Genomic DNA, 56,969 nt, shown 5'->3' with positions numbered 1-56,969 from the left:
CGCTGTAGCGGACGGCGGTGGGATACAGCTCGGCGAACAGGGCGGACTGCGGGCCGTAGGTCAGGCCGAGGCCGATGCTGTAGAGGACGAGGCCGAGCACGATCAGGCCGGTGTTCGCGGTGTTGAGCAGCGCGAAGAACGGGAACATCCAGGCGAGTTGGATGAGGAACCCGATGCGGTAGACGCGGATGCGGCCGATCCGGTCCGACCAGATGCCGCCGGCCAGGGTGCTGGCCAGCCAGCCCACGGCGGCGATCATGACGCAGATCAGGATGGTGGTCGGGTTGATCTTGAGGTGGTTGACCGAGTAGGCCTGCACGTAGCCGCCCGTGGTCATGTAGCCGACGGCGTTGTTGGCGGCGAACAGCAGGGCTCCGGCGACGACCAGGGGCCAGTGGTGGCGGAAGAGTGTGGCGAGCGGGGTGCGGGCGCGGTCGCCGGTGTCCTTCAGCTCCTGGTAGACGGGGCTCTCCTCGACCCGGCGGCGGATGACGAAGCCGGCGGCGACGAGGACGACGCTGAGCAGGAACGGGATGCGCCAGCCCCAGGAGAGGAACTGCTCGTCGGTGGTGAGGGCGGTGATCAGGGCGAGGACGCCGTTGGCGAGCAGCAGGCCGAGGGGCGCGCCGAGTTGGGGGAAGGCGCCGAACCTGCCGCGCTTGCCGGTGGGGGCGTGTTCCACGGCGATCAGGGCGGCGCCGCCCCACTCCCCGCCGGCGGACATGCCCTGCAGGATGCGCAGGAAGACCAGGATGACCGGGGCCGTCACACCGATGGAGTCCCGGGTGGGCACCAGGCCGATGAGGGTGGTGGACACGCCCATCAGCACCAGGGTGGCGATCAGCATCGCGCGGCGGCCCAGCCGGTCGCCGAGGTGGCCGGCCACGGCGGCGCCGACCGGGCGGAAGAAGAAGCTGATGCCTATGGTGGCGAAGGAGATGATCAGCGAGTCCTCGCCGAAACCCTCGAAGAACACCTTGCCGAAGACCAGGCCGGTGCACAGGGCGTAGATGAAGAAGTCGTACCACTCGATGGTGGTGCCCGCCATGGCTGCCAGCGCGACCGTGCGGTGCTGGCGGCCTGTTGCCGTTGAGGGCTGGGACATGGCTGGTCCGATCGTCAGCGGGTCATCGTCGACCCGGAGCGGAGAGGTGAGCAGTGGGGAGTGAGCAGTTGGGGGGAGCAGTGAGGGGTGGGGATCGGGGAGGGTTCGGCGGCTCCGCGTCAGGCGGCGTAGTCCGGGGCGATCCGGTCGATACGGCGGCGCAGCGCCGTGAACAGCGTCCGCCCCGCCTGTGTGCGGTCGCCCATCTGGAAGGACTCCCTGGTCGAGCGCACCGCGGCCTGCGACATCACCGGCATCAGCGGCTGTCCGGAGGACTGGGCGGCCAGCTGGATCTCGCAGGCTCGCTGCAGCGTCCACAGGGCGGAGAACGCGGCCGGCAGGGAAGGGCCGAGTGCGAGGAGGCCGTGGTTGCGCAGGATCATCAGGTTGCGCTCGCCGAGGTCGGCCACCAGGCGTGGCTTCTCCTCGGGGTCCACGGTGACGCCCTCGAAGTCGTGATAGGCGACCATGCCGTGCAGTTGGGCGGCGTAGAAGTTGTCCGGGTCCAGTCCGCCGCGCAGGCAGGCGACGCCCGTGCCCGCGGTGGTGTGGGTGTGCATGATGCAGTGGGCGTCGGGCCGGCCGGCGTGGATCACGGAGTGGATCAGCAGTCCCGCCTCGTTGACGGGCCAGTCGGAATCGGACAGCAGGTTTCCGTCGAGATCGATCTTCACCAGGTTCGAGGCGGTGACCTCGTTGTACATCAGGCCGAACGGGTTGATGAGCAGGTGCCCGTCCTCGCCCGGCACCCGCACGGTGATGTGATTGAAGATCATCTCGACCCAGCCGAGGTGGTCGAAGATCCGGTAGCAGGCCGCCAGTTCGAGCCGCGCCTGCCACTCGGCCTCCCTCATACCGGCGGGCTTCTTCGTGCTCGTGGGGAGGTCCAGAACGGTCACTGCCGTACTCCTTGATCCATGGGTGTCGCCGCTGGGGGGAGGCGTACCTCGGTGTGCAGGAGCATGGGTGCGTGAGCCGTGGGCAGCCAATGTCGAGGGCGCCATCAAAAGCGCCCGCGCGCTGTGCGATCCGACACTAAGGCTGGGTCAGGGCCGTCAGTTCCAGGGTCAGCAGGAGACGTCGTGTCGGGTCGGCGAGCGACACCCCGAAGAGTTCTTCGGCCCGGCGCAGCCGCAACCGCAGTGTGTTCTGGTGGATGTGCAGCGCGCCGCTGGCCGCGACGACGTCACCGAAGTGCCGCAGATACGCGAGCAGGGTGGCCGCGTACTCGGTGGCGTGCTCGGCGTCGTGCGCCCGCAGCCGTTCCACGATGCCGGTGCGCAGTTCCGCGTCGTCGCGTACCGCGCGTACGAGCCGCCGCAGCACCAGCTCCGGCCGCAGCTCCTCGGTGCGGTAAGCACCCGGATCCGCGCACCGCTCCCGGAGGTGGTCGAGGGCCGCGTCGATGTCGCGGCGGGCCCTGAGCAGGGGCGAGAGCGCGCCCACGGTCGGTGAGCCGACCGCGACGAACGAGCGGTGCAGGCTGTGCCGGGCCCGGTCGAGGAGGTGGTCCAGCAGTACGCCGGTGGACACGCGCCCCGAACCGGCGGCGGGCAGCAGTACGTAGACGTGCTCGCCGAGCAGGGCCGCAGCCGGTTCGTAGCCGAGGGAACGGCTGTCGAGGACGGCGAGATCGACGAGCCGCAGCAGAGCGGCGTGCCGCCGGGCCGCCACACCCGCGTCCGCCGCGTCGCCCGTGTCGCCGCCTGCGGGCACCGCCTCGCTCAGCCCCGCCAGGACACCGGGGAGGCGGACGCCGCCGGGCAGGCCGCTCTGCCCCGACCGGCCCTCCAGTGCGGAACGCAGGGCGCGGTCCCGGCTCTCCTGCTCCGCGTCGACCTGGCGGCGCAGCGCCAGCATGTGCAAAGCCGCCACCCGGGCCGCCTCCTGCAAGGTGGGCCCGCAGTCCGGGACCGAGGTGTCGTCGGGGAACGCGGCCCACAGGGAGCCGAGCACGTCCTCGCCCGCCCGGATGACCACGGCCATGCGCGGCAGGCTTCCGGACCGCTGGTGGCGTACGACCGTTTCGCTCGTCCACACCTTGCGGTCCAGGTGATCGGCGATCGCGTCCTCGGGCACCCGGCGGCCGAGGATCCCCTGCCGCCGGATCTCGTCGATGGGCTGGTCGGGCAGGTTCGAGTAGGCGACGATGATCTGCTGTGTGTCCATGATCGCCACCGCTCCGCCGACGATGCCGGCGACCGCATTGGCCAGGGAGAACAGATCACCGCCCGTCCGTGCGCCGTCGGGTTCGGAATCCACCGCACGCGCCGCCAGCACGGAGGTGGCCAGGCGCTGGACCCGCGTCCACGGCATCTGCGGATTGACGGCGAGTACGGGAACCCCTGTGGAGCGGATCCGGGCCAGCAGGTCGTCCCGCGCGGGAAGGGCACACTTGACGGCGAGCGCGCACGAGGTGTCCGCCGCCGTCCGGAGGGCGGCGTCCATCGCGCCGGGATCCGCGATGTCCACGCCGACGCCGAGCAGCAGGTGCCCGGCCGCGGTCGCCCGCACGACCTCGGCAGAGTCCAGCAACTCGACACCGACGACCCGTGGTTCGGCCTCGGCGCCCTCCGACAGCACGCTGACCACGTCGTCCTGCAGAGCGACGACGAGCTGTTCGAGGAGCATGGCGGTCATACGGGGTCCTCCCGCACGCGAGAAATGGAGCGATGGCGGAATCTACATCAGAGGACGGCCGCGAGTGTAGATACCGACATTGTCGTGGATGACGCCGCAGCGCATGCTCGCTGCCATGGGACAACGGATCACCATCGTCGGCCCGGGTGCCGTCGGCGCCGCCCTCGCCGGGGCGTTCGCCGCGTCGGACGCCGAGGTCTCCCTCCTCGGCAGGCCGGGCCCGCACTTCGACGCGATCACCGCGCGGGGTCTCGCCCTGCGCGGCGAGGAGGCCCGGACCGAGCACCGCCACTGGTTCCCCACGGCGTACGACGCCTGGCGGCTTCCCGTTCCGGATCTGGTGGTCCTGTGCGTCAAGAGTCGGCACCTGCTATCGGCGGCCCGCTCCGTACGGACGTGGATCGATCGCGGTACGGACGTCCTCGTCGTGGCCAACGGGGTCCCCTGGTGGCTGCTGTCCACGGTCGAGTACTCCAAGGCCGGCCACGTCCTGCGCTCGGTCGACCCCGACGGAGAGCTGTTGGCCCTGCTGCCCGCCGAGCGCGTGATGGCCGGGGTCGCGCACTTCAGCAGTGTCGTCGACAGCCCGGGCCGGGTGACCCACGTCAGCGGCAGCAGGTTGATCGTCGGCGACCCGGCGGGCGGGGTCTCGCACCGTGTCACCCGGTGCGTCGCCGCGCTGTCCGCGGGCGCCATCCGCCCGGAGCCCGCCGTGGACGTCCGCCGGGACATCTGGGAGAAGCTGCTGGGCAACGTCAACCTCAACCCCGTCAGCGCGCTCACCGGCGCCACCGTCCTGGACATCCTCGACGATCCCGACACACGTCGGCTGTGTGCCGCCATGTTCGCGGAGACGGCGGCCGTCGGCGCCGCGCTGGGCATAGACAGTGCCCTGACGGCCGACGAGCGGCTGGCCGTCGCCCGCGAACTCGGCGCGTTCCGGACCTCGATGCTGCAGGACGCGGACCACGGCCGCCCTCTCGAACTCGACGCCGTCGTGGGTGCCGTGCGCGAACTCGCGCGTCACACCGGCGTCCCCGCCCCCTCCCTCGACACCGTGCACGGCCTGCTCGCCCTGCGCGAGCGCGTCCGCGGCCACGCCCGGACGCCCGGCACCTGAAGGAGTTCCGTGCCACACCCTCTGGGCACTCCCCCGTCGAAGATCATCGCCGTTCACCTGAACTACCCCAGCCGGGCCAGGGAACGCGGGCGGGCCCCGGCCCACCCCTCCTACTTCGTCAAGCCGCCCTCGTCGCTGTCCGGCACGGGCGAGCCGATCGTCCGGCCGGACGGCTGCGAACTCCTCGGTTTCGAGGGCGAGATCGCCCTTGTCATCGGTTCCCGCGCACAGCGCGTGGCGCCGGAGGACGGCTGGTCGCACGTCCGCTGGGTGACCGCCGCCAACGACGCGGGCGTGTACGACCTGCGCTACGCGGACCGCGGCTCCAACCTCCGCTCGAAGGGAGCGGACGGCTTCACGCCGATCGGGCCCCGCCTGCTGGACGCCACCGAACTCGACCCCGCCGCGCTGCGCCTGCGGACCTGGGTCGACGGCGAACTGGTCCAGGACGACACGACCGACACGCTGCTGTTCCCCTTCGGGCTGCTGGTCGCCGACCTGTCCCGGCTGGTCACCCTGGAACCCGGGGACGTGATCCTGACCGGTACCCCGGCCGGTGCCTCAGTGGTCTCGCCCGGCTACACGGTCGAAGTCGAGGTCACCGGGGGCGAGTTGTCGACCGGACGACTGGCCAACCCGGTCATCGCCGGGCCCTCGCTGGAGCCGTTCGGCGCGATGCCCCGGCTGGATCCGGCCGAGCGCGATGCCGCCTACGGCACCGCCCACCCGTTGCTGGACCCGGCCCTCGGAGAAGGGCTCACCTCGGTGGCGGTCGCGACGCTCAGCGCCCAACTGCGCGCCCGCGGCATGCCCCACATGTCCGTCGACGGTGTACGACCGCTGCGGCCGGCCTCGGCGAACCTGGTCGGCGTCGCCCACACCCTGCGGTATCTGCCACTGCGCGAGGACCTGTTCCAGCGGTACGGCACCGGCATGAACGCCCAGAAACGGGCGATCGAGGAACTGTGCCCGGGCCATGTCCTCGTCATGGACGCCCGGCGCGACGCGAGCGCCGGCACGCTCGGCGACATCCTCGCGCTGCGGGCGGCCAGGCGGGGCGCGACCGGAATCGTCACCGACGGCGCGGTCCGGGACAGTGCCACCGTCGCCGACCTGGACCTGCCGGTCTACGCGGCCGGCGCCCATCCGTCCGTCCTCGGCCGCCGGCACGTCCCCTGGGACACCGGCGTGCCGATCGCCTGCGGCGGCGCCCTCGTCCAGCCCGGTGACCTGATCGTCGGCGACGCGGACGGGGTGGTCGTCGTACCCCCGGAGCTGGCCGCCGAGCTGGTCGCCGACTGCCGGGAGCAGGAGCGGCAGGAGCGGTTCATCGCCGAGCAGGTCACCGCGGGCGAGAGCGTCGACGGTCTGTATCCGCTGGGTCCGGCCTGGCGGGAGGCCTATGAGAACTGGTGCAAGGGAGACTCACAGTGAAGTTCCGCAGCGATCCGGCGGTCATCCGCGGGTCCATAGCCCCCGTCGTGACACCGTTCACCGACGAAGGGGCGGTCGACCACGACAGCCTCGCCGCGTTGATCCGCTTCCAGCTGGACAACGGCTCGCACGGTGTCTCCCTGGGCGGATCCACCGGTGAGCCGAGCGCGCAGAGCGTCACCGAGCGGATCGCCGGCATGCGCACGGCGGTCGAGGTGATCGGTGACCGGGTGCCGTTCCTGCCCGGCACCGGCTCCCACAAGCTCGGCGAGACCATCGAACTCACCGCCGCCGCCCATGAGTTGGGTGCCGACGCGGCCCTGGTCATCACGCCGTACTACGCCCGGCCCACCCAGGAGGCGCTGTACCAGTGGTACGCGACGGTGGCCCGGGAGTTCCCGGACCTGCCGATCGTCGCCTACAACGTGCCCTCGCGCACGGCCGTCGACATCGCCCCGGAGACGGTCAAGCGGCTGTTCACCGACTTCGACAACTTCGTCGGGGTGAAGGAGACCACCAAGGACTTCGAGCACTTCTCCCGCATCCTGCACGCCTGCGGCCCCTCCCTTCTGGTGTGGTCCGGCATCGAGCTGCTGTGCCTGCCGCTGCTCGCCCTCGGCGGTGCCGGTTTCGTCTCGGCCGTCGCCAACCTGGCGCCGGGCGCGGTCGCGCGGATGTACGAGCTGTGGGAGGACGGCGACTTCGACGGAGCCCGTGAACTGCACTACCGGCTGCACCCGCTGGTGGACCTGCTGTTCGTCGAGACCAACCCGGCGCCCGCCAAGTGGGTGCTCGCGCGGCAGGGCCGCATCTCCTCCCCGCACGTCCGCCCGCCGCTGACGACTCCCACCGACGCGGGCCTGACGAAGATCCGCGCGCTGCTCGCCGAAGGCGGCGACCTCACCGCACAGATCGGAGCCGACCGGTGACCCCCGCGGACCTGCCCTCGACCATCCGGCACTGGATCGGCGGCGATCTCGTCGACGCGTCCGACGGTCGCACGTTCGATGTCTCGGATCCGGTGTCCAACACCGTGTACGCGCAGGCCGCGCGCGGTGCGGCGGCCGACGTCGACCGGGCCGTGACCGCCGCACGGGCCGCTTTCCCGGCCTGGTCCCGTATCTCGAACCGCGAGCGTGCGGGCGTGCTGTACCGGATCGCGGAGGCGGTCGAAGCCCGGCACAACCGCCTGGCCGCCTTCGAGACGTACGACACCGGGCTGCCCGTCACCCAGGCGAAGGGCCAGGCGCGGCGGGCGGCGGAGAACTTCCGCTACTTCGCGGACGTGGTCGTCGCCCTCGGCGAGGAGGCCTTCCGGCAGGGCGAGGAGCAGTTCTCCTATGTCGTGCGCACTCCGGTCGGGGTCGCCGGGCTGATCACGCCGTGGAACACCCCGTTCATGCTGGAAAGTTGGAAGCTGGCCCCGGCGCTCGCCGCCGGCTGCACGCTCGTGCTCAAGCCCGCGGAGTGGACGCCGCTGTCCGCGTCCCTGTGGCCGGAGATCTTCGCGGAGGCGGGCGTGCCCGCGGGCGTGGTCAACATCGTCCACGGCATCGGCGAGGAGGCCGGCCAGGCCCTGGTCGACCATCCGTACGTGCCGCTGATCTCCTTCACCGGGTCCACCGACACCGGCCGGCACATCATCCGGTCCAGCGCGCAGCACCTGAAGACCACCTCGATGGAACTGGGCGGCAAGTCCCCTGCGGTCGTCTTCGCGGACGCCGACGTGGAAGCCGCCCTGGACTCCGTCGTGTTCGGGGTGTTCTCCCTCAACGGCGAGCGCTGTACGGCCGGTTCCCGGGTTCTCGTGGAGCGTCCGCTGTACGAGGAGTTCACCCGCCGGCTGGCCGAGCGGGCGGCGAACGTGCGGGTGGGCCTGCCCGCCGACCCGGCCACCGAGGTCGGCGCGCTCGTCCATCCCGAGCACTACGAACGCGTACTGAACTACGTCGAGATCGGCAGGAAGGAGGCGAAGCTGGTCGCCGGCGGCACCCGCCCGGACCATCTCACCGGGGGCAACTACCTCCAGCCGACGGTCTTCGCCGACGTCGAGCGCGACGCCCGTATCTTCCAGGAGGAGATCTTCGGCCCGGTCGTCGCCGTCGCCCCCTTCGACACCGAGGCCGAGGCGATCGAGCTGGCCAACGCCACCCGGTTCGGGCTGGCCGCGTACATCTGGACCTCCGACCTCAAACGCGGCCACCGCATCGCCCACGCCGTCGAGTCCGGCATGATCTGGCTCAACTCCCACAACGTGCGCGACCTGCGCACCCCGTTCGGCGGGGTCAAGGCGTCCGGCGTCGGCCGCGAGGGCGGCGCCCACTCCATCGACTTCTACACCGAGTCGAAGATCGTGCACGTGGCCCTCGGCCAGGTGCACACCCCCCGCTTCGGGGTCCGCTCATGACCGCGCCCGATGTCGTCCGCTCCGCCTACGCCCAGCTGGCCGTCACCGATCTCGGCGCGGCCCGCTGGTTCTGGGTCGACATGCTCGGCTTCCACGTCCAGTACGAGGATCCCGGCACCCTCTGTCTGCGCGGCACCGACGAACTCACCCACCATTCCCTGGTGTTGCGGCGGGGCGAGCGGGCCGCCCTCGACCACATCGCCTACCGGGTGCGCACCCCGGAGGACGTCGACAGGGCGGAGCAGTTCTTCACCGAACTGGACCGTCCGGTCAAACGCCTGAAGGGGGGCGAGGGCACACCCGGAATCGGTGACGCGGTGCGGGTGGTGGACCCGCTCGGCTTCCCGGTCGAGTTCTTCCACGACATCGAGCGCGCCGAACGCCTCATCCAGCGTTACGACCTGCGCCACGGCGCCGAGATCGCCCGCCTGGACCACTTCAACATCTGCACCCCCGACATCCCCGCCGCCTACGCCCACTACGAGTCGCTGGGCTTCGGCTGCTCGGAGACCATCGAGGGCGACGAGCACGAGCTGTACGCGGCCTGGATGTACCGCAAGCAGACCGTCCACGACGTCGCCTTCACCTGCGGCCCCGGACCCCGCCTGCACCACCTGGGCGTCGCCACCCACGAGTCCCACCAAGTCCTGCGCGCCGCCGACCTGTTCGGCTCGGTGCGCAAGGAGCACCACATCGAGCGCGGACCGGGCCGGCACGGCGTGTCCAACGCCTTCTACCTGTATCTGCGGGATCCGGACGGCCACCGCGTGGAGATCTACACCTCCGACTACTACACCGGCGACCCGGACCACGAGACGTACCGCTGGAACGTCCACGACGACCGCCGCCGCGACTTCTGGGGCAACGCCGTCATCGAGTCCTGGTACAAGGAGGCCACCCCGGTGCTCGACCTGGACGGCGCTCTCCAGCCGGTGGCCGACGGCCTGCTCGACGAGTCGGCCGTACAGGTCGGCGCCGACGGTCTCGGCTGACGCCGGCCCGGCGGGCGGGCGGTGGTGCCTCCCCCACGCGCGCCGCACCGCCGGGTCGGTTCCCACCACGCCTGGGATGTGTTCGTCCCGTTCTGCACGAAGGACCCCCCTTGCCCCTCCACACCGTTGCGAGCGCACGGCTCCTGTGTCCCGTGGCGGCGGTGCCGCTCGCCGTCCCGTGCGATCGGCTCCTTGCCGGTCTCGGGGCACCGTCCTTGTTCCCGGACGCGGCCGAGGTGCCCCTGCCGTCCGCGCGGCGGCCCTGGTGACCCCGCCGTTCGCGCGGCGCCGCGCCCGGGCCGCCGCGCCCGATCCCGTCCCGGCCGTCCTCTCCCTGGGCCTCGACGCCACGCGCCTGACCGCAGGCCTGCGGCCGAGACGCGCTCAAGAGCATCTGGACCACAGCGCCCATCTGACGGCACACGGCCCACTCCCCGACCCTGGCGAGTTCGGGCTCCGCGATCTGCTCGCGCTCACCGAGCAGATCGCCCTGCCGGGGCGCGACCGGACGGGCTTCCCCTTCCACCGCAAGCTGCGCGCCGTCATGGCCTCGGCCCGGCGAAGCGGACTGACCGCGGCGGTCGTCGTCGCCGCGGTGGAGGACGATCCGTCATGCCGCAAGGACGAGGTGCTGCTCCGCCGCGCGCCCCATCTGGTTCTGGACGGCGCGCTGTTGACCGCGGAGGTGCTGGGCGCGCAGCAGGTGGTGATCGCGGTGTCCCACCCGGCGGCAGCGGCCGCGCTGAAGGCCGCGGTCGGCGAGCGGCAGCCGCGGCGACGCGCCCGGGGACCCGAGGTACGGGTGATGCGACCGCAGGAACGTTTCGTCACTGGAGTGGGTGACGCCTCGGCAGGCGGCCTCGAAGGGGTGCCGACGCTCTTCTCGAACACGGAGACATGGGCGCAACTCGCGGTCGCGGCCCGGATGGGCGCGGCGCGATTCGGCGTGCTCGGGGAGCGGGGCGAGCCGGGAACCTTCCTGGCGACGGTGACCGCGCATACGTCGGGCGGCAAGGGGCCCGTGCAGACCGTGGTGGAGGCGCCGCTGGGAGCGCCCCTGGCCGCCCTGCTGGAACGCTGTGGAACGGATGCCGGACAAGCGGTGCTGCTCGGCGGCTACGACGGAGCCTTCCTGCCCCGCCGGGCTGCCGACGTCGCTCTGATGTCGTGCCGCGGAATCGAGGCGGCGGGCGCCGTGTTCGGAGCGGGCTCTGTGACGCGGGTACCCGAGGAGACGTGCCCGCTGGGAGAGGTGGCTCGAGCGGCGCACTGGCTGGCTGCGGAGAGGGTCTCGCACTGCGTGCCCTGCTTCCGGGGGCTGTCGGCGCTCGCCACGGCCCTGGACGATGTCGTACACGACGGTGGTGCTCCGATGCGAGACCGGCTGCGGGAGCAGGTGGCCGCGGTCCGGGGCCGGCCCGGGTGTTCGCATCCGGACAGGTCGGCGACGTTCGTCCTGTCGGCGCTGTCGACGTTCTCGGACGACCTGGCGGCGCATGCGCTGGGCAGCGGCTGCGGGCGGCCGGTAGGGGGCGCCTTGCCGTTGCCGAGGGGGCCGCAGGCAGTGAAGACGGCCGAACGGTTCACGATGGACTGGACGCTGTGCGACGGACACGCGCTGTGCGCCGATGTGGTCCCGGAGTTGATCCGGATGGAGCAGGACGGCTATCCGGTCCTGTCCGCCACGGCGGTCCCGCCGCGTCTGGCCGCGCGGGCGCGACTCGCGGTGCGACGGTGCCCGACACTCGCCCTGCGCGTCGAAAGAATCTGACAGGCGCAACGCATCGGGGATGCCCGGTCGCCCCAGATGCTCCGCCCCGCGTCCCCACTGCGGGAACGGGGGCCGCCGTGCCTCTGCCGGGCAGTGTGTGCGCTGCCCGGCAGAGGAGGCGTTACCGCGTCACAACCGGCCGGGTGGCCCGCTCCAACTGCTGGATGACCGAGGTGTACGCCGCCCCGGTGGCATGGTGGAGACCGATCTCGCAGGTGCGGTTCGCGCTGAGATGGGCCTGGGCGTCGAGTCGCCCGACCTCTTCGGCCTCGGGTGCGGTCGCGCTCTCCGTCAGTTCCCGGTGCAGGAAGCCGCGGTCGCCGGCGAACCCGCAGCAGGACTCGGCGATCGGCTGGACAACGCTGTCGGCGACCGCCTGGGCCACGGCCTTCAGGGCCGAGCCGTGGTCGGTCTGCTGCATCGAGCAGGTGGTGTGGACCACGGCGGTGGGGACTCGTTCGGTGACCGTGAGACGCGGCAGCAGTTCCCGCTGGGTCCAGTCGACGGCGTCGTGGAGGGACAGCCGGCTGTGGCGGTCCCGGTCGGCCGGGCTCAGATGGGGCACCACGTCGCGCAGCGCACCGAGCGAGCAGGAGGAGGCGTCCATGACGACCGGCAGGCGTCCCTCGTCGCTCCACCGCCACAGCCGCTCCACGAGCACCCCCGCCATGGCGGCGTGCCCCTGCTCGTAGCCCTTGCTGTGCCAGATGGTGCCGCAGCAGGTGCCTGCCACGTCCGCGGGGATCCACAGCGGTCGGCCGGCCCGTTCCGCGAGCGTGACGAGGGCCTGCACCACCGTCGGCCCGCTCTCTCCCGGGGGAGCGCCGAAGATCCGGTTGACACAGGCGGGTACGTAGACGGCGTGCGCCTGCTGCCGTCGGGTGGCGGGCAACCGCTTCGGGGCGGCCTGCGGCATCTCGGGCAGCCAGGCGGGGATCAGTTCGGTGCCGAGCACGCCACGGGCCGCGGCGGTGACCGCGCGCAGCGGGGCGTCTCCCGCGAGGTCCGCGGTGCGCTGGGCGAGGCCCACGGCGGCCCGGGCGCCCCCTTCCAGACCTGCCCAGTGGCGTGCGGCCCAGGTGGCCGCGCGTTCGGCGAGCGGGCCGTGCCCGGCGTGCCGCAGCCTCTTCATCGCGGCGCCGGTGTCGATGTCGACGGGACAGCTCACCGCGCAGCTCGAATCCCCGGCGCAGGTGTCCACGGCGTCGTAGGCGTAGTCCTGGGTGAGGGAGAGTACGAGCGGGGAGTCGGCCCGGTGCCGGGCCATCTCCCGCTGCAGCACGATGCGTTGGCGGGGTGTGGTGGTCAGGTCGTGGCTGGGGCAGGCCGGTTCGCAGAAGCCGCATTCGATGCACGGGTCCAGGGCCGGGTCGACCGGGGGCAGCGTCTTGAGGTTGCGGACGTTCGCGTCCGGGTCGTGGTCCAGGATCACGCCGGGGTTGAGGATGCCGCGCGGATCGAGGGCGGCCTTGAGCCGCCACATGAGTCCGACGGCGGCGCTTCCCCACTCCTGGGTCACGAACGGCGCCATGTTGCGTCCCGTGCCGTGCTCGCCCTTGAGGGCACCGTTGTAGGTGTTCAGCACCAGGTCGGCGAGAGCCTGCATGCAGGTGCGGTAACGGCGCACGTCCTCGGGTGAGGAGGGGTCGAGCATGAGCGGGAAGTGCAGGTTCCCGGCGGAGGCGTGCCCGGCGATGGGCGAGGCGAACCCGTGGTGCTGAAGGAGCAGGAACAGGTCGCGGGCGGCGTCGGCCACCCGGTCCGGGGGGACACAGACATCCTCCACCAGCAGCACGGTGCCCGGGGGGCGGGTGCTGCCGACGGCGGCCAGCAGGCCCTTGCGGACCCGCCAGTAGGCGCCGGCGGTGGCCGAGTCGCGGGTGAACCGCCCCATCACGGGGGCGGTGGAGCCGGCAAGGACCGCCTCGGCACGCGTCTGCTGGACAGTCAGGTCGTCCAGGTCGGCGGCCCGGAACTCGACGAGCAGTGCGGCGTCCTCCGCGTCCTCGGTGAGTTCGGCGAGCCAGCGGGGGGCTCCCGAGACGCCGGCGGTGGAGCGCAGGGACGGGGCGTCCAGGAGCTCGACGGCATGCGCACCGGCCTCGACCAGGTCGGGGACGAGGGCAGCCGCGTCGTGCAGGCTCGGCAGGCGCAGCAGCGCGGTGGCGTGGTGGCGGCCGAAGGGAACCGTGTCGAAGACGACTTCGTCGAGGAAGCCGAGCGTGCCCTGGGAGCCGACCATGAGTCCGCGCAGGATCCCGGCGGGAGTGTCGGCGTCCAGGAAGGCGTCGAGGCGGTAGCCGTTCGTGTTCTTGATGGCGAACTTGGTCCTGATCCGGTCGCACAGCGCCGGGTCGGCCTCCAGTTCCTTCTTGATGGCCATGAGTTCGCGGACGAGGGCGGGTTCGGCGCGCTCCAGGTGCTCGTCGGCCGCGGGGTCGGCGGTGTCCACGACGGTGCCCGAGGCGAGGACGACGCGCAGGGACCGCACTGTGTGGTAGGCGTTGTGCACCACCCCGCACGACATCCCGCTGGCGTTGTTGGCGACCACGCCGCCGATGGTGGCCGAGGCGCTGCTGGCGGGGTCGGGGCCGAGCATCCGGCCGTGCCGGGCGAGTTGCGCGTTGGCGCGTGCGATCACGGTTCCCGGACGGGCGCGGAGGACCCGGCCGTCCTCCTCGATCACGGCGCCGGCGAAGTGCCGGCGCACGTCCACCAGGATGCCCGAACCCTGGGACTGTCCGTTGAGGCTGGTCCCCGCGGCCCTGAAGGTCACGGGCAGGTCGTGGCGGCCGGCGAAGGCCAGTACGGCCGCGACGTCCGCCGCGTCGCGCGCCATCACGACGACGCGGGGCAGGTAGCGGTACGGGCTCGCGTCGGAGGCGTAGCGAGCCAGGTCGGTGGGACGGGACAGCACCTGCTCCGCTCCGACCACCGCGGCCAGCCCCTCGCGCAGCCACTGCGGGGTGGCGACGGGAGAGCCCTCCGCTCCCCCGGTGTCCCGGCCGGTGGGCAGCGCGGCACGCAGCCGAGCCAGTTTCTTCATGTCGTGTCTCCTGAGATGTGCGTGCCGGCCGGTGGTCGCGGGTCGGTACGTCGGCTGAGCACCCGGTCGGCCTCGTGAGCCTCGGTCGGAGCGGGGGCCACCGGGCGGCTGGGGCAGCATCCGTGCGGTGCCCGGGCGGGTGAATCGCCCGGCACGGCGTCCGTGGCCCACGACGAAATTCCGGCGAGGCCGACGTGCGGGAACAGGGCGGCAGGGCTCACCGGGAGAAGGACCGACGGTCGAGCACGAGGGCCGTGGTCGTCCCGTGGGCGCAGCGGTCGTACCTCTCGATCGTGGTGCCGACACTGCTCACCGCGGTCATCGAGCTCCTCATGGACGTGTGCGGAATGCGGTTGTTCGAGTGTGTCTCCGGCTTTCCCCTGCTGCTATGTTCCTTTCACTCAAGAGCGCGGGGTTCGTTGAAGCAATGGCACAAACACGCCCGCCCCTGGCAGGAGTGAGCATGGCCCGATCAGAGACAGGTGCCACGGAGAGGCCGGGCGCGGAGGTGCCGGGCTCGGCGACGCTCGGCTCCCTGCTGGACGCGGTCGGCGACACCCTGCTGAGGGCGCTCGAAACCCCTCTCGGGCTGGACGTCCCGGTGACCGAGCTGGAGATTCTCGATCCGCCGCACGCGGCCGGCGCGGGACCGGACACGATGCTGTTCGGCATCGGCGTCCATCCCGCCTCACCGGAGGCCGAAGCAGCCCTCCACATGGCCGCCCGCGCACGGTGCACCGCCCTGGTGGTCAAGCTCCACGGGGAGGACCCGGCCGGGTTGCGCGCCCTCGCCCGGGAGCAGGGCATCGCTCTGCTGGCGGCCGACGACGAGGCGAACTGGCGCCATCTGGACACCCTCCTGTCGGCCGTGCTCGCGACGCGGTCCGGACCAGCTGCGACAGGCGGTGGCGGCGGAGAATGGGACGACCTGTTCGACCTCGCCAACGCGACCGCCGCCCAGCTGCGCGGCGCGGTGGCGATCATGGACGACCGCTACCGGATCATCGCCTACTCCACGATCTCCGGTCAGCCCACCGACGAGGTACGGCGCCAGGGGATTCTCGGCCGGGAGGTGCCGGAGGCCTTCCAACCCCTGCACGCCGACCCCCGGTTGCGGCAGCGGCCCCAGCCCGTGCGATTCACCGGGCACGGAGCTCTCCCTCGCGTCGCCGTCGGCATCCTGGCCGGTCGCGTCATGCTGGGATCCCTCTGGGTCATCGACGCCGACAGCAGTCTGGGAGCGGAGGAGGAGCGGACACTTCGGGACGCCGCGGACCTCGCGGCGCTGCGCCTGCTGCGGCACCGCAATTCACGCGACATGGCTCGCCGGGCTCGTGAACAGGCGCTGCGCGGCGCCCTCCAGGGCGAGGACCTGCCGCACGCCGGCTCGCTCGGCTCGCACGGCACCGGATTCGTCGTCGTCGCCTTCGAGCACGCGGAGACGGAGATCGATGTCAGCGAGCCCGACATGGCGCACATCATCGAGCTGATCACCAGCAGCGCCCAGGTCCAGCACTTCAGGGCGAGCACCGTCCAACTCGACGGAGTGGTGTACTCGCTGCTGCCGGCCGACCCGTCGGCGGCCGGCGCGGTGGGCGGAGAACTGGCGGGCAGCGTCCTGGAACGCATCCGGGTCATGCTGGGGGTCAGGCTGCGCGCCGGGATCGGCGGCCACGCACCCGACCTGTCCGCGGTGCAACGTTCACGCCAGGAGGCCGACGCCGCCCTCGACGTCCTGGCCCACCGGGGGCAGGACCACGCCGTCGCGGACTTCCAGGAGGTGCGCGCGGAGTCCTTCTTCCTGCGGCTCCGCGCCGACCTCGACGCTTTCGACGCCGTGCAGCTCGACGCCCTGGAGGCGATGCGGGAGCACGACGAACGCAACGGCACGGAGTACACCCGCACCGTCTACGCGTACTTGCGGTGTCTGGGCGACAGCGCCCGGGCATCCGCCGAGATGTACGTGCACCCCAACACCCTGCGCTACCGCATCAAGCGGGCGGGGGAGCTCTTCGGCATCGACCTTCACGACCCCGACGAGGCACTGCTGCTCTGGCTCCGCCTCCGGCTCCGGCACTGACGACGCGTTCGCGCCGTCCGACAGACGCGGTGCGGCACTTGTGCAAATCCACCAGCGGCGCCTGGTCCGATGAGTGAATCCACCATGGCCAACTGCAGTGGCAGCGGCCATTCTTGGTGCACCCCAGCGAGGGGCATTGCGGGACAAGTCAAGTCACCCCTCGCCTTCCGTGACCGCGCCGAGCCGTGACCATTCGCTTTTCGGGCGCCGGTGAACCGGACATGTTCAAGTGGAGGATGCACTCATGCCGCACAACAGACGTCTCACCGCGATGGGTGCGATGCTCGCCCTCACCGCCACCGCCTGCGCCGGCTCGGGCGGAGGATCCGGCAGCGGCGGCGGCACCATCGAGATCGGCCAGATCGCCTCGCTGACCGGGAACTTCACCCCGCTCGGCCAGAACGACAAGCTCGGCGCGGCGCTCGCGGTCGAGCAGATCAACGCCGCCGGCGGCGTCCTGGGCAAGAAGCTGCACATCACCGTCAAGAACGACGAGAGCGACCCCCAGCAGGCCATCACCGGCTTCAACGACCTGGTCAGCGGCGGCGCCGTCGCGTTCGTCGGCACGCCCGTCTCGAACGCGGCCCTCGCCGTCGAGCCGTTGGCGAAGCAGCGGCAGGTGCCCTATGTCTCGACCGCCGCCGTGGACCAGCAGGTGCAGCCGCCCTCCCCCTACATCTACATGACGCCGCTCACCGCGGGGGTGGTCTCCGAGCAGCTGCTGAAGTACTTCAAGGCGAGCGGCATGACGAAGATGGCGGTCGCCTACGACACCCAGAACGCCTTCGCCAAGACGGGCTGGGAGGACATGAAGGCGAAGGCCGCCCAGTACGGCATCGACTTCGTGGACGCCGAGACGTTCACCACCACCCAGACCAACTTCACGTCCGTCCTCCAGCACGTGCGGGGCAGCGGCGCCAAGGGTCTGATGGTGTGGGCCACCGGCGCGCCGGCGGTCATCCTCGCGAAGCAGTTCGCCGCCGCCGGCATGGGCGGTATGAAGCTCGTGTACAGCCACGCCGAGGCCAGCTCCCTGTTCACGGAGCCGGTGGGCGCCGCGGGTGAGGGCATTGTCCTGGCGAGCTCGCTCGCCGTCATCGGCAACGACCTGCCGACGTCCGGAGTCAAGACGGCCGCGCTGAAGATGGCGGAGCCGTTCCAGAAGGCCAACGGCTCCTACCCTCCCGGGTTCGCGTTCGACGGCTACAACGCCGTGCAGCTCATCGCGGCGGCCATCAAGAAGGCCGACAGCGCCGATCCCAAGAAGATCGCGGCCGCGCTCGACACCATGACCCTCCAGACCCCCGTGGGCACGTACAAGTACACGTCGAGCGACCACGCGGGCCTCGGGGTCGATCAGGTCGCCGTCAACACGATCAAGAGCGGCCACATCGTCCCGACGGACTGGACCACGGTGCAGCTCAAGGCCAGCCTGACGCCTTGATCGGGCAGGAGACCACACACATGCTCACAACCGAGAACCTGGCGCGGTCCTTCGGCGGCGTGTTCGCCGTGAACGACGTCACCATGTCGGTGCCGCAGGGCGAGTTGCGCGGGATCATCGGCCCCAACGGGGCGGGCAAGTCGACGCTCTTCAACCTGATCAGCGGACACCTGGCACCCACCCGCGGCAGGATCACCTATCGCGACAAGTCCCTCGCGGGCACGGCGCCCCACCGCCGTGCCCGGGACGGCGTCGCCATCGTCTTCCAGGGCGCCCGCCTCTTCCACGGGATGACCGCCCTGGAGAACGTCATGGTCGGGGCACACGCCCGGACCGACCACGGATTCGCCTCGGCGGCGCTCCGGCTGCCCGGCCACCGGCGCGAGGAACGGCTGATCGCCGAGCGCGCGAGGGAGGCTCTGGAGCAGGTCGGGATGGCCGACTTCGCCGACGTCTCCGCCGAGTCCCTCCCGCTCGGCCAGCAGCGCCGGCTTCAGGTGGCGCGCGCCCTGTGCGGCCGGCCGGATCTGCTGCTGCTCGACGAGCCGGCCTCCGGACTGCGGCTCGGGGAACGGCGGATACTCGCCGACCTGCTCCGCGAGCTGCATGACAAGGGCATCACGATGCTGCTCATCGAGCACGACGTCGGCATGGTGATGAGCCTCGCGGACCGGATCACCGTCCTCGACCTCGGCAAGGTCATCGCGGAGGGCACACCCGAAGCCGTGAGCCGCGACCCGCGGGTCGTCTCCGCCTACCTCGGTCAGGAGAGCTCCGATGCTGCGAGTCGATGACCTCGTCGTCCGTTACGGGTCGGCGGTCGCCCTCGACGGCGTGAGCCTCCGTGTCGGCCGCGGCGAGATGGTGGCGCTCGTCGGTCCCAACGGGGCCGGCAAGTCGACCCTCGTGAACACCCTGTCCGGCATCGTGCGGCCGGCCGGTGGCACGGTCCGCATGGACGGGCGGCTCGCGCAGGTACCGGAGGGCCGGCAGCTCTTCGCCGACCTGTCCGTGGAGGACAACCTGCGGCTGGGCGCCTGGCGTTCCCGCAACCGTGATCCGCGGCGCGTCTACGAGGTCCTGCCGGTCCTCGCCGACATGCGGCGCAAACCGGCCGGGACGCTGTCCGGCGGGCAGCAGCAGATGGTGGCGGTCGGCCGGGCGCTCATGGCCGACCCCGACCTGCTCGCGATCGACGAGCTGTCGCTGGGCCTCGCGCCCCTCGTGGTCGCGGACCTGGCACGCCACCTGGCGCAACTCAACTCCGAGCAGGGCACGGCGATCCTGCTCATCGAACAGAACGCCCGGCTCGCCCTCGACCTGTGTCAGCGGGCCTACGTGATCGAGTCGGGACGGATCGTCGCGGACGGGCCCAGCGGGGAACTCGCCCGCAGCCCGGAGGTCGCCCGCGCCTACCTCGGCGGCATCACCGGCTCCGACACGGAGACTCACCTGGAGAGAACGGCGGAATGAGTTCCTTCTTTGCCTATCTGGTGTCCGGCATCGCGATCGGCTGCACCTACGCCCTGGTCGCCAGCGGCTTCGTGATGATCCACCGGGTCACCCGCGTGGTCAACTTCGCCCAAGGCACCTTCGCCGTCGTCGGAGGCATGGCCACGGCGTCGCTGCTGAGCCGCGGTCTCCCGCACGGCGCCGCGGAAGTGGTCGCCCTGGCGGTGGCCGGCGCGCTGGGACTGCTCATCGGGATCATCGCGATCGGCAAGCCGGGCACCCCACCCCTGTCATCGGTCATCATCACCCTCGGGCTCGCCATCGGCGCCTACGCCGGGGAAGTGATCGTCTTCGGCGACCAGCCGTTGTCGTTCACCATGGCACGCGGTTCCACGAGCTTCCTCGGCGCGCACGTCGACCGGCAGCTGTTCGTCGTCATCGCCGTCGCCGTGGTCAGTTACGCCCTGCTGGGGCTGTTCTTCGGCCGTACCTAGGTCGGCAAGGCGCTGACCGCCTGCTCGTCCAACCCCTACGCGGCACGGCTGTCCGGCATCAACGTCACCCGGATGGGTCTGCTGGCGTTCGTGATCGGCGGGGCCCTCGGCGGGCTGGCCGGCGTCCTGATCACCCCCATCCAGCCGGTGTCGTTCGACTCCGACGCGCAGCTCGCCGTCAACGGATTCGCGGCGGCCATCTTCGGCGGGCTGATGCACCCCTGGACGGCACTGCTCGGCGCGCTCGTCCTGGGTATCTCCGAATCGATGATCGGGGGCTATGTGGACGCGTCCTACGAGATCGAGGTGGCCCTGGTGCTCATGCTCGCCATCATGGTGTGGCGCGCCGCCCGCACCCCGGCCATGGCCGAGGAGGTCGCATGACCGGCCGTCCGACACCTGCGATTGCGGCACGCACCGGCGCCGTCGTCGCGGTGGCCGTCGTCACCGCGGTCCTGCCGCTGTTCCTGGACTCCACGCAGCTCACCGTCTACACCGAACTGCTGCTCTCCGCCGTGGTGACCACGGGGGTGTCCCTGCTGCTCGGGTATGCGGGGCAGATCTCGCTCGGGCACGGCGGGTTCTACGCCGCGGGCGCCTACACCGCGGCGCTGATGGCGACCCACGGCCTGCCGAGCCTGTTGGGGCTGGCCTGCGCGCCGCTCGTCGCGGGGCTGCTGGGCCTGTTGGTCGGCATGCCGTTGCTGCGGCTGCGCGGGCACTATCTCGCCTTCGCGACGCTGGCCTTCCAGCTCATCCTGCTGGCGGTGATCGGGCAGCAGACCTCCCTGGGCGGGGACATCGGCCTGAGCGGCATCCCCAGCCTCGGGATCGGCTCGCACCACATCTCCGGGTTCCGGGGCTACGCGTGGGTCGCCTGGCTGGCCCTGGTGGTGGTCATGGTGATCACCAGGAACATCGTGCGTTCCCGTCCCGGCCGAGGGCTGCGCGCGCTGGCCACCAGCGAGATGGCGGCGTCCTCGTCCGGTGTCCCGGTGGGCCGCTACAAGCTCGTGGTCTTCGGTCTCTCGGCGGCGTTCGCCGGGCTCGCCGGCGGTATCTTCGCGTTCTTCATCGCCTACGTCGCCCCCGGATCGTTCGGCGTTCTGGTGTCCTTCCAGTTCGTCGTCATGGCCGTGGTGGGAGGACTCGGCACGCTGTGGGGGCCGTTGATCGGCGCGTCCACCATCACGGTGCTGCTGCAGTGGCTGAACGACGTCGGAGCGCGGCCGGGCATGCCCGACTACGCTCCCCAGGTCTTCTCCTACGCGGTGTACGCGCTGCTGCTGGTGCTCGTGGTGCTCTTCCTGCCGCGGGGTCTGGTGCCCGCCGGGACCGACGCGCTTCGACCGCTGGCACGACGGCTCGCCCGTGAGCGGCCGGAATCCGCGAACGGCGGGTAGGAAGGCCCGAAGCCCCGCTGTACGAACCGTGGTTCGTACAGCGGGGCTTCGGAGTCGTACGGCCCTAGAAGTTGCCGCGCCTGGCCTGCTCGCGCTCGATCGCCTCGAAGAGGGCCTGGAAGTTCCCCTTGCCGAAGCCGAGGGAGCCATGGCGTTCGATGAACTCGAAGAACACCGTGGGCCGGTCGCCGATCGGCTTGGTGAAGATCTGCAGCAGGTAACCGTCCTCGTCGCGGTCGACGAGGATGCCGCGCGAGGCCAGTTCCTCGATGGGCACGCGGACATGGCCGATCCTGGCGCGCAGTTCCGGGTCGGTGTAGTAGCTGTCGGGCGTGTCGAGGAACTCGACGCCCCTGGCCCGCAGCACGTCGACGGTCTGGAGGATGTCGTTGGTGGCGAGGGCGAGGTGCTGGGCGCCCGGGCCGCGGTAGAAGTCGAGGTACTCGTCGATCTGCGAACGCTTCTTGCCGACCGCCGGCTCGTTGAGCGGGAACTTCACGCGGTGGTTGCCGCTGGCGACGACCTTGCTCATGAGCGCCGAGTACTCGGTGGCGATGTCGTCGCCGATGAACTCGGCCATGTTGGTGAAGCCCATGACGCGGTTGTAGAAGTCGACCCACTCGTCCATGCGCCCGAGTTCCACGTTGCCCACGACGTGGTCGAGCGCCTGGAAGAGGCGCTTGGGCGCGCCGTCGGGCTTGATGTATCCGGAGGTCCGGGCCACATATCCGGGCAGGTAGGGGCCGGTGTAGCGGGAGCGGTCCACCAGGGTGTGGCGGGTGTCCCCGTAGGTGGCGATGGCGGCGGTCCGGACGGTGCCGTGTTCGTCGGTGACGTCGTGCGGCTCTTCCAGCACGGTCGCGCCCTGCGCGCGGGCGTGGGCGACGCACCTGTCGACATCGGGCACTTCGAGGGCGATGTCGACCACGCCGTCACCGTGGCGGTGGTGGTGGTCGAGCAGCGGGCTGTCCGGGGCGACACCGCCCTTGATCACGAACCGGATGGCTCCGGAGCGCAGGACGTACGCGTGGTGGTCGCGGTTCCCGGTCTCCGGACCGGAGTAGGCGACCAGTTCCATCCCGAAGACCACCTGGAAGAGCAGCGCGGCCTGGGTCGCGTTGCCCACCGCCCAGACCACCGCGTCCCAGCCGGTCACCGGGAAGGGGTCGCCCTCCGCGTCGTACTCCACGAGCCCGACCAGTTGCTTGAGCTGCTGCAGGTCGAGCTCCGCCAGCCGCTCCTGGCTCGTGAGGGTCTGTTCCATGCTCATGCGTCGTCCTCCTGGGTGTCCTGCTGCCAACGCGTGGCGCTCAGGAGACACCGGTCCTGCTTACTGCACAACAGGCGCCCTTCAAGCTGTTCAGGCTGCTCACTTTGCCTGCCCGACGGCAGGGTTACCTGTGCAATATGCCTAGTTGAGAGAAGGTGGTCGTGGTGACCGACGGGCAGCCGCTGGACTCGCTGGACATCGACCTGCTCCGCCTGCTGCGGGACAACCCGCGCACCGGCGTGCTCGAACTGTCGCGGACCCTGAGGGTCGCCCGCGGAACGGTCCAGGCGCGGCTCGACCGGATGGAACGCACGGGCGTCCTCGTCGGGTTCGGCCCCGAGGTGGACGTAGGCGCGGCGGGGTTCCCGGTCCAGGCGTTCGTGACCCTGGAGATCGCCCAAGGCGCGCTCGACGATGTCGCCGCCGAGCTTGCCGCCCTGCCCGGCGTGCTGGAGGCGTACGCGACGACGGGAGCCTCCGACGTGCTGTGCAAGCTGGCGGCCTCGTCCCACCAGGACCTGCAGGAGACCCTGCTCGCCCTGAACCGCTCACCGACGGTGGCCCGCTCCACGAGCGTGATCGTGCTGTCGGTGGTGGTGGCGCCCCGAGTCCTGCCGTTGCTGCAGTCCCGTCAGCACCGTGCGCCCCGGCGCTCTCCCGCCTACCACGGCCCCCAGTGACACGGGCGACGGCGTCCGGTGCCGTCAGGACCTGCCGAGCGCCGCCAGTCGCGCGGCCGCCTCCTTCACCTGTGCCGCCACCCGCTCGCCGTCGAACTCGTGCATGGCCACCACGCCGACCGAGGCACCCGCCGTGCCCGGGACCTCGAACCCCGCCGCCACCCCGGTGGCACCCTGCTGGAGCTGCCCCGAGGTGATGCTGTAGCCCAGCTCCCGGGCCCGCGTGATCTCCTCGGGCTCATCGGACGCGGACGGCTGCAGGGCGAGGATGGCGATGCCGTTCGCCCCCTTCTCCAGCGGGTGCCGTACGCCGATGCGGTACCCCACCCGGACCGGGCCGTGCTGGACGGCCGGCTCCGCCCCCGCCACCGGGACGCACTCCCGCGCGCCGTGGGCCACCGTCAGAAACGCGGCGGCGCCCGTGCCGTCGGCCAGCTCCTGCAGCACCGGCTGGGCCGCCGGTACCAGCTGACGCTGGAACCTCCCCGCCAGCGTGGCGGCACCGGCACCGAGCCGCACCCGCTTGCCCTGCCGGGCGACCAGGGCGTGCTCCTCCAGCGTCTCCACGATCCGGTACGCGATGGACCGGTCGATCCCGAGCTGCGCTGCCAGGTCTGCCACCGTCAGGCCGTCGGCCGTCAGCGAGATCACGTCCAGAGCCCTGAGCCCGCGATCCAGACCCTGCAGGGTGGCCATCGACACCTCCTGATCCCGGGGCCGCACTCGGCACCCGGAGAAACCGGCAGATCTTCTTCTGGCGCCACGTTAGGGCACGGGCGCCCGACCGCACATGATCACGGACGCGCAGGGGCGGAGCACGACCTTGACTGGGCCGCCGCCGGGACCTAATTTCGGCTTGTTGCTTTCATCGCACAAAAGTGTGCGCTCAGCGCACATATCTTCCAGTGCGTGGCACCGCGACTCCGAGTCACGAGGAGAGAGACTTGCCGTACTACCACCGGGCGGGCTCGGTCCCGCCGAAACGTCACACCCAGCACCGTGACCCGGACGGGAACCTCTACTACGAGGAGCTGATGGGCGAGGAGGGGTTCTCCTCCGACTCCTCGCTGCTCTACCACCGGCACATACCGTCGGCGGTGCGGGAGTTCCGTGTCTGGGACCTCGGGGACCAGTCACTGGTGCCCAACCACCCGCTGCTCCCCCGCCACCTCTCCACGCACAAGCTGTTCGCGGAGGGCGAGCCGGGCGTCGACGCGGTGACCGGGCGCCGGCTGCTGCTGGGCAACGAGGACGTGCGGCTGGCGTACGTCGTGGCCGACGCGGTGAGCCCGTACTACCGCAACGCGACCGGCGACGAGTGCCTCTACGTCGAGGCCGGGCGGGCCCGGGTCGAGTCGGTCTTCGGGGACCTGGAGGTCGGCGACGGCGACTACGTGATCGTCCCGCGGGCGACCACGTACCGGATCGTTCCCGACGGGGTCGTACGGATCTACGTGATCGAGGCGAACTCGCACATCGGGCCGGTGCGGCGCTATCTCTCCCAGCACGGCCAGCTCCTGGAACACGCCCCTTACTGCGAGCGCGACTTCCGTCTCCCCGTCGGGCCGAGGACCGTCGAGGGCGAGAACGTCGACGTGTACATCAAGCACCGGGGACCGGGCGGGGTCGCGGGGGCCGTCCACACGGTGCCGAACCACCCCTTCGACGTGGTCGGCTGGGACGGCTGCCTCTACCCGTACGCGTTCAGCATCCGCGACTTCGAGCCGATCACGGGCCGGGTCCACCAGCCGCCGCCGGCCCACCAGGTCTTCGAGGGCCACAACTTCGTGGTCTGCAACTTCGTCCCGCGCAAGGTGGACTACCACCCGCTGGCCGTCCCGGTGCCGTACTACCACTCGAACGTCGACTCCGACGAGGTGATGTTCTACTGCGGCGGCGACTACGAGGCACGCAAGGGCTCCGGCATCGGGCAGGGCTCGATCTCGCTCCACCCGGGCGGTCATCCGCACGGTCCCCAGCCCGGTGCGATGGAACGGTCGATCGGGGCGGAGTTCTTCGACGAACTCGCGGTCATGGTCGACACCTTCCGGCCCCTGCAGCTCGGCGAGGCCGCCCGCGCGACGGACGACGGAACGTACGTCTACTCCTGGGAGCCGAAGCGATGAGCGTCCCCGGGACGCCTGGGATTCCTCCGGTACTCGCCGACCTGTTCGACGACGCGGCGGTCTTCCCGCCCGGCAGCCTGCCGATCCAGGAGGCGGTCCCGGCGCACGTGGCGCACACCCGCAGCGCGCACGCCGGGCTGGTCGGGCCGTTCGTCCTCGCCGCCAAGGACCTCGACCGGCTCGTCGATCTGACCAGCGGTCTCGCCGAGGAGTCCTTCGACCTCTCGGTGACCGTGCCGCTGCCGGGCGTCTCCGCCGCGATCGCCACGGCGGACCGGATCCCGGCCGTACGGCTGGTCGCGCTGGAGGTCTCCGTCCCGGACCGGGCCGCCGCCGAGGAGGTGGTCCCGGCCCTGGCCGAGGCGCTCGGCGAGAACTGCACCGCCACCGTGTACGTGGAGGTACCGCGCGACGGCCGGCGCGACACGCTGCTCGCCGAACTCGCCGGGACCCCCTACCTGGCCAAGTTCCGCACCGGAGGCGTACGCCCCGAGCTGTACCCGGACGAGCGCGAACTCGCGGCGACCGTCCTGGCTGCGGCACGGGCCGGGGTCGCGTTCAAGGCGACCGCGGGGCTGCATCACGCGCTGCGCAACACCGATCCGGAGACCGGCTTCGAACAGCACGGCTTCCTCAACCTGCTGGTCGCCGTCGACGCGGCACTGCTGGGCGCCGAAGAGGCGGAACTGGTCCAGTTGTTGGCCGACCGCGACGGCAGGCGGGTCGCCGGGCGGGTGCGTGCCCTCTCGCCCCGGGTGCGTGACCTGTTCCGCTCCTTCGGCACCTGCTCCGTCGCCGAACCCGCCGCCGAGTCCGCCGCGTTGGGGCTGCTGCCCGCCGCTGCCGTCGCCGACCTGACCGAGGTGTCCGCATGACCAGCACTATCCAGTCGACCGTCCCGGCCGACTCACTGTTCAGCCCGGCCAACCTGCCCTACGGCGTCTACTCGGCACCCGGTCGACTGCCGCGCGTGGCGACCCGTTACGGCGACCACGTCATCGACCTGGCCGTGCTGCTGGACGACGACGTCTTCGACCGGCCGAGCCTGAACGCCTTCATGGCCCAGGGCCACGCCCGCTGGGTCGAGGTCCGTGCCGCGATCACCGAGCGGCTCCGGGGCCCGGTTCCCGCGGCGGCGGTCCACGACCTGGGTGCGGTGACGCTGCACCTGCCGTTCGAGGTCGCCGACTACGTGGACTTCTACGCCTCCGAGCATCACGCCGCCAACCTGGGCCGGCTGTTCCGGCCCGGCAATCCCGAGCCGCTGATGCCGAACTGGAAGCACCTGCCGGTCGGTTACCACGGGCGGGCGGGCTCCGTCGTCGTCTCGGGCACCGACATCGTCCGGCCCTCGGGGCAGCGCAAGGGCCCCGGGGACCCGGCGCCGGTCTTCGGGCCCTCGACCCGGCTCGACATCGAGGCCGAGCTGGGCTTCGTCGTCGGGACCGGCAACGCGATGGGCGAGTCCATCGGCGCGGAGGACGCGGAGCGGCACATCTTCGGGGTGGTCCTCTTCAACGACTGGTCCGCGCGCGACATCCAGGCCTGGGAGTACGTCCCACTCGGCCCCAACCTGGGCAAGTCCTTCGCCTCCACGATCTCGCCGTGGGTCGTTCCGCTGCTCGCCCTGGACGCCGCCCGCGTCCCGGTCCCGTCCCAGGAGCCGGCCGTTCTGCCGTACCTGCGGATGGCTCGGCCGTGGGGTCTGGACGTCGACCTCGCGGTCGAGTGGAACGGTCAGGTCGTCTCCCGGCCGCCGTACGCCGCGATGTACTGGTCCCCCGCCCAGATGCTGGCCCACCAGACCGTCAACGGCGCGCCCTCCCGCACGGGCGACCTGTTCGCCTCCGGCACCGTCTCGGGACCGGAGAGGGAGCAGCGCGGCGCCTTCATCGAACTGACCTGGGGCGGCGCGGAGCCCGTCACCGTGGGCGGCCGGCAGCGCACCTTCCTGGAGGACGGGGACGAGATCGTGCTCACCGCCACCGCCCCGGGCGCCGACGGAACCCGGATCGGCTTCGGCGAGTCTCGCGGCCGGATCGTCAGCAGCAAGCGTCGGGAGGCGTGATGAGCAAGACGGTGGCCTCGCCCGCCGAGGCGGTTGCCGACATCACCCCGGGCAGTTCCCTGGCCGTCGGCGGGTTCGGGCTCTCCGGGATCCCGGACCGTCTGATCACGGCACTGGCCGAGCAGGGAGCCGACGGCCTGTAGGTCTTCTCCAACAACTGCGGCGTGGACGGGACCGGGCTCGGCATCCTGCTCGACCTCGGCCGGATCCGCCGGGTCACGGCGTCCTACGTCGGGGAGAACAAGGAGTTCGCCCGCCAGTACCTCTCCGGCGAGCTGGAAGTGGAACTCACCCCGCAGGGCACCCTGGCCGAGCGGTTGCGGGCGGGCGGCTCCGGCATCCCCGCGTTCTACACCCCCGCGGGCGTGGGCACGCCGGTCGCCGACGGCGGCCTGCCGTGGAGGTACGACCGGACGGGGAACGTCCTGGTCGCCTCCCCGCCCAAGGAGGTCCGTGAGTTCCGCGGCCGCCGGTACGTCCTGGAGGAGGGCATCGTCGCCGACTTCGCGCTCGTGCACGCGCGGCTCGGCGACACCGACGGGAACCTCGTCTTCAACAAGGCGACGGTGAACTTCAACCCCCTTGCGGCGATGGCGGGGCGGATCTGCGTCGCGCAGGTCGAGGAACTCGTCGAGCCCGGTGAGATCGACCCCGCCCAGGTGCATCTGCCCGGCGTCTACGTCCAGCGGATCGTCCACACCGGCCCGCAGTCCAAGCACATCGAGAAGCGCACCGTCCGGGAGAACGTGGCATGAGCGAGCAGCGGACCGGCTGGTCCCGGTCACAGATGGCGGCGCGCGCCGCACGGGAACTCCGGGACGGCGAGTACGTCAACCTCGGCATCGGCCTGCCGACCCTGATCCCCAACTTCCTCGCGGAGGGCGTCCGGGTCACGCTGCACAGCGAGAACGGCATCCTCGGAACGGGCCCCTACCCGACCGACGACGAGGTCGACGCCGACCTGATCAACGCGGGAAAGGAGACCGTCACGGTCGGCCCGGGGGCGTCGTTCTTCGACTCCGCGCAGAGCTTCGGCATGATCCGCGGCGGCCACATCGACACCGCCGTGCTCGGCGGCATGCAGGTCTCCGGCACGGGTGACCTGGCCAACTGGATGGTGCCCGGGAAGATGGTCAAGGGGATGGGCGGCGCGATGGACCTGGTCCACGGCGCCAAGCGCGTCATCGTGCTCATGGAGCACGTCGCCAAGGACGGCTCGCACAAGATCGTCGAGAGGTGCACCCTCCCGCTCACCGGGCAGGCAGTGGTTCAGCGGATCATCACCGACCTGGCCGTGCTGGACGTCACGGCCGAGGGGTGCCGCCTAGTCGAACTGGCGCCCGGTGTCGCCCTCGACGAGGTGCGTGCGAAGACGGGCACTCCTCTCTCGGCCTGACCCGCCTGACGGAACTCCTCCCGACGGCACGGCCTCGGACGGACGGCGGGGCGGCACTCCCGGAACCGGTGCCGCCCCGCGTCGTCGGTCCGACGTCACGCCCCGGTCGGGCCCGCCACCGGGGTGTTGAGCAGCTGCAGCTCCCACAGGGTCACTATTCCGGTGGCGCCGGCGTGCCCCAGCGAGGCCAGCTGGTCCTCGGGCGAGATGCGGTCGGTCCGGGCCCAGTCCCGCTGCCACTCACCCACCACGGCCAGCCACGTGATCGGGACGACTCCGGCCTGGATCATGCGCCGTACGGCCATGTCGTGGGCCTCGGCCGAGGTGCCTCCGGAGGCGTCGGTGACGGCGTGGACCTCGAAGCCCTCACCGGCCGCGTGGATGGCGGGCATCGCCACGCAGATCTCCGTCCACAGTCCGGCGATGATCAGCTTCTTGCGTCCGGTGGCCTTCACCGCGTCCACCACACGCTGGTCCTCCCAGGTGTTGATGGCCGTTCTGTTGATCGGCTTCTGGTCCGGGAAGACGTCGTGGAGCGGCTGGATCAGGTTGCCGCCGCGCTCCTCCACGACGGTGATCAGGATCGTCGGGACACCGTAACCCTTGGCGGCCTTGGCCAGGCCCACGACGTTGTTGGCGATCATCGTCGGCTCGTGGCTGTGCAGGTTGGCGAACTGGTACGGCTGGTGGTCGATCAGCACCAGGACGCTCTCTTCGGGGGTCAGCAGGGCCTCAAGGCCGGTCTTCGGCGACGTGCTCACAGGGGTCTCCCAAGAGAAGTGACTGACTACGCGAGCATCAGGTAGTTGATGCGTCAACTTTCTGCGTGATGCGTCAACTAGATGTCCAGGCGCGGGCTTAGGAGCGCACCTGGTGCCGAGGCCACGGTATGGCGCAAGCTGGCCCGCATGGTTTGGTTGCCGCTGCTCTCCACCCTGGCCGGGGCCGCGATCGGTATCGTCGCGACGCTCATCGCGGATCGGAATCGCTGGAAGCGGGAGGACGCCAAGGACGCTCTTCGACTGCGGCTCGACGTCTACACGCAGTACACCACCGCCGTGAAGGACCTCGGTGACACTCTGCGGGCGCTGGCCGCACGCGAGCACCCGTCCGGCGACGAGCGGGCGCTCGCGCTGCGCGAGGCCTTCCGGCTATCAGGCATCGCCACGGCATCCGAACGCATGTGGCTCATCGCACCCGACCCCGTCGTAAGCGCCTCCAACAGCGTCTTCCACTGTCTGCGACGCATCCGAGACGGCTATGTCGACGGCGTCGCCGTCAGCAGTGCGGAAGACCACGCGCATTGGGAGGCACGCGGCAAGGCAGCCGCCAGAATGCGCGAGTTGATGCGCGAAGATCTCGGCGTCGGGCCGCTCACGGAGCGCCACAGCGTCTCCTAGCGGCGGCCTCGGTGAGAGCCGGCCTGGACATCTGCGGCGCTATGCCGTGGCGCGCGCCTTCTCCAGCAGCACCGGGTCGTGGGCGTTGACGATGAGGAGGTCGGGGTCGGACCGTCGGTACAGGTCGGCGAGGCGGTCGTGGTTGGCGCGCACCTTTTTGCCGTCGTACGCGATGAGCGCCTCCATGCCCCGCAGGGAACCGGGGACGCGGGAGTGCCCGTCGAGCGTGCCGTGGTGGTAGAAGGAGTCGCCGGCGTGCAGCAGCCAGCGGTGGCCGGCGTCGACCGCGACGGCGGCGTGGCCGCGGGTGTGGCCGGGCAGCGCGAGCAGGACGATCCCCGGGGCGATCGCGTCGAGTTCGCGGGCGGCGGCGAAACCGCGCCACTGCTCGCCGTCGGGCCGGTGCTCCACGAGCTTGGGGCGGTGCTCCCACTGGGGGCTCTGATAGCGGATGCGCTCCCGCCGGGAGGGGGCGTGGACGGCGCCGAGCGCCTCGTCCGCGGTGAGGTGGACCTCGGCCCAGGGGAAGTCGGACAGACCGCCGATGTGATCCGCGTCGAAGTGGGTGAGGACGATGTGCCGGACGTCCTCGCGGCGGAAGCCCAGCTTCTCCACCTGGCGGGCGGCCGTCTCCTCCGCGTCGAGGACCGGCCGGACGAAGTGGCGGGCGGGTCCGACGCGCCGCTTCGGGTCGGCGATGTCGTCGAGGCCGTAGCCGGAGTCGACGAGCACCAGGCTCCCGGGGGTCTCGATCAGGAGGACATGGCAGACGAGGGGGGCTCCGGGAGGCCGCATCGTCCCGCAGTTGAGGTGGTGGACTTTCACGGGAGGGGTGTCCTTGGTGTCGAGGGGTGCGTCGGTCAGCACCGCGAGACGCTACTTACGACGTATGTCTACACTCGCCAAGGCTGACTTACGGCATAAGTAATGTCAAGGTGACCCAGGACGCGGGAGCGCCCGAAGGTCAGGACCGTCCCTCGACGCGGCGGCGGATCGCGTCGAGGAGCATCTCCAGCCCGAACTCCATCTCCGCCTCGTGGTCGCAGACCGCCAGCTCCGCGGCCGCCGCGGCGACCGCCGGCAGTCCGCTGTCGACGAGCTCCTGCTCGCGCATGGCCGTCACCGCCGGGATGGCACCGGCGTAGGTCGGTGCGAAGCCCACCTCGCGGGAGAGCGTCCCGATCAGGAAGGCGATGAAGGCGCGCAGCACGTGGACGGCGGCGGCGCCCTCCAGTCCCGCACGGTTCAGCACCCGCAGTGCGGCCTCCACGACCGGCATGGCCGCGGGGGCGTTGAGACGCCTGGTCAGCACCAGGGACGCGGAACGGGGGTACTCCAGGGCTGCCGCACGGAAGGACCTGGCCAGGGCGCGGAGTCCGTCCTCCCACGGCATCGCGTCGACCTCGGGGATCCTGATCCCGCTCAGGATCAGGTCCGCCATGGCGTCGAGCACGTCGGTCTTGTCGTCGACGTGGTTGTACAGCGACATGGTGCGCACGCCGACCGCCGCCGCGATCTTGTGGAGCGACAGCTTCTCCATGCCCTCCGTCTCGGCCACGACGAGGGCCTGGCGCACGATCTCCGCCCTGGTCAGTGGGCCACGGCGGGTCATCCGCTGTGCCATCGCCTCTCCTCCGGTCAGCCGTAGTGCCTGGCAGCGGGCTTCAATTTATCCAATGCGCCTCAGGCGGTGGCGCGTCGGCGGCGGCCGTCCCGGAGGACGGCACCGGCGAGGATCGCCTCCCGGGTGCGGGCGAGAACCTTCGCACGGGCGTCCGGATCAGCGCACCGGAGAGCGACGGTGACGCCCTGGACGACGATGCGGGCCGTGAACTCGTCGGCCTCGTCCGCGCATCCCGGGATGCCGGCCAGGGAGGTCGAGAGGGTCCGGAGCAGCGCGTTCGGTTCGTCCTGCGGCTCCGCACCGCGCATCAGGGGCAGGAGGGCGGGTCTGCGCTCCGCGAGGGCCGCCACCTCTTCGAGCATCTCCCCCACGGCCGCCTCGGGCGCCGGGTCGGTCTGCCCGTCCCGGACGGTCCGCACCGGGAGTTCTGCGGCCAACCGCCGCAGCAGCGCGTCCACCACGGCCCGCCTGTGCGGGAAGTACTGATAGAGCGTGCCGGGCGACACGCCCGCATGCCTGGCCAGCGCGTTCATCCCGACGCCGGCCACCCCGACCGCCGCGACGAGTTCCTCGGCCGCTTCCAGGATCTGTTCCGTGCGGCGCAGGCCGCGCCGCTGACGGCTGCCGCCGGTGCGGGTCACCGGTGCGGCTCCTGCGGCCCTCCGTCGTACGGCACGCCCACCCGTGCCGCCAGTCCGGCGATGAGCAGTTCGACACCGTGCCGGAACTCGGCCTCGTGGTCGCTCACGGCCAGATAGGGCGCGGCGGCCGTCAGCACGGGGTCGCCCACGGCCGCGATCTCGTCGATGCGCCGCTCGACCTGGCCGGGTTCGACCGCGCCCACGGTGATGGCCGAACCGAGTTCCCGCATGATCATGCCGACGGTGTATCCCGCGAAGCTCCGCACCACATGGACGAGCTCCCGCGGGGACAGACCGAGTTCGGGGAAGCCCGCCAAGGCGCAGCGGATGCTTTCCAGGGCCGCTGGTGACTGGGTGGGCCGGGTCAGGACCAGCGTGAACGCCTTGGAGTGGCGCAGGGCGGCGGCGCGGAAGGCGGCTGCATGGGCGCGGGCCCGCTCCTGCCAGGTGCCCAGGCCGGCCCCGGCGAAGTCGACACCGCCCAGCAGCACCTCGGCGACGCCGTCCAGCAGGGCGTCCTTGTTCGGTACGTGGTTGTAGAGCGACATCGCCTCGACGCCCAGCTCTCCGGCGAGTTTTCGCAGGGAGAAGGAGTCGGGACCGTCCCTGTCGATCATCTCCAGTGCCGCGTCGACCACCTTCTCCCGGGTCAGACCGGGCCGCCTGCCCCGACCACCGCCGCGGACCTTCATCGCACCGTTCCCCTTCCCGCATCCGAGTCTTGACATGACTTATTGCGTAAGTCTAGCTTGAGGAAACATTGGACATACGGCGTAAGTATTAATCATCGGAGAACACGAATGACCAGCACCATGCGCGCGCTCATGGGCGGCGCCGGCCCCGAATGGGAAGCCCGTGACGTCGCCGTCCCCGAGCCGGGGCCGGGGCAGATCCGGGTGCGGGTGCGGGCGGCCGCCGTGAACCGGGCGGACCTGTACATGCTCCAGGGCACCTACAACCCCCGGGCGAAGACCGGCGACCTGTTCACCGCGGGCCTCGAACTCGCCGGTGAGGTCGACGCGATCGGGACCGGCGTGCCGTACATGGCCGTGGGCGACCGGGTCATGGGCGTCACACTCGGCGCCTTCGCCCCGTACGCGCTGGTCGACCACCGCCATGTGATCGCGGTGCCGCAGTCCCTGTCGTGGACGGACGCTGCGGCCCTGCCCGTGGCCCTGGCGACCGAGCACGACGCCCTCGCCCAGGGCGGGTTCGGCCTCAAGGACAGCGTGCTCGTCGTGGGCGCCACCTCGTCCGTGGGCCTTATCGGCGTACAGCTGGCCAAGGCGCTCGGCGCGGCCGAGGTCATCGCGACCACCACCTCGGACGGCAAGGCCGAGACGCTCAGGGCGATCGGCGCGGACGTGGTCGTCAACACGGCGTCGGAGAACCTCGCCGAGGCCGTGGCGGCCGCCACCGACGGCGCGGGAGCCGACCTCACCCTCGATCACGTGGGCGGGCGGCTCTTCGCGGACACCTTCCTCGCCACGCGGATCGGCGGCACCGTCGTCAACGTCGGCCGGCTCGCCGGTGCCGAGTCCACCATCGACCTCGACCAGCTGGCGTTCCGCCGCCTGCGGGTCATCGGGACGACGTTCAGCGTGCGCACCCCCGACGAACTGGCCGACGTCTGCGCCGCCCTCATGACCGACGTCGTTCCCGCCGTGGCGGAGGGCCGGATCCGCGCCGTCGTCGACAGTGTTTTCGCCTTCGACGACGCCAAGGCGGCGGCCGACCGCATGCGTTCCGACCAGGCCGTCGGAAAGATCGTTCTGGAACTGCCGGAATTCTGAGAGAGAAGAGAGCCGCAGCATGAGCCGTGTTTTCGGGCAGATCGCGCAGATCGGATACGTCGTCCGTGATCTGCACTCCGCCATGGAGTTCTGGGTGGCCCAGGGCGTGGGCCCCTGGTTCTACCAGGACCCGGTGCAGACGGACTGGTTCAGGTACCGGGGTGTGGAATCGGGCATGAGGATGGCCGCCGCGATCGCCAACTCCGGTGACGTGCAGATCGAGTTGATCCAGCCGCTCGACGACGAACCGTCCCTCTACAAGGACTTCCTGGACGCCGGGCACGAGGGCGCGCAGCACGTCGCCTACTGGACCAAGGACTACCAGGGGCTCTACGACCGGGCCCTGTCCCTCGGCTACACCGTCGCCCAAGAAGGCGCGGTCCAGGGCGGCCGATTCGCCTACCTCGACACCGAGACGCACCCCGGCACGGTCATCGAGATCTCCGACATCGGCGGCGCCAAGGGCGAACTCTTCGCCGCGCTGCGGGAGATGGCGGCCCAGTGGGACGGCACCAACCCCATCACCAAGGTCGCCTGACACCACCGTACGGAGGAAGAACGATGGACTACCCCGACCTGACCGCCCTGCCCGCCGAGTTGCAGAAGCTCGCGGCCGAGCGGTCCGCCGTCAACGTCTACCGGATGGCGTTCCACTCGCCCGCCCTGGCCCCCGCCTTCCTGCAGCTGGCCGACGCGATCTTCCAGAGCGCGCTTCCGCACCCCTTGCGCGAACTCGCCATCCTACGGGTGGGACACACCTACCAGGCGCCGTACGAGATCCACCACCACGAGAACATCGGCCGTCTCCTCGGTCTCGACGAGGCCGGCATCGCCGCCGCGGGGTCCGGCTCAGCCGGGGACCTGACGGCGGAGCAGGCCGCGGTCCTCTCCCTCACCGACCGGCTGCTCGCCCAGCACACCCTGACCGAGGCCGACCGTGCCGAGGCGCTGGGGTTCCTCACGGTGGGCCAGCTCTCCGACCTGGTCCTCACGGTCGGCTTCTACCAGCTGGTCTGCGACTTCCTCAACACCTTCGACGTGACGACCGAGGGCGAGAAGGCCCCCTACTGACGCCCTTCACCGAGTCCCGGGAGGACCCATGAAGCTCGCCTGGCAGGACTCCGACGTCCTCGACCTGCCCACCCTCGGCACCCACGTTCCCGCCTTCGACGGCCTGGACGACGTCCCCGGCGGATACGGCGCCAAGCTCGCCTGGGCCCGCAGTCAGGCCGAGGTGTTCCGGTCCGAGTTCACCGCCACCGGCACCCCCGACACCGTCGCCACCTGCGACCTGATCACGCTGCCCTACCCCACCAGGTTCGGCCTGTTCCGGGCCAGCCGGGCGATAGCGCCGTTCCTCAGCATCACCAACCGCATGCTGGTCGTACGGTGGACGGAGAGCGACGGGCGTCGGCGGGTGCTGCTGTTCGAGCCCAGCGACCACGAACTCGGCCAGAACACGCCGTACTTCGCCGCCCTGATCCGCCGCACCCCCAAACCGCTGCAGTCACTCCTCACCACCGAACACGGCACCGTACTGGGCCACTTGGACCGCCTCGGCATCAAGCCGGCGGACGTCGACTACCTGCTCTTCGACCACCTGCACACCCAGGACCTCCGCCGCTGGGTGGGCACGACGAGGCCGCAGTCCGATCTCGGCGGCGCCACCGCCACCCCCGCTTTCCCCAACGCCAAGGTCATCGTGCAGCGCCACGAACTGCTCGCGATGTCCCAGCTGCACCCGCTCCAGCAACCCTGGTACCAGCCTCGGACCTACCAGGACGTACGGCCGGACGCGTTCCTGGCCATCGACGGCTCGCTGCTCCTCGGGCCGGGCGTGGCCGTGGTGGAGACCCCGGGGCACGTCCTCGGCAACCAGACCCTGGTCCTCAACACCTCCACCGGCATCTGGGCGTCCAGCGAGAACGTCATCGCCGCCGAGTGCCTGACCCCCGAACACTCCCGGATGCCGGGCCTCGCCCGCTGGTCCCGCACCTGGGGCCAGGAGGTGGTTCTCAACGCCAACACCATCGAGACCACGGCCGCGCAGTACAACTCGCTGATCATCGAGAAGACCCTGGTCGACCGCTCCCAGGCCGACCCCCGCTTCCTCCAGTTCTTCCCCTCCAGCGAACTGACCGCCTCCTGGGCCAACCCGGGCACCACGCCCACCTTCACGCACAAGGCGATCACCCACTCCGGCAGGACGAGCCGGTAGGGCGAGCCGACAGGACAGCGTGCACCCCGAGCCGGTAGGACCGCGCGACCCGCGGACCTACCGGCCTTCGGCGCCGGCGGCCAGCGCCTGGCTCCCGGACAGGCTGACGGCGATGCTCACAGGGTGGCCGCGCCGGCCCTCAGGAAGTCCATCGCCGCGTCGATGTCCGCCTTCTCCGGGTGATGGCACAGCTCACTGATGACCGCGGCAGCGGTGACGGCCAGCATGCGGGGCCCGAACGCGTCCGGCGCGTTGCCGCTCTCCTCGGCGAACATGCGCGTGCCTTGCTGCACGACACCCGAGAGCCTGCCGTTGCTGACCGCCCGCAGCTCGGGGTTGAGGTCGAACATGCGCTCCGAGAGGTCGTCCAGGTCACTGCGGTGCGCGATCTCCTCGCGCAGCCAGTGCTCCAGGGCGTCCAGCGTCAGCCACCCCGGCTGCCGGTCGGACAGGGCCGTGCGCAGCCGCTCCGCCAGCGCGTCCGAACGGGCCAGCGCCAGCTCCAGCTTGGAGGGGAAGTAGAGCGTGACCGTGCGCGGCGAGACCTCCGCCGCCTCGGCGATGTCGGCGATGGTCGTCGACTCGAATCCCCGCTCCGCGAAGAGCCGGTACGCCGACCGGAGGATCGCTTCCCTGCGCCGGGCCTTACTGCGCTCCCGGAGCCCGTCCCTTGGCTCGTTGGTCACCATGCCCTGAGATTACCATCGACGGCTATTTTACAGTCGAGTGTAATTATGCCTTAGGCTGCATCTCATGACGGGTGCCGCCACGGCACCCGGACGGCACGACGAAAGGACGGCGCGGACATGGCGTCTCGCCTCTACACATGGGCGCTGCTGGCGGTACGCCGCCGCGGCCGGGTCATCGCGGCCTGGATCCTCCTGCTGACCGCGGTCGGCGCGCTCGGGATCACCGTCCACGGCAAGGTGGCCTCGGACTTCACGGTGCCGGGCATCGAGTCGCAGCAGGCCCAGGACCTCCTGGAGAAGAAGTTCCCGGACGCCGCCGGCGGCGTGGTCCGCGTGGTCTACGCGGCGCCCGAGGGAGGCACCCTGACGAAGACGGCGAGCAGGACAGCCATCGAGCAGGGGCTGGCGAAGGCGGCGAAGATCCCGGGGGTCGTACAGGTCACCGACCCGTTCAGGACCGGGTCCCTCTCCGCCGACAAGCGCATCGGCTACGCCGACGTCCGCTTCCGGCAGGACGCCGCCGACGTCACCCAGGACGCCAAGGACGCGCTGAGCGGCGCCATGGCCCAGGCCGGCAAGGCGGGGCTGGAGGTCGAGTACGGCGGAACGGCGATGAAGGCCGAGACCAAGGTCGGCGGCCCCGCCGAGCTGGTCGGCGTCGTGCTGGCCCTCGTCGTCCTCGCCGTCACCCTCGGATCGCTCGTGGCGGCCGGACTGCCGCTGCTGACCGCCGTCGTGGGCGTGGCCATCGGTGTGCTGGGCGTGAAGTTCGTCTCGACATGGGTGTCGATCACCGGCACGTCCACCGTGCTCGCGCTCATGATCGGCCTGGCGGTGGGCATCGACTACACCCTGTTCATCATCTCCCGCCACCGCGAACAGCTCACCGACCCCGACATGGACGTCGAGGACTCGATCGCCCGGGCCGTGGCCACCGCGGGCAGCGCGGTCGTCTTCGCCGGGGCCACCGTCGTCATCGCCCTGGCCGCTCTGTGCGCGACCGGCATTCCCTTCCTGGCCGTCATGGGCCTGTCCGCCGCCGCGACCGTGCTGATCGCCGTGCTCATCGCCGTCAGCCTGGTCCCGGCCGTGCTCGGCCTGTTCGGCGAGCGGCTACGGCCCAAGCCCCGGCAGCCGAAAGCCGGCCGCCGCGAGCGCGTCCCCGGTGCCTGGGGCCTGGCCTGGGCCCGTGCGGTCACCCGCCGCCCGCTGATCATCCTCCTCACGGGCGTGGTCGCGCTCCTCGCCCTCGCCCTGCCCGCCCGCAACCTCCGCCTGGGACTGCCCAGTTACGCCTCCTCACCCACCTCCAGCACCCAGCACAAGAGCTACGACCTGCTGTCGGAGGGCTTCGGCGCGGGCTTCAACGCGACCCTCGTCGCCGTCGTCGAGACCGGGGACATACCCGCCGGGAAGGTCACGGCCACCGTCACCGCCCTGCGCACGTCGCTGGCCGGGGACTCCGACGTGGCGGCCGTGTCGAAGCCGGTCGCCAACTCCGACCGGAGCCTCGTCGTGATGGCCGTCGTACCGAGGACCGGACCCGACGCCCAGGCCACCACCGACCTGGTCCACCGCCTCCGCGACAACGCCCCGACCGTCGCCGAGGCCGGCGGCACCCTCTACCTCGCCGGCCAGACCGCGGCGGCCATCGACGTCGCCCACAAACTCTCCGGCGCCCTCCCGCTCTTCGTCACGATCATCGTGATCCTCGCGCTGATCCTGCTCACGCTCGCCTTCCGGTCGCTGCTGGTACCGCTCAAGGCGACCCTCGGCTTCCTGCTCTCGATCGCGGCCGCCATCGGCACCACGGTCTGGGTCTTCCAGTACGGCCACCTCGACGGCCCGCTCGCCATCCCCTCGGCCGGACCGGTGACGAGCTTCCTGCCGGTCCTCCTCATCGGGGTCCTGTTCGGACTCGCCATGGACTACGAGGTGTTCCTCGTCAGCCGGATGCGCGAGCACCACGAGAACACGCGCGACCCGCAGCAGGCCGTCGTGCACGGCGTCGCCCGCAGCGGACGCGTCGTCAGCGCCGCCGCGCTCATCATGGCGGCGGTGTTCGCCGGGTTCATCTTCAACGAGGACCCCGTCATCAAGTCCATCGGCTTCGCGCTCGCCGTCGGCGTGCTCATCGACGCCTTCGTCGTCCGCATGACGCTCGTCCCGGCCGCCATGGCCCTCCTCGGCCGCCGCGCCTGGAGCCTCCCCCGCCGGCTCGACCGCGCGCTGCCCAACGTGGACATCGAGGGCGCGGACCTCCCCGTACGCACCGCACCGCAGCGGGACGACGAGCACGAGAAGGCAGCCGTGCGATGACCCCGGCACCCGCCGACACCCCCCTCATCCCCGTCAGGAGACAGAAATGAAGATCGCCGTCCTGGGCGCCACCGGAAACATCGGCTCCCGCTTCCTCGAACAGGCCCTTTCCCACGGCCACGAAGCCATCGCCTACGTCCGCCGCGCCGATGCCCTCGCCCCGCGCGCCGGACTGACGGTCGTCCAGGGATCGCTGGACGACGAAGCCGCCCTGTCCAAGGCCTTCGTCGGAGCGGACGCCGTGCTCTCGTGCATCGGCGTACCGCTGCGCGCGAGGAAGCCGATCGACCTGATGCAACGCACCCTGCCGGTCATCACCCGTGCGACCCGTAACGCGGGCATCCAACGGTTCGTGCTGGTCTCCGCGTTCGGTGTCGGGGATACGGCGCGGAAGGGGTCGTTGCCGGCCCGGCTCGTCTACCGCACCGTCGTCGCCCCCATCTTCAAGGACAAGGAACTCGCCGAGGAGATCCTCCCTTCGACCGGCCTGCACTGGACGACCGTCTACCCGGTCAACCTCAAGGACGCCCCGGCGGCCCCTTCGGCGGCCGTCAAGCGCCTCGACCAGGTCGCCAAGGTCCCCGGGCTGCCCACGCTGCCGTTCGCGAACGCCGCGTCCGCGCTGCTCGACATCGTGACGACCAGCGATCCCTCCGAGCAACGGCTGCTCATCACGACCGAGACCGGCTGGAAGCCGTCGCACCAGGCCGGTTGATCCCGCACGGCCGGGCGTCGGCAAACCCGGCTGCGGCGAGTGTCGGTCACGGGTCCGTGATGTCGAGGGTGACCTTCGACAGGGGGCGGCTCACGCACGTCAGCACGTACCCGTCGGATTTCTGCCGCGGGGTGAGGCAGTTGGGCTCGTCCTGGGTGACCTCGCCGCCACGGAGCCGCACCACGCACTCGCCGCAGTTGCCGACCGTGCAGGAGTACGGCAGCGGGAGGCCGGCGGCGAGTCCCGCGTCGAGCAGGGTCCGTCCGGGCTCGACCACCGCCGTGCCGACGGGGTGCCCGTCCTCCTCGACGGTCATCTCCTGCGGCACGGTCACCGGGGTACCGGTCTCCGCTCCGCTGGTGTAGCGCTCGTGGTGCACCTGTTCGTCCGGGACTTCGCGCCCGGCGAGGACGGTGCGGACGGCGTCGGTCAGCGGTTCGGGGCCGCAGACGAAGTAGTGGGCGTCCGGGGCCGGGGACAGGCCCGCGACCCAGCGGCGTACACCGTCCGCGTCGAGGCGCCCGTCCCGGCGGGTCAGCACGTGGGTGACCGACAACCGGCCGGGATGGTCCTCGGCCAGGCGGGTCAGCTCGTCACCGAAGATGATCTCGTCCGCGCTGCGGCTGCTGTAGAGCAGCGCGATCCGGTCCCGGCCCGACGGGACGGCGAGCCGGGTGCGGATCATGCTCATCAGGGGCGTCACCCCACTCCCCGCCGCGACCAGCACGACCTCGTCCGGGGGCTGCGGTCCGGCGTGGAAGGACCCCGACGGCCCACGCACCGCGAGGCGGTCCCCGGCGCGCAGGGCGCGGTGTGCGTGCGTGGAGAACCGGCCGCCCTCGACCTGCTTGACGGTGACCTCCAGGCGGGGCGCCCCGGGCACCGACGAGGCCGAGTACGCCCGGCGCACGGCACGGCCGTCGATGTCGGCGACGAGGGTGAAGAACTGGCCGGGCCGGAAGTCGAACGCCCCCTGCCGCCGCGCGTCGGCATCTTCCAGTACGAGGGTCACGGCGCTCGGTGTCTCCCTGCGCACCTCGGCGATGCGCACCTGGCGCAGACCGTGGTGCTCCGTCCCGGCGACGGAGAAGGGGACGGGGCGTCGGCCTCGGCGCCCACGCCGACCCCGGCCGGCGGCGCCGGCGCCGCCGTCCGCGCCGGCGCCGGGCTCGACGTCCTCGTAGCCCTCCTTGCCGAGACCGGATCGGTAGGCGCGGTTCATCGCCAGCCGGAGCAGCCGGGTCACCCCCGGGATCGCGCCGACCGCCCGCACCAGGAAGGCGGTCGAACCGCTCCCGGATTCCGCCGAGTTGGCGGCGAGGTGCGCCCCTCCGAGCGCCAGGAGGTCCGGCACGGTGGCACGGTCGAGGTGGGCGCCGGGGGTCCAGAGGCGGGCGCGTGCCACGGCGTCGTTGCCGGTCACCTCGGCGTGCTCGACGTCGATGAGGAGCGCCAGCTGCGGGGGCATCCCGCGCAGCGCCATCGTCTCCAGGAGCGCGGGATCGTCGGTGATCGCGCCCCGGCCCCGGACGTGCAGCACCCCGGCGCGCCCCGGCAGCAGTGCGGCGAACGAGAGCCGGTCGTCCCGCAGCAGGTTGTGGAGCGTGTCGGCGCGCTTGTTGCCCTTGCGGTCCGGGACGACGAGCGTGCGGCCGTCCAGGATCCGCGCCGCCGCCTGCCGGTCCCCGCGCGGACTGGTGTCGCTCCCGCCGGCGGCGTCCCAGGTGGACAGCGCGAGGAACGGCGCCGCCGCCAGGAACTCGGCGACTCCGGGCCGCCCCAGTGGGCCGTCCGCGGTCGTGGTCCCGGCCACCGTTCCCGTCGGGGCGGGCGGCTGCCACAGCCGGGACCGGAGGACGGCCTGCGCGCAGTGGACGTAGGCCTCCTGGATCTCGACCGTCGTGCGCGCGCCCTTGTTCGTCGCCACCGAGCCGTTGACGCGGAGGATCTCGCCGATGCCCGGCAGCAGGAAGAAGAACGAGACCGGGCCCTGCGGGGCGCCGGGCCCGTGCCAGGGGAACGAGATCCGCGTGGGCGAGTGGACGCGCGCGAACCCGGGTGTGCCGCCGATGAAGGTCGTCCTGCTGGTGCCGTCGGCGTCGCGGTAGCCGAAGGCCGCGATCGGGCACCGGGCGAGGACGGTACGGCAGCCCTCGTCGAGGGCGCTGATCTGCTTGCGCATGATCATGGGCGCGGGGCGGCCGATGGCCGTCTCGATCTCGTCCGCCGCGGTCAGCCGGCGCGGAGCGCTCGCTCGGTCCACTTCCTGCACAGGGGTCCCCTCCCGTCGGCGAACGCGGTGATCGCCTTTGCTCGCGTCACCGTGCATGACCTTGTTTCCGCAGGTCATGGCAGTATTGTGAGCAATAGCTCGCCTCTTTGGCTACTCGCGTTTCGTACGTCGGGAAGGACCCCGGATGCCGTCGGCCGACCGTCACCTTCAACCACGTCGCAGGCCTCGCCAGGTGCGCGCCGAGCTCACCCGGGAGCGGATCCTCACCGCCGCTGCTCACGTTTTCGCCGAGTACGGCTATGCCGCCGGGACCACCAACCGCATCGCCGAACAGGCCCGAATCTCCATCGGCTCGCTGTACCAGTACTTCCCGAACAAGGACGCGATCCTGGCCGAGCTGATGGTGCGCCACATCGACCGCGGCACCTGGACCCAGGCCGACCGGCTCGACCTGTCCCCCGGGAGTCTGGAGACGACGGTGCGGGCCCTGGTCCGCGACGCGATCGACAACCACCGTGACGATCCCCAGCTGTTGCGGATCATGATCGAGGAGGCGCGGCTCTCCCAGGACCTGCTCGACACGATCGAGCGGCACGGCCGCAAGCGCGTCGCCCAGGTTCAGGATCTCCTGGCCCGGCACCCGGACGTCCACGTAGGTGATCTCGGCATCGCCGCCGAACTCATCGTGTTCACGGTGGAGACGAACACGCACAAGCTCATGGCCGGCCCGCGGACCGTCCCCGTCGAGACCTTCGAGAACGAACTCGTCGACATGGTCACGCGCTATCTGCGCGGCGGTCGCCAGCCACGCGGCGGCCACGATGCCTGGTCAGGCGACCCCGGCCCGGTCCGGTAGGTCCTGCTCGGTCCAGATGCACTTGCCGTCCTGGAGGTAGCGGGCGCCCCAGCGGCGGGAGAGGGCGGCGACGAGTTGCAGGCCGCGTCCGCCCTCGTCGGTGTGGGTGGGGTGGCGGATGCGGGGAGTGGTGAGGCTGCCGTCGTAGACCTCGCAGGTCAGGGCGCGGCTGCGGAGCAGTCGCAGATGGACCGGGCCCGTGGCGTGGCGGACGACGTTGCCGACCAGTTCGCTCACCAGCAGTTCGGTGGTGAGCACCAGGTCGTCGAGGTCCCAGTCGCGCAGCTGCGTGCGGATGTGGTCCCGTGCCTGCCCGGCGGCCCGGGGATCCACCGGAAGGTTCCAGGAGATGACGTCATGGGGGGCGGTGCACCGGACACGGACGATGAGCAGCCCCGCGTCGTCCTTCATCTGCCCCCGGTCGGGCAGCAGCGCCGAGACGACCCTGTCGCACAGGTTCTCCAGGTGGCGGATGTCGTCGCCCTCCCCGCCGGTCGTGGGGTGGGGGACGGAGGTCGCGGCCTCGGCGAGGATCTGCCGGAGTTGCGCCATTCCCTGGTCCACGTCCCGGGTGGCGGATTCGACGAGTCCGTCGGTGCACAGCGCGAGCATGCTCCCGTCCGAGAGGTGCAGCCGGTGGAGCCCGAAGGGGGGCTTGGCGGCACCCAGCGGCGGGTCGGGGGCCGCGTCGGCGGTGTGGACGGTGCCGTCGGGGCGGACGACGATCGGTGGCGGGTGACCGGCCAGGGAGTACGAGAAGGTGGCGGCGACCGGGTCGAAGACGGCGTACAGGCATGTGGCGTAAGTGTCCTCGCTGACCTCGCTGACCAGGTCGTTCAGACGGCTGAACAGCTCGTCGGGCGGGATGTCCAGGTCGGCCAGCGTGCGGACCGCGGTGCGCAGCCGTCCCATGGTGGCCGCCTCCGTGATGCCGTGGCCCATCACGTCGCCGATCACCAGGGCGACCCGGTCGGCGGGCAGCGGGATCACGTCGTACCAGTCGCCTCCCACCTCCTCGCCCCGGCCCGCCGGGAGATAACGGGCGACGGCGCAGGCGGCGGGCAGACAGGGCAGGGTCTTGGGCAGCAGGCCGCGCTGCAGCTCCTGGGCGCGGGCGTGCTCCATGTCGTACAGGCGGGCCCGCTCCAGTGCCTGGCCGACCAGGCCACTCAGGGCCATCAGCCATACGCGGGCCCCTTCGCTGAAGGAACGCGGCCGGCTGAAGGACACGACGCACAGGCCGATGACGCGTCCGGAGGCGATCAGCGGCAGGAACGCCCAGGCCTCCTTCGGCGACAGCTCGTTCACCGCACGCAGCGCCGGGTAGCGCCGGTAGATCTCGGCGCGCGACTCGATGAAGCGGGGTGTGCGCGTGCTCACCACGTCGCGGACGGTCTCATTGGCTTCGAGTGGGATTCCCTCGACCACCCGCAGGAATTCCGGTGGGTAACCGGCGGAGCCGACCACGTGCAGCCGGCCGGCTTCGAGCACTTCGAGGACCAGCCCGTCGGCGCCGAACGGGGCCTGGATGTAGTCCGCGACGGCACGGGCGACGTCCTGCGTGCTGATCGCCTCGGCGAGCGCGACCGTCAACTCGCTCATCCGGACGGAACGCGCCGCCGCGGAGACGGAACTCGGCCCGGGTGGTGTGCCCGGCGGGCCGATCAGACCCGTGCCGACCCACTGTGCCACCGTACGCAGAAAGGACCGCCGTACCTCGTCCGGTTCGCCCGGCCCGGCCGCGAGCCCCGACAGCACACCGATCGGTCCGTCGATGCCGACCAGGGGGATCGCCACGGTGCCGGCCGCCCCGACTCCGAGATTGTCTCCGCTCACCCATGTGTAGGCACCGCGCCGAAGAGCGGCGACGGGTGCCTCTCCCTCGTCCTCGCCCAGTTCCGCCCATGCCTGGACGTCGGCAGCGGCGGGACCGTTGGTGGCGACGAGGATCAGCCTGTGGGCGCCGGGATCGAGCCGGTGCACGGCGGCACCCAGTCCTCCCAGGCATGTCGTCACCTGCTGGAGCGCCACCGACAGTGTCTCCGCGTCTCGCGGTCGCACGTCCGAGACCGCCGACAGACAGGGCCACGACGGCTGCGCCCTCTCCGTACGGCTCCCGGGGCCGGGCTCTCCAGCTGCCACTGTCTCGCCTCCTGCCCGTCCGCAGGGAACGCTCTGCTCAAGTGGGTAAAAGCATGAAAAACAACCCATTCCGCACAGTCACGCTAACACCTGTACCCCACGGAGTGCGGGCCCGGTCACCGGGCGCGCGGCTCGCCTCGGCCGGGGCGGTCTCCCTTGTCGAAGCGGGCCGAGGGTTCGGGGTCAGGTGCGGCGCAGCTCCAGGACCTGGCCGAAACCCATACGGCGGACGAAGTCCTCCCGCGCCTCGGTGACGACGGCGCCGGCCCGGTCGACGCCGGAGTCGGTCAGGTCGACCACCGCGCGGAAGGGGCGCTCGCCGTAGGGCAGGTCCAGGAGGCGGGTGATCTCCTCGGCGACGACGACGGGGTCGGCCGTGGTGCCGGGCGTGAACAGGCTCGCGGTGGCCTCCTCGTTGCGGTCGACCAGCGGGTCCAGGGCCCGGTACGCGTCGGCCACGGCGGTGTCGGCGGCCCGGCCGGCCTTGGGGAAGTGGTCGGTGCCCTCGGTGAAGGGTCCGGGCATGACGATCACGGTCTCGATGCCGAACTGGGAGACCTCGTAGGAGGTGACCAGGGCGAGCGAGTCCATCGCCGCCTTGGAGACGACGTAGGGGCCGAGGAAGGGGGGCGCGGTGACGGATGTGGTGCTGCCGACGTAGAGCAGGGTGCCCCGGCCGCGGCCACGCAGGTGGGGCAGCACGGCTCGGTTGAGGCGCTGAACGCCCAGGGTGTTCACGTCGATGAGGTGGGCGATCTCCTCGGCGCTGAACGCCTCCACGTAACCGACCACCAGGTGCCCGGCGTTGTGAATGACCACGTCGAGGTCGCCGCTCTCGGCGATGACCGTTTCGACGGCGGCGTCGGCCGACTCCTGTGAGGTGACGTCGAGTTCGATGACGCGGATGTCCACGCCCCGGGCGGCGGCGACGTCGCGCAGTTCCCTGGCGCGCGGGGCGTTGCGGCCCTCGGGGCCGCGCATCGTCGCGTAGACGCGGTGCCGGCGCGGGCGAGTGCCTTGGCGGTGAGGTTCCCGATTCCGGTGGCGGCGCCGGTGATGAGGACGGTGGACATGGGGGTCTCCTGTGTTGGTCGGTGCGCACACCCTCCGCCTTCCCGCCATTATTTGTCTAATGAATCTTTGATATTTAGAATATGCGGATGGTGCATATCGAACGGGTGGACCTGAACCTCCTCGGCCCGCTGGCCGCGCTGCTCGCGGAGCGGCACGTCTCCCGCGCGGCCGAGGTGGCCGGGATGAGCCAGCCGGCGATGAGCAGGGCCCTGCAGCGGCTGCGGGACACCTTCGGCGACGACCTGCTGGTCCGGACGCCGACCGGGTACCAGCTCACCCCGCGCGCCGAACGCATCCAGCGTCAACTGGGCGCGGCCCTGCCGCGATTGGAGACACTGTTCGCACCGGAGCGCTTCGACCCGGCCGACGCGGCCGAAGCCTTCCGGATCGCCGGCACCGACTATGCCTCGGTCTTCGTCCCCGGCCTCTTCCAGCGCGCGGTCAGGGACTCCCCGCGCTCCACCCTGCACTTCGGCAGGTGGCACGACGGGGTCTTCGAGGACATCGAACGCGGCCTGGTCGACCTGCTCTTCTACGCCACCACGAAGCCCGTCCCGGGCCTGCGGACCGAGCGCCTGTTCGACGACCCGTTCGTGTGCGTCATGTCGCGGGACCACCCGCTGGCCGACCGGTCGCTGCTCGCGCTGGACGACTACCTCGACTCCACGCACGTGATCGTCGCCACCGTCGGCGGCCGGCAGACGGCGATCGACGATCTCCTGGTCCAGCTCCGCACCCCGCGCCGGGCCGGACTGACCGTGCCCTATCACTCCTTGGCGCCCCTGGCCGTGCCGGGCACCCGCCTCATCGCCACCCTCCCCCACCGCATCGCCGCCGAGCACGCGTCCGACCCCGCCCTGCGCACCCTTCCGGCACCCCGGGAGATCCCCCCGCTGCGCTACCACATGACCTGGCACCCCCGCCTCGACGACGACCCGGCCCAGCGCTGGCTGCGCGACACGGTCCGCGGTGTCCTCGCCGAGGCGTCTTCGTAGACAGGATCCCGGTCGCCGCCCGCGGGTCGGTGGCGGCCGGGGTGCTCACGACATCGTGGCTCCTGTCGAGGCGTCGCGGGTGTTGGTCAGGAACCGTGTGCGCGGCAGGCTGCCGTCGGACCGGCGCGGGGCGGTCGTGGAGGCCGTGTCGGTGAGGCGCAGATCCGCGGCCGTCCATCCCTGCTGGTCCCAGGAGTTGCCGCTGTGAGTGGCCGCGCTGCCCAGCCACGAGTCCGGCTTGTTCGCGACCGCGAGGTTCGCTTCCAGGGTCGCGGCCATGTGGACGAAGGCGAAGCCGGCCGCTCCGTTGCGGTAGGCCGTGTCATGGGTGAGCCTGGGGGCGCCCGTGGTGCCGAGCTCGGTGAACCCGAAGCCGGCGTTGTCCCAGGCCGCGCTGTCCGTGACGGTCTGGGCGCTCTGGGCGGTCGTACCCCCGCCGAGTTTGAAGCCGCTGCCGCCGGCGGCGAAGTCCGCGGTGCCCCAGTGGTTGACGCCGTTGCCGAACGCCCAGGTCCGGTCGATGGTGACGGCGCCGAGGAACGAGCTGACGTCGAGGCCGTCACCGGAGTTGTCGTACGCCCGGCAGCCCTGGATCCGGTTGCCAATGCCGGAGCCCTCCTGGAACAGCAGCCCGTCGGCCCGCCCGCCGGTGGACCCGGTCTCGTGGTTGTCGAAGAAGTCGCTGTTCAGGACCAGGTTGTCGGTGGTTCCGGCACCGTGGAGCAGGAGTCCGATCCGGCCGTTGTCGTGGACGCTGAGGCGCGTGAAGGCGTTGTCGTGGCAGGAGCCGCAGGCGTAGGCGACATCGGGGGCGTGGACGATCTCGATGCCCTGGACCGTGACGTACGCGCCGCTCTGGACGAGGAACCAGGTGCCGGACGCGAGTCTGGATCCGTCGAACACGGGCCGCTCGTCACGGTAGTTGCTCACGACGATCCGGTGGTCCGCCGTACCGGAGGCCTTGAGGGCGACCGTGGCGCCGGGGCGATACGTTCCGCCACGGACGGCCACCGTCTGGCCGGGCCTGGCTTCGGCGACCGCATGGGTCACTGTCGCAAACGGTCGGGTGAGGGTGCCCGGGTTGGCGTCGTCGCCGTCGGGGGCGACGTAGTAGTCGGCGGTGGACACACCGGAGTAGGCGTGGGTCGGCGTGGCGGAGGGTGTCTCGCGGGCGGCCGAGGAGGCGGGGCCGGGCAGACGCGCGGCGCTCGCGACCGCGGTCGGGGAGGTGCCGGGTGCCGCCGGTGCGGCGTGGTGCGGGGACGGCGTGTACTGGTGGATCGCGAGCCCGGTGACGGCGGCCAGGGTGACCGTGGCGCCGACCGCCGCGGCTGTCTTGGCCGGAACCAGTCGCCCCGCGCCGTGCTGGAGAGCGTGCCACAGCGAGGACAGCAGGCCGGAGGCCACACCGTGCCGGGCGACCAGGCCCGGGATCCCCGCCGCCAGGGCCGCCGGGACGGCCAGCCCGCCGAGGCGGATGGGGACGTTGTCGATCGAGTCCCAGGTGGCCGCCGCCTGACAGCGCGGGCAGTCCGTCACATGGCGGCCGAGTCTGGTGAGCGCTCGCGCTCCGGGTGCGGCGGCATCGCCGCCGGTCGCCGAGTCGAGTCCGGGGCAGCGCGGGCGGGCCCGCCACGCGGCGAGCACCCGGACGGCGAGTTCGAGCTTGGCCTTCATCCGCTGGATGCGGACGGCGGTGTGCGGAACGCTCAGGTCGAGCGCCTCGGCGACCTCCTTGCGGCTCAGCTGTCCGGCGGCTTCCTGCCACCACAGGGCCATGGTCCGACGCTGGTCGTCACTGAGCCAGCGGCTGGCTTCCAGCAGTTCGCCGCCCGCGTCGGCCAAGGTCTGCCGGTCGACGGTGACTTCGGCGAAGTCGGCGCCGCCGTCGGGGAGGTCGTCGGCTTCGGTCAGGGGCGCCTGGCGAACCAGCGCGGCCTTGCGCCGACGTCCGTGATCATGGATCTGGCGGATCGCGATGGCCACGATCCACGACCGGAACCGCTCCGGCTCCCGCAGCCGGGGCAGCGCCCGCAGGGCGCGCAGCATGGTCTCCTGGACGGCGTCGTCCACGTCCGGATGACCGTGCAGTCCCCGCCCGATCACGTTGTAGATCAGCGGCAGATACTCGTCGAACAGTGCGGCCTGTGCGTGGGTGTCACCGGATCGGGCGGCGTTGACCAGGTCCGTTCCAGACAACCGCGCGGCCGTGTCGACCGCCGTGGGCGGCCCTGAAGCCTTGCGCAAAACTTCCTCACAGAGTCATCACTCGGGGGGAGGCGGTCATGATGGCACGGGCCCCCGACCGCGCCAAGTGCGGGCCGGGGACCGCCGATCGGCGTGCCAAACCTGGTTCCTGAAACTCGTGGGCGAAACCTTGTTATGGGTTGCCGGGCCGGTCCGTCTCCGTAGTGACAGCGGAGAAAGGAACCGAACGGCATGTACCAAAGTCGCGGCAAGCGGGCCCGGAGCAAGCGGCCCCGGTTGCGCATCGCGGCCCCGGCCGGCGTGGCGACCCTGATCGTCGTGGGTGGTGTCGCGACGGCGGCCACCGTGGCGGTGGGCTCCGGGGCGCAGACGGCCGACGCCAAGGCGGGCACGTACACCCTCGCGGTCGCGAAGAGCGGCCTGTGCATGGATCTCATCGGGGGCGGTTCGGCCTCCGGCACGCTGATCCAGCAGTGGGGCTGCGCCGCAGCGCAGAGCAACCAGCAGTGGACCCTGGTCGACCGCGGGTCGGGCAGGTTCATCATCAAGTCCGTGGCCAGCGGGCTGTGCCTCGACGTCCCGGACGCCTCCAAGGCGAGCGGGGTCCGCCTCCAGCAGTGGGGCTGCGGGACCGACCAGGCCAACCAGTTGTGGACGGTGAAGCCGGCCCGCGACAACACGTACCAGATCGTCAGCGTCAGCAGCGGCCTGTGCGTGAGCGACGCGGGGGCGAGCACCGCGCCCGGTGCCGCCGTCGTCCAGGAGACCTGCACCACCAACAGCAACAAGCGGTGGTCGCTGAAGGCGGTCGGGAGCACCTCGGCCGGCACGGGTTCCTCGTCCTCGACGGGCTCGTCGGGCACGGCGGCCTCCTCCGGTACGACCATCACCGTGGCCGCGGACGGCAGCGGAGACGTCACCACCGTCCAGGCGGCGATCGACAAGGTCCCGGTGAACAACGCCAAGCCGGTGACCATCGCCGTCAAGAAAGGCACCTACCGGGGTGTCTTCACCGTCCCGGCCACCAAGCCCTATGTCACGCTCAAGGGCCTCGGCGCCGCCGCCTCCGACGTCGTGCTCGTGGAGCGGCACGCCTCCGGTGTGAAGAAGTCGGACGGAACGGCGTACGGAACCGGCGACAGCGCGACCGCCGCCGTGTACGGGCACGACTTCTCCGCGTCGAACCTGACCATCTCCAACGACTACGACTACGCGGCCGCCCCGAGCCAGGCGGTGGCGCTCAACCTCGACGCCGACCGGGCCGTGTTCACGAACGTGCGGGTCCTCGGCCACCAGGACACCCTGCTGGTCAACAACAACGCGCGGGCCTACTTCCTGAAGTCGTACGTGGAGGGCAACGTCGACTTCATCTTCGGCGGCGGGACCGCGGTCTTCGACCAGGACGAAATCCACCACCTGGGCAACGGCGGCTACGTCACCGCGGCCAGCACTCCGGCGGCCAAGACCTACGGGTACCTCTTCTACAAGTCGGACATCACCGGCGACGGCACCGCGGGCACCACCAGCCTCGGCCGCCCGTGGCGGCAGGACGCCCAGGTGCTGTACCGCGAGTCCACCCTCGGGTCCTTCGTCGACACGGCCCAGCCCTGGAGCGACATGGGCACCGCCACCTGGAAGGCCGCCCGCTTCAGCGAGTACGGCAACAAGGGCGCGGGCGCGACGGTCAACGCCAACCGGGCGCAGCTGAGCGCGGCCCAGGCGGCGAACTACACCCCGGCGAAGTACCTGGCCGGGTCCGACGGCTGGAACCCGATGGCCGCGGCGGCCACGGCTTCCACGACCGGAACGGCCACCACCGCATCGACCACCACCTCGTCCGCCATGGTCTGCAAGCCCACCTCCTACGGTGCGAAGGCCGACGGCACGACGAAGGACACGGCCGCCCTGCAGAAGGCGATCAACGCCTGCGCGGGCAAGGGAACGGTGGAGCTGACCAGCGGCAAGTACCTCTCGGGTCCGCTGAACCTGGCGAGCGACCTCACCTTCAGGATCGACGCCGGAGCGACCCTGCTCGCCTCGGATGACACCGCCGACTACCCCGTCACGGCGGGGCGGCTGCCGCCTCTGCTGTCCGCGGCGGGCACGAAGAACCTCACCGTCACCGGCGCGGGCACCATCGACGGCCAGGGCGCTCCCTGGTGGGCCGTGATCAAGGCCGAGAAGGCGGCGGGCAAGGCGACCCTGTCGGCCCGGCCGACCCTGGTCTCCGTCACCGACGCCGCCAACCTGAAGATCAACGGCATCACCCTCAAGAACGCCCCCAACGTGCACATCGTGCTGAAGAAGGTCACCCAGGCAGCCGTCGACAGGATCACCATCTCCTCGCCCTCGGACTCCCCCAACACCGACGGGATCGACGTCTGGTCGTCGTCCGACGTCGCGGTGACCAACAGCACCATCGACGCCGGTGACGACGACATCGCCATCGACTCCTCGCCGTCCGGCGGGCCCGCCCACGACATCTCGCTGAGCGACTGCACGATCCTGCACGGCCACGGCCTGTCCATCGGCAGCTACACGGCGGGCGGTGTCTACAACATCGACATCCACGACAACACCCTCAACGGCACCACGGCGGGGGTCCGGATCAAGACGGCTCGCGACCGCGGCGGCGACATCCACGACATCACCTACCGGAACCTGAAGATGACCGACGTGACGACGCCCGTCCAGATCGTCGAGTACTACCCGAAGGTCCCCGCGGACGGCGACGCCGCCCAGGCGATCACCGGCACCACCCCGAATTACCACGGCATCACCATCTCCGGTGTCACCGCGACCGGGGCCCGGGAAGCGGGCACGATCGTCGGCCTCCCGGAACAGCCGATCACCGGGATCACCCTGTCCTCGGTCACCATCAGCGCCAATACCGGGCTGACCGTCCGCAACGCCACGGTGAGCACGAAGTCCACCACCATCAAGCCGACTTCGGGTTCGGCCTACCTGCTGCAGAGCAAGTCCTCCGTCAAGTGACCGCATGACCCGACAGGGGGCCAGGACCTCACCGAGGTCCTGGCCCCCTGCACCGAGTTCACCCGACGAATCGGCCGCCGCGCCCTTGGCTCATGCCCAGTGCGTGTCGTCCGCCGGCCGGTACGCCGGCGGGTACGGGGCGTCGTACGGCGACTGATAGGGCGACTGATGGAGCGGAGCGGAGTACGCCGTCTGCTGGTACTGGTCGTCGTATCCGGGCTGCTGGAACGGAATGACGTTGTCCTGCTCCTCGTACGAAGCCCTGGCGCGGTAACTGGAGACGAGGCCGCCCGCGGCTCCCAGCGAGACCAGGCCCATGCCGACGGCGGTCGCGATGCCCTTGGCGCCGTCCACGGTGAGGTAGGAGAACGCGGCGACACCGCCGTTGAACAGGAACAGGAACCACAGCACCGGCCGGGTCGACAGGAACGCCTTGATCCTCGGCTTCTTCGTGATGCGGGAACCCGTGACCAGCGAGACGGTGACACCGGCCAGCGTCGCGGCGGTCTTCGCCGCGCCGTCCAGGAACGCACCCGCCCCGCCCATGCTGGTGGCGAGACCCGCTGCGAAGAACGACCAGAGCAGCAGATCGGCGACGAACGACTTCAGGCGGGCAAACGGCGATTTCGACGCCATGGGATTTCCTCCGGGACGGGGCTCGGTGCTGTCGGACTCTCTGCCGAATACGATTCCGTCACCCGCCCGGCACCGGCAGGGAGCGGCCTCCCGAGTCGATGGTGTAGCCCGCTGCACCATCGCCCGCACCGGGCGCGCATCCCTATCGTTGCGCCATGACGGACGAACAGCTGCCCGCGCAGGTCTTCCCGAACCGCTTTCCCGAGGCGATGGACTCCCGGCCCGGGGCGCGGCAGGACCGCTGCCACTGCTTCAGCCAGGGCCGGGTGAGTCCGCCCGGCACGGCGACGACCTTCCACGCCGACATCCAGGACACCAGCGCTCCGGGCTGGCTCCGGCTGCTGGAGCTGATCGACGAGGCGGCGGCCGACGGGCGGGAGGAGTTCCGCCCGCTGACGGAGCTGAGTCCCGAGGAGCGGCGGCAGATCGTGACGCTTCCTGCGTCGATCGGGCGGCTGACGGCGGTGCGGACCCTTGTGCTGTACGGGAGCAACCTGGTGCGGATACCCCCGGAGATCGGCGGCATGACGAGCCTGGAGGAGTTCAGCCCGTACACCTCACGACGGCTGCACTGGTTCCCGTACGAAATCACGCGGTGCGGCCGGCTGGTGAACAGCACGGTGAGCACACGCTCGGTCTACGGCAACTACAAGTACCGGCCGCCGTTCCCGCCTCTCCTCCCGCCCGGCGACACGGTCCTGGACCTCGACGGCCTGGCCCCTGCTCGCTGGGGCACGACCGCGGCCCGCACCTGCGGTGTCTGCACCGGGCCGGTCCCGGCGACGGGCCCGCACCAGGCGTGGCTCTCCCGGGTGGTGGCGACCGACGTCCTGCCGCTCCTGGTCAACGCCTGCTCCCAGGCGTGCCTGGACGCTCTGCCACCGGGGGCGCGGGGCTACGTTCCCGCGCCGCACCGGGGCGGCACGACCGAACAGCCTCCGCCGAGTACGACACCCAGGTTCTGACCGGACGGTGGCGGGGCGCGGGGCGCGCTCAGAAAGCCGTGGTCTGTGACTCCAGATACCCCTTCAGGAAGGCGGACTTCGCCTCGCTGTCGGCGGCGGGGATCGGGCGGAAGCCGTCTCCGATCTCCATCGTCAGCGCCCGGCCCGTCCGCAGGGCCGGCCAGGCCGGCAGGGAACGGCCGCTGTGGGCGGGGCTGTTCGGGTTGCCGGTGGCGGCGAAGTTCACCACGTACGAGGAGGTGAGGTCGGCGATCCTCCGGTCGTCGGCCGTCCAGGGGCGGTCGATGCCGTCGAGGCCGCCGAACAGGTAGTACAGGTCGGCTCCGTGGTAGGCGCCGGCCGCCGAGGCGTCCTGGCCGGGCATGATCGGGTTGCTGGTGTCCGTGCCCGGCGGGACGTGGCTCCAGAAGTAGGTGTGGACGGGGCTTCGGTTGCCGGCCGTCTTCCTGAACTGGGTGCCCCACAGGAAGGTGGAGACCCGCTCCTCGTCCCGGGCGTAGGCGTTGTACCGGGCCGCCGCCTCGGTGTCGGTGGCGGCGGGATAGAGGGCGAGGAACTCCTCCGCCCGGTCGCCGAACGTGCTCGCCGCGTACGCCTGGAACTGGGCGACCGTCATGGCGAGCGTCGGGGAGGCGCCGTTCTCGTCCTTGGTGTTGCCGGTGTAGACCGGCACGTCGGTCTCGGACCGCGACTCCATCGCGCCGGTGTACGTCGTCGGCAGGACGTAGCCGTCCAGGACGTTGCCGAAGCTCGTGCCGGCGCTCGGCGCTCCGGACGCGTAGACCTTGGCGACGATCTCCTCGGCGGACAGCTCCCGCAGCCCGTCGACGCCGGAGGCTCCCAGGTAGGCGGCGAAGGCGGTGCCGTTGGCCTCGGCGGCGGCCAGGGTGCTGTAGCCGCCCGCGACATGACCGAGCGCCGGGTCCTTGGTGTACTGCACGCCCGACGACAGCAGAGCGCGGTGGTAGAGGCCCCGGGCGAGCCGGGAGATCATCAGGATGTTGACGAAGGACGCACCGTGGGACCAGCCGGCGATGGTGACCCGGTCGGGATCGCCGCCGAACGCGGCGATGTTGCGCCGGACCCACGTCAGCACCGCGACGGTGTCCATGACGCCCCAGTTCCCGGAGGCGCCGTGTCCCGACTCGGCGCTCAGCCCGGGATGGGCAAGGTTCCCGAAGGCTCCGACCCGGTGGTTGAAGGTGACGACGACCGCGCCCTTGGCCGCCAGGTTGGCACCGTCGTAGACCGGCTGCGAGGCCCACATCGCGCTGGCCCGGCCGCCGTAGATCCAGACGAGGACCGGGCGGCGTTCGCGCGAAGAGGCCGCGCCGGTCCAGATGTTGAGGTTGAGGCAGTCCTCGCTCAGGGACGGGACCTGCTCGGCGGGGATTCCCGTGACGGGCTGCGGGCAGGCCGCACCCCAGGTGTCCGCCTTGCGGACGCCTTTCCAGGACGGTGCCGGCTGCGGCGCGCGCCAGCGGTTCTCCCCGGCGGTGGAGGCGGCGTACGGGATGCCCTTGTAGACGGTGACCCCGGCCAGGCCCGCCGGGACACCGGTCACCCGACCCGACTCCGTGACCACCGGCCGATCGGCGCCGCCACGCTCGGAAGCCTGCGCCGGGCCGGCCGTCACACCGCCGACGAGGGCTGCACCGGCGGCGGAGGCCGCGGTACCGGCGAGGAAGCGGCGACGGCCGAACGGGGTGCCGTCGTGGTGCGGGGCAGAGGCGTTTCGCGGACTCAGCGGACTCAGCGGACTCAAGGGGTCTCCCTGGCGACGAGGAAAGGGGGGCCCGCCGACGCACGATCCGTGTACCGATCGGTCGGCGGATGATCGCCTCATGCTGGGCCCGCCGCGTGGCTGTCACAACAGCGCGGCGCCGACTCACAGCGTCCATGACGCAGCCTCAGATTGCGTGATGGACGGGTTGACACCCTTGCCTGACGGCCGCCCTGGACCGGGGCGGAGGTCCCAGGGGGCCGCGGGCGGGCATTCCCCGGGCCGCTCCCGGATGAGCCGCAGTGTGCGCTCGGACCGCTCTTCGCGCAGGTGGTGACCGGTGGCCGGCCCACCGCTCGTGCGCCGGGAGCGGGAAGCAAGCCGCAATCGCCATGAGCCGCCGCCGGGCACAACACGCGATCGTCTTCAGTCTCCGTCCAGGTAGTGCGCTACGGCGCTGAAGCGGTCCGGCGTCTCGTTGTAGGCGTAGGCGAGCGGGGCGGCGACGCCCAGCGAGAGCGTGGCCGCGACGGTGGCGGCCAGCACGATCCGTCGCCGGCCCGGGAATCGCGCCGGTGCGGGCCGTGCGCGTGGCGTGAGCCGTGTGCCGGGCGTGAGCTGCGCGCCTGGCACGGACTGTGCGCCCGGCGTGGGCCGTGGCCCGACCCTGCCGGTGATGGCGGCCACCGGTCCGGGGGCCGAGGCGTGCAGGGCGAGGCCCGCCGTGCGCTGGGCCTGGCCGCGCGGTCCGTGCAGGAGTTCGGCCAGGACCGGGCCGAGGCCGGCCGGGTCGCGGATCCAGACGGCGAGGCCCGC

45 protein-coding genes and 3 pseudogenes (1 of these 48 running past the window's edge) are annotated in these 56,969 nt (G+C 71.2%); 29 read left to right on the top strand and 19 right to left on the bottom strand.

Annotation, left to right across the window (positions count from 1 at the left end):
* From ACGFZS_RS49300 to ACGFZS_RS49290, 3 genes are all read right to left on the bottom strand, one after another.
* On the bottom strand, positions 1-1,105 hold the 5' portion of the coding sequence (locus tag ACGFZS_RS49300; RefSeq protein ID WP_393800769.1) for an MFS transporter. Its footprint begins 236 nt before the window's first position; 1,105 of the gene's 1,341 nt are visible here — the first part of the coding sequence; its start codon is at positions 1,103-1,105; its stop codon lies beyond the left edge, outside the window.
* A gap of 119 nt (positions 1,106-1,224) precedes the next feature.
* Positions 1,225-2,004: a class II aldolase/adducin family protein gene (locus tag ACGFZS_RS49295; protein WP_393800768.1), complete on the bottom strand. Its 780-nt coding sequence runs from the start codon at positions 2,002-2,004 to the stop codon at positions 1,225-1,227.
* A 136-nt stretch (positions 2,005-2,140) separates the two neighbouring features.
* Positions 2,141-3,745: a PucR family transcriptional regulator gene (locus ACGFZS_RS49290; protein ID WP_393800767.1), complete on the bottom strand. Its 1,605-nt coding sequence runs from the start codon at positions 3,743-3,745 to the stop codon at positions 2,141-2,143.
* A gap of 115 nt (positions 3,746-3,860) precedes the next feature.
* Here ACGFZS_RS49290 and ACGFZS_RS49285 point away from each other — a divergent pair, with 115 nt between their 5' ends.
* From ACGFZS_RS49285 to ACGFZS_RS49260, 6 genes are all read left to right on the top strand, one after another.
* Positions 3,861-4,865, top strand: coding sequence for a ketopantoate reductase family protein (locus ACGFZS_RS49285; protein ID WP_393800766.1), 1,005 nt, complete (start codon positions 3,861-3,863; stop codon positions 4,863-4,865).
* Positions 4,866-4,874: 9 nt separating this feature from the next.
* Complete coding sequence (locus ACGFZS_RS49280; RefSeq protein ID WP_393800765.1) at positions 4,875-6,299, top strand: fumarylacetoacetate hydrolase family protein; 1,425 nt, start codon at positions 4,875-4,877, stop codon at positions 6,297-6,299.
* Positions 6,296-7,228, top strand: a complete 933-nt coding sequence (gene dapA / locus ACGFZS_RS49275; RefSeq protein WP_393800764.1) for a 4-hydroxy-tetrahydrodipicolinate synthase — start codon at positions 6,296-6,298, stop codon at positions 7,226-7,228. The genes ACGFZS_RS49280 and dapA overlap by 4 nt, the downstream gene beginning before the upstream one ends.
* Complete coding sequence (hpaE, locus tag ACGFZS_RS49270; RefSeq protein ID WP_393800763.1) at positions 7,225-8,706, top strand: 5-carboxymethyl-2-hydroxymuconate semialdehyde dehydrogenase; 1,482 nt, start codon at positions 7,225-7,227, stop codon at positions 8,704-8,706. The genes dapA and hpaE overlap by 4 nt, the downstream gene beginning before the upstream one ends.
* Positions 8,703-9,698 carry a 3,4-dihydroxyphenylacetate 2,3-dioxygenase gene (hpaD, locus tag ACGFZS_RS49265; protein ID WP_393800762.1) on the top strand — a complete coding sequence of 332 codons (996 nt, stop codon included), beginning with the start codon at positions 8,703-8,705 and terminating at the stop codon, positions 9,696-9,698. The genes hpaE and hpaD overlap by 4 nt, the downstream gene beginning before the upstream one ends.
* Before the next feature lie 265 nt (positions 9,699-9,963).
* Positions 9,964-11,469 carry a ferredoxin gene (locus ACGFZS_RS49260; protein WP_393800761.1) on the top strand — a complete coding sequence of 502 codons (1,506 nt, stop codon included), beginning with the start codon at positions 9,964-9,966 and terminating at the stop codon, positions 11,467-11,469.
* 121 nt (positions 11,470-11,590) lie between these two features.
* On the opposite strand, the gene ACGFZS_RS49255 is transcribed toward ACGFZS_RS49260, so the two are convergent.
* Positions 11,591-14,515: an FAD-binding and (Fe-S)-binding domain-containing protein gene (locus tag ACGFZS_RS49255; protein ID WP_393800760.1), complete on the bottom strand. Its 2,925-nt coding sequence runs from the start codon at positions 14,513-14,515 to the stop codon at positions 11,591-11,593.
* Between the two features lie 463 nt (positions 14,516-14,978).
* Here ACGFZS_RS49255 and ACGFZS_RS49250 point away from each other — a divergent pair, with 463 nt between their 5' ends.
* The 6 genes and pseudogenes from ACGFZS_RS49250 to ACGFZS_RS49225 all read left to right on the top strand — a co-directional run bounded on the left by ACGFZS_RS49250 (position 14,979) and on the right by ACGFZS_RS49225 (position 21,388).
* The gene (locus ACGFZS_RS49250) at positions 14,979-16,595 is read left to right on the top strand and encodes a PucR family transcriptional regulator (protein ID WP_393800759.1); all 1,617 of its coding nucleotides are present in this window, start codon (positions 14,979-14,981) and stop codon (positions 16,593-16,595) included.
* Between the two features lie 244 nt (positions 16,596-16,839).
* Positions 16,840-18,039: an ABC transporter substrate-binding protein gene (locus ACGFZS_RS49245; RefSeq protein WP_393800758.1), complete on the top strand. Its 1,200-nt coding sequence runs from the start codon at positions 16,840-16,842 to the stop codon at positions 18,037-18,039.
* Positions 18,040-18,059: 20 nt separating this feature from the next.
* Positions 18,060-18,833: an ABC transporter ATP-binding protein gene (locus ACGFZS_RS49240; RefSeq protein ID WP_393800757.1), complete on the top strand. Its 774-nt coding sequence runs from the start codon at positions 18,060-18,062 to the stop codon at positions 18,831-18,833.
* Positions 18,817-19,512 carry an ABC transporter ATP-binding protein gene (locus ACGFZS_RS49235; protein WP_393800756.1) on the top strand — a complete coding sequence of 232 codons (696 nt, stop codon included), beginning with the start codon at positions 18,817-18,819 and terminating at the stop codon, positions 19,510-19,512. Before ACGFZS_RS49240 ends, ACGFZS_RS49235 begins: the two co-directional genes overlap by 17 nt.
* A pseudogene (locus tag ACGFZS_RS49230) lies at positions 19,509-20,369 on the top strand (branched-chain amino acid ABC transporter permease). The gene ACGFZS_RS49235 and the pseudogene ACGFZS_RS49230 overlap by 4 nt, the downstream one beginning before the upstream one ends.
* Complete coding sequence (locus tag ACGFZS_RS49225) at positions 20,366-21,388, top strand: branched-chain amino acid ABC transporter permease (protein ID WP_393800755.1); 1,023 nt, start codon at positions 20,366-20,368, stop codon at positions 21,386-21,388. The pseudogene ACGFZS_RS49230 and the gene ACGFZS_RS49225 overlap by 4 nt, the downstream one beginning before the upstream one ends.
* A gap of 64 nt (positions 21,389-21,452) precedes the next feature.
* Here the strand turns inward: ACGFZS_RS49225 and hppD are convergent, their stop codons facing one another.
* On the bottom strand, positions 21,453-22,658 hold the full coding sequence (gene hppD, locus ACGFZS_RS49220) for a 4-hydroxyphenylpyruvate dioxygenase (protein WP_393800754.1): 1,206 nt from the start codon (positions 22,656-22,658) through the stop codon (positions 21,453-21,455).
* A 164-nt stretch (positions 22,659-22,822) separates the two neighbouring features.
* On the opposite strand from hppD, the gene ACGFZS_RS49215 reads away from it, so the two are divergent.
* Positions 22,823-23,338, top strand: a complete 516-nt coding sequence (locus tag ACGFZS_RS49215; RefSeq protein ID WP_393800753.1) for an Lrp/AsnC family transcriptional regulator — start codon at positions 22,823-22,825, stop codon at positions 23,336-23,338.
* A gap of 24 nt (positions 23,339-23,362) precedes the next feature.
* On the opposite strand, the gene ACGFZS_RS49210 is transcribed toward ACGFZS_RS49215, so the two are convergent.
* Entirely contained in the window at positions 23,363-24,034 is a 672-nt protein-coding gene (locus ACGFZS_RS49210; RefSeq protein WP_365691667.1) for a helix-turn-helix domain-containing protein, read from the bottom strand.
* A gap of 248 nt (positions 24,035-24,282) precedes the next feature.
* On the opposite strand from ACGFZS_RS49210, the gene ACGFZS_RS49205 reads away from it, so the two are divergent.
* From ACGFZS_RS49205 to ACGFZS_RS49185, 5 genes and pseudogenes are all read left to right on the top strand, one after another.
* A complete protein-coding gene (locus ACGFZS_RS49205) occupies positions 24,283-25,464 on the top strand; it encodes a homogentisate 1,2-dioxygenase (RefSeq protein ID WP_393800752.1) in 1,182 nt (393 codons plus the stop codon).
* On the top strand, positions 25,461-26,339 hold the full coding sequence (locus ACGFZS_RS49200) for a hypothetical protein (protein ID WP_393800751.1): 879 nt from the start codon (positions 25,461-25,463) through the stop codon (positions 26,337-26,339). The genes ACGFZS_RS49205 and ACGFZS_RS49200 overlap by 4 nt, the downstream gene beginning before the upstream one ends.
* Positions 26,336-27,532: a fumarylacetoacetase gene (gene fahA / locus ACGFZS_RS49195; RefSeq protein ID WP_393800750.1), complete on the top strand. Its 1,197-nt coding sequence runs from the start codon at positions 26,336-26,338 to the stop codon at positions 27,530-27,532. Before ACGFZS_RS49200 ends, fahA begins: the two co-directional genes overlap by 4 nt.
* Positions 27,532-28,287 (top strand): annotated as a pseudogene (locus tag ACGFZS_RS49190) (CoA transferase subunit A). The gene fahA and the pseudogene ACGFZS_RS49190 overlap by 1 nt, the downstream one beginning before the upstream one ends.
* Positions 28,284-28,928 carry a CoA transferase subunit B gene (locus ACGFZS_RS49185; protein WP_393800749.1) on the top strand — a complete coding sequence of 215 codons (645 nt, stop codon included), beginning with the start codon at positions 28,284-28,286 and terminating at the stop codon, positions 28,926-28,928. Before ACGFZS_RS49190 ends, ACGFZS_RS49185 begins: the two are co-directional and overlap by 4 nt.
* Positions 28,929-29,023: 95 nt before the next feature.
* On the opposite strand, the gene ACGFZS_RS49180 is transcribed toward ACGFZS_RS49185, so the two are convergent.
* Entirely contained in the window at positions 29,024-29,689 is a 666-nt protein-coding gene (locus ACGFZS_RS49180; RefSeq protein WP_393800748.1) for a hydrolase, read from the bottom strand.
* A 147-nt stretch (positions 29,690-29,836) separates the two neighbouring features.
* On the opposite strand from ACGFZS_RS49180, the gene ACGFZS_RS49175 reads away from it, so the two are divergent.
* Positions 29,837-30,328, top strand: coding sequence for a hypothetical protein (locus ACGFZS_RS49175; protein WP_393800747.1), 492 nt, complete (start codon positions 29,837-29,839; stop codon positions 30,326-30,328).
* A 39-nt stretch (positions 30,329-30,367) separates the two neighbouring features.
* On the opposite strand, the gene ACGFZS_RS49170 is transcribed toward ACGFZS_RS49175, so the two are convergent.
* The 4 genes from ACGFZS_RS49170 to ACGFZS_RS49155 form a co-directional block, all read right to left on the bottom strand.
* Complete coding sequence (locus ACGFZS_RS49170; protein ID WP_393800746.1) at positions 30,368-31,195, bottom strand: MBL fold metallo-hydrolase; 828 nt, start codon at positions 31,193-31,195, stop codon at positions 30,368-30,370.
* 97 nt (positions 31,196-31,292) lie between these two features.
* Positions 31,293-31,952 (bottom strand): TetR/AcrR family transcriptional regulator C-terminal domain-containing protein, encoded by a 660-nt coding sequence (locus ACGFZS_RS49165; protein WP_393800745.1) that lies wholly within the window; start codon positions 31,950-31,952, stop codon positions 31,293-31,295.
* A gap of 59 nt (positions 31,953-32,011) precedes the next feature.
* Positions 32,012-32,593 (bottom strand): TetR/AcrR family transcriptional regulator, encoded by a 582-nt coding sequence (locus tag ACGFZS_RS49160; protein ID WP_393800744.1) that lies wholly within the window; start codon positions 32,591-32,593, stop codon positions 32,012-32,014.
* The gene (locus ACGFZS_RS49155; RefSeq protein ID WP_393800743.1) at positions 32,590-33,285 is read right to left on the bottom strand and encodes a TetR/AcrR family transcriptional regulator C-terminal domain-containing protein; all 696 of its coding nucleotides are present in this window, start codon (positions 33,283-33,285) and stop codon (positions 32,590-32,592) included. Before ACGFZS_RS49155 ends, ACGFZS_RS49160 begins: the two co-directional genes overlap by 4 nt.
* 108 nt (positions 33,286-33,393) lie before the next feature.
* Here ACGFZS_RS49155 and ACGFZS_RS49150 point away from each other — a divergent pair, with 108 nt between their 5' ends.
* Genes ACGFZS_RS49150 through ACGFZS_RS49135 form a run of 4 tightly spaced genes read left to right on the top strand, consistent with a single transcriptional unit; the run spans position 33,394 to position 36,604 of the window.
* On the top strand, positions 33,394-34,386 hold the full coding sequence (locus ACGFZS_RS49150; RefSeq protein WP_393800742.1) for a zinc-binding alcohol dehydrogenase family protein: 993 nt from the start codon (positions 33,394-33,396) through the stop codon (positions 34,384-34,386).
* Positions 34,387-34,405: 19 nt separating this feature from the next.
* Complete coding sequence (locus tag ACGFZS_RS49145; protein WP_393800741.1) at positions 34,406-34,924, top strand: VOC family protein; 519 nt, start codon at positions 34,406-34,408, stop codon at positions 34,922-34,924.
* Positions 34,925-34,947: 23 nt separating this feature from the next.
* On the top strand, positions 34,948-35,457 hold the full coding sequence (locus tag ACGFZS_RS49140; RefSeq protein WP_393800740.1) for a carboxymuconolactone decarboxylase family protein: 510 nt from the start codon (positions 34,948-34,950) through the stop codon (positions 35,455-35,457).
* Between the two features lie 28 nt (positions 35,458-35,485).
* Positions 35,486-36,604 carry a hypothetical protein gene (locus ACGFZS_RS49135; protein ID WP_393800739.1) on the top strand — a complete coding sequence of 373 codons (1,119 nt, stop codon included), beginning with the start codon at positions 35,486-35,488 and terminating at the stop codon, positions 36,602-36,604.
* 116 nt (positions 36,605-36,720) lie between these two features.
* On the opposite strand, the gene ACGFZS_RS49130 is transcribed toward ACGFZS_RS49135, so the two are convergent.
* Positions 36,721-37,293, bottom strand: a complete 573-nt coding sequence (locus ACGFZS_RS49130) for a TetR/AcrR family transcriptional regulator (protein ID WP_393800738.1) — start codon at positions 37,291-37,293, stop codon at positions 36,721-36,723.
* Between the two features lie 117 nt (positions 37,294-37,410).
* Between ACGFZS_RS49130 and ACGFZS_RS49125 the strand changes: the two genes are divergently transcribed.
* Positions 37,411-39,612 (top strand): MMPL family transporter, encoded by a 2,202-nt coding sequence (locus tag ACGFZS_RS49125; protein ID WP_393800737.1) that lies wholly within the window; start codon positions 37,411-37,413, stop codon positions 39,610-39,612.
* A 46-nt stretch (positions 39,613-39,658) separates the two neighbouring features.
* Positions 39,659-40,327 carry an NAD(P)-dependent oxidoreductase gene (locus ACGFZS_RS49120; RefSeq protein WP_393800736.1) on the top strand — a complete coding sequence of 223 codons (669 nt, stop codon included), beginning with the start codon at positions 39,659-39,661 and terminating at the stop codon, positions 40,325-40,327.
* Between the two features lie 46 nt (positions 40,328-40,373).
* On the opposite strand, the gene ACGFZS_RS49115 is transcribed toward ACGFZS_RS49120, so the two are convergent.
* A complete protein-coding gene (locus ACGFZS_RS49115) occupies positions 40,374-42,599 on the bottom strand; it encodes a 2Fe-2S iron-sulfur cluster-binding protein (RefSeq protein ID WP_393800735.1) in 2,226 nt (741 codons plus the stop codon).
* A gap of 145 nt (positions 42,600-42,744) precedes the next feature.
* Between ACGFZS_RS49115 and ACGFZS_RS49110 the strand changes: the two genes are divergently transcribed.
* Positions 42,745-43,416: a TetR/AcrR family transcriptional regulator gene (locus ACGFZS_RS49110; RefSeq protein ID WP_393800734.1), complete on the top strand. Its 672-nt coding sequence runs from the start codon at positions 42,745-42,747 to the stop codon at positions 43,414-43,416.
* Here ACGFZS_RS49110 and ACGFZS_RS49105 read toward each other — a convergent pair.
* Both ACGFZS_RS49105 and ACGFZS_RS49100 read right to left on the bottom strand, forming a co-directional pair.
* Positions 43,390-45,477 (bottom strand): SpoIIE family protein phosphatase, encoded by a 2,088-nt coding sequence (locus ACGFZS_RS49105; RefSeq protein WP_393800733.1) that lies wholly within the window; start codon positions 45,475-45,477, stop codon positions 43,390-43,392. The genes ACGFZS_RS49110 and ACGFZS_RS49105 overlap by 27 nt on opposite strands.
* Positions 45,478-45,741: 264 nt before the next feature.
* Complete coding sequence (locus tag ACGFZS_RS49100; RefSeq protein WP_393800732.1) at positions 45,742-46,539, bottom strand: SDR family NAD(P)-dependent oxidoreductase; 798 nt, start codon at positions 46,537-46,539, stop codon at positions 45,742-45,744.
* A gap of 179 nt (positions 46,540-46,718) precedes the next feature.
* Here ACGFZS_RS49100 and ACGFZS_RS49095 point away from each other — a divergent pair, with 179 nt between their 5' ends.
* Positions 46,719-47,627 carry a LysR family transcriptional regulator gene (locus tag ACGFZS_RS49095; protein ID WP_393800731.1) on the top strand — a complete coding sequence of 303 codons (909 nt, stop codon included), beginning with the start codon at positions 46,719-46,721 and terminating at the stop codon, positions 47,625-47,627.
* A gap of 45 nt (positions 47,628-47,672) precedes the next feature.
* Here ACGFZS_RS49095 and ACGFZS_RS49090 read toward each other — a convergent pair whose 3' ends face one another.
* Positions 47,673-49,826 carry a sigma-70 family RNA polymerase sigma factor gene (locus tag ACGFZS_RS49090; protein WP_393800730.1) on the bottom strand — a complete coding sequence of 718 codons (2,154 nt, stop codon included), beginning with the start codon at positions 49,824-49,826 and terminating at the stop codon, positions 47,673-47,675.
* 240 nt (positions 49,827-50,066) lie between these two features.
* Here ACGFZS_RS49090 and ACGFZS_RS49085 point away from each other — a divergent pair, with 240 nt between their 5' ends.
* Complete coding sequence (locus tag ACGFZS_RS49085; protein ID WP_393800729.1) at positions 50,067-52,829, top strand: pectinesterase family protein; 2,763 nt, start codon at positions 50,067-50,069, stop codon at positions 52,827-52,829.
* Positions 52,830-52,919: 90 nt separating this feature from the next.
* On the opposite strand, the gene ACGFZS_RS49080 is transcribed toward ACGFZS_RS49085, so the two are convergent.
* On the bottom strand, positions 52,920-53,465 hold the full coding sequence (locus tag ACGFZS_RS49080) for a hypothetical protein (protein ID WP_393800728.1): 546 nt from the start codon (positions 53,463-53,465) through the stop codon (positions 52,920-52,922).
* A gap of 155 nt (positions 53,466-53,620) precedes the next feature.
* Between ACGFZS_RS49080 and ACGFZS_RS49075 the strand changes: the two genes are divergently transcribed.
* Complete coding sequence (locus tag ACGFZS_RS49075) at positions 53,621-54,430, top strand: leucine-rich repeat domain-containing protein (protein WP_393800727.1); 810 nt, start codon at positions 53,621-53,623, stop codon at positions 54,428-54,430.
* 28 nt (positions 54,431-54,458) lie between these two features.
* Here ACGFZS_RS49075 and ACGFZS_RS49070 read toward each other — a convergent pair whose 3' ends face one another.
* Together ACGFZS_RS49070 and ACGFZS_RS49065 are read right to left on the bottom strand one after the other, a co-directional pair.
* Positions 54,459-56,195: a carboxylesterase/lipase family protein gene (locus ACGFZS_RS49070; protein WP_393800726.1), complete on the bottom strand. Its 1,737-nt coding sequence runs from the start codon at positions 56,193-56,195 to the stop codon at positions 54,459-54,461.
* 384 nt (positions 56,196-56,579) lie between these two features.
* Positions 56,580-56,969, bottom strand: a pseudogene (locus ACGFZS_RS49065) (UDP-N-acetylglucosamine--N-acetylglucosamine transferase); the annotation flags it as partial.

The sequence above is a fragment of the Streptomyces sp. NPDC048288 genome, from assembly GCF_043201555.1.
GTDB lineage: Bacteria > Actinomycetota > Actinomycetes > Streptomycetales > Streptomycetaceae > Streptomyces.
The sequence above is the reverse complement of the archived record's forward strand: the minus strand, read 5'-3'. Positions and strand labels throughout refer to the sequence as shown.

Excerpts from the sequence above, each read along its gene's own strand:
- ACGFZS_RS49290 (WP_393800767.1), bottom strand. The coding sequence starts at position 3,745 with ATGACCGCCATGCTCCTCGAACAGCTCGTCGTCGCTCTGCAGGACGAC.
- ACGFZS_RS49285 (WP_393800766.1), top strand. The coding sequence starts at position 3,861 with ATGGGACAACGGATCACCATCGTCGGCCCGGGTGCCGTCGGCGCCGCC.
- hpaD (WP_393800762.1), top strand. The coding sequence starts at position 8,703 with ATGACCGCGCCCGATGTCGTCCGCTCCGCCTACGCCCAGCTGGCCGTC.
- ACGFZS_RS49255 (WP_393800760.1), bottom strand. The coding sequence starts at position 14,515 with ATGAAGAAACTGGCTCGGCTGCGTGCCGCGCTGCCCACCGGCCGGGAC.
- ACGFZS_RS49250 (WP_393800759.1), top strand. The coding sequence starts at position 14,979 with ATGGCCCGATCAGAGACAGGTGCCACGGAGAGGCCGGGCGCGGAGGTG.
- ACGFZS_RS49245 (WP_393800758.1), top strand. The coding sequence starts at position 16,840 with ATGCCGCACAACAGACGTCTCACCGCGATGGGTGCGATGCTCGCCCTC.
- ACGFZS_RS49240 (WP_393800757.1), top strand. The coding sequence starts at position 18,060 with ATGCTCACAACCGAGAACCTGGCGCGGTCCTTCGGCGGCGTGTTCGCC.
- ACGFZS_RS49235 (WP_393800756.1), top strand. The coding sequence starts at position 18,817 with ATGCTGCGAGTCGATGACCTCGTCGTCCGTTACGGGTCGGCGGTCGCC.
- ACGFZS_RS49225 (WP_393800755.1), top strand. The coding sequence starts at position 20,366 with ATGACCGGCCGTCCGACACCTGCGATTGCGGCACGCACCGGCGCCGTC.
- hppD (WP_393800754.1), bottom strand. The coding sequence starts at position 22,658 with ATGAGCATGGAACAGACCCTCACGAGCCAGGAGCGGCTGGCGGAGCTC.
- ACGFZS_RS49210 (WP_365691667.1), bottom strand. The coding sequence starts at position 24,034 with ATGGCCACCCTGCAGGGTCTGGATCGCGGGCTCAGGGCTCTGGACGTG.
- ACGFZS_RS49200 (WP_393800751.1), top strand. The coding sequence starts at position 25,461 with ATGAGCGTCCCCGGGACGCCTGGGATTCCTCCGGTACTCGCCGACCTG.
- fahA (WP_393800750.1), top strand. The coding sequence starts at position 26,336 with ATGACCAGCACTATCCAGTCGACCGTCCCGGCCGACTCACTGTTCAGC.
- ACGFZS_RS49185 (WP_393800749.1), top strand. The coding sequence starts at position 28,284 with ATGAGCGAGCAGCGGACCGGCTGGTCCCGGTCACAGATGGCGGCGCGC.
- ACGFZS_RS49175 (WP_393800747.1), top strand. The coding sequence starts at position 29,837 with ATGGTTTGGTTGCCGCTGCTCTCCACCCTGGCCGGGGCCGCGATCGGT.
- ACGFZS_RS49165 (WP_393800745.1), bottom strand. The coding sequence starts at position 31,952 with ATGGCACAGCGGATGACCCGCCGTGGCCCACTGACCAGGGCGGAGATC.
- ACGFZS_RS49155 (WP_393800743.1), bottom strand. The coding sequence starts at position 33,285 with ATGAAGGTCCGCGGCGGTGGTCGGGGCAGGCGGCCCGGTCTGACCCGG.
- ACGFZS_RS49150 (WP_393800742.1), top strand. The coding sequence starts at position 33,394 with ATGACCAGCACCATGCGCGCGCTCATGGGCGGCGCCGGCCCCGAATGG.
- ACGFZS_RS49145 (WP_393800741.1), top strand. The coding sequence starts at position 34,406 with ATGAGCCGTGTTTTCGGGCAGATCGCGCAGATCGGATACGTCGTCCGT.
- ACGFZS_RS49140 (WP_393800740.1), top strand. The coding sequence starts at position 34,948 with ATGGACTACCCCGACCTGACCGCCCTGCCCGCCGAGTTGCAGAAGCTC.
- ACGFZS_RS49135 (WP_393800739.1), top strand. The coding sequence starts at position 35,486 with ATGAAGCTCGCCTGGCAGGACTCCGACGTCCTCGACCTGCCCACCCTC.
- ACGFZS_RS49130 (WP_393800738.1), bottom strand. The coding sequence starts at position 37,293 with ATGGTGACCAACGAGCCAAGGGACGGGCTCCGGGAGCGCAGTAAGGCC.
- ACGFZS_RS49125 (WP_393800737.1), top strand. The coding sequence starts at position 37,411 with ATGGCGTCTCGCCTCTACACATGGGCGCTGCTGGCGGTACGCCGCCGC.
- ACGFZS_RS49120 (WP_393800736.1), top strand. The coding sequence starts at position 39,659 with ATGAAGATCGCCGTCCTGGGCGCCACCGGAAACATCGGCTCCCGCTTC.
- ACGFZS_RS49110 (WP_393800734.1), top strand. The coding sequence starts at position 42,745 with ATGCCGTCGGCCGACCGTCACCTTCAACCACGTCGCAGGCCTCGCCAG.
- ACGFZS_RS49100 (WP_393800732.1), bottom strand. The coding sequence starts at position 46,539 with ATGCGCGGCCCCGAGGGCCGCAACGCCCCGCGCGCCAGGGAACTGCGC.
- ACGFZS_RS49095 (WP_393800731.1), top strand. The coding sequence starts at position 46,719 with ATGGTGCATATCGAACGGGTGGACCTGAACCTCCTCGGCCCGCTGGCC.
- ACGFZS_RS49085 (WP_393800729.1), top strand. The coding sequence starts at position 50,067 with ATGTACCAAAGTCGCGGCAAGCGGGCCCGGAGCAAGCGGCCCCGGTTG.
- ACGFZS_RS49080 (WP_393800728.1), bottom strand. The coding sequence starts at position 53,465 with ATGGCGTCGAAATCGCCGTTTGCCCGCCTGAAGTCGTTCGTCGCCGAT.
- ACGFZS_RS49075 (WP_393800727.1), top strand. The coding sequence starts at position 53,621 with ATGACGGACGAACAGCTGCCCGCGCAGGTCTTCCCGAACCGCTTTCCC.